Below are 57,671 nucleotides of genomic sequence, written 5' to 3' on the forward strand. Positions count from 1 at the left end.
TCTCTGCGGCCTGTATTTCGCGTCGTGGTGCCTGATCAACCAGTGGTCCAGCATGCCTGGCACCATGATCTTTTACCGCTAACTATCGGTCCATTACGCCGAAGTAGCGATACCGTACTTGCGCTGTGTGTGATGATATTGCGCCATTAACGCGTCGAGTGCAGGGTGGTGCGCGTCGATCTTGCGCATGCGCTCGAGGAGGTACACGGCCTGTTCGGCCAGCGGCGCCTCCCAGCCCATGTCGTCGAGCTGCTTGAGGATGGCCGACGCGGCCGCCGGCAGCAGCGCCATATTGGCCGGCGCCTTGCGCAGGCCGGCATTGAGGGTGTCCACCGCTGCGCGCAAGTCGCCTTGTTTGCTTTTTTCGGCAGCGTGCGCGAGCAGCTCGCCCACCTGCATCCTGATCTGCTCTCCCATGCCCTGCGCCAGGTCGTGGCGTCCCGCCTTTTCAAACACGTCCACCGCATCGTCCATCGACACGCCGCTGTCGTCGTCGTTCATCAGGTCCAGCATCACCGAAGACGCCTGCTGGTCGAGCTTGACGTTCAGGCAGCTCTGGATCAGGTCGAGCTTGAGTCCGCTCGACAGCCCGCGCGTGTTGGCGATATTGTTGACCGCCATGGTCAGCTCGGTGGCGGCGGCCGTGAGGTTGCCGGCCATTTCCTGCACCATGCCGGCAGCAATCGCCCGGCAGGTGTCGGTGTTGGCGTTGCTGCGCAGCGAGCGCTCCATGTCGCGGATCACGCCGCCGGCCTGGTGGGCATCGCCTTTTCTGACCAATGTTTTGACCAGCTTGACGTGGTCCTCGGGGTCGCGGAATTCGGAGTACCTGGCCTTGTTGACGACCTGCTTGAAGGCCCGCTCGGCGGCACCGACGTCGCCGGTGGCAAACGCCACCTCGCCCAGGTGGCGCAGGCGGCGCACCATGTGCGGTGAAATTTCCACCGCGTCTTCCAGCACCTTCTTGGCCGATTGCTGCTGGCCCAGCGCCTGCAAGGTGCGCGCCAGCAAATCATAGGCTGCCATGAAGGTGGTGTGGTGTTGCAGCAGGTCGGTCAGGGTTTGCTGCGCCTCGACCAGCTTGCCCAAACCGAACTGGCAGCGCGCCAGGCCCAGCTTGGCCCAGGCGGTAGGGCGGGTGAGCAGGATGGCCTGGTACACGAACTCGGCTTCGGCCAGGTCGTCGATCGACACCAGCAGCTCGGCCCGCAAGCGCGCATAGTCGGCAGCGTAGCGGGCATTGGTCTGTTCGCCGTCCTTGCAGCCGGCAATCGCCTTGCGGATATTGCCGGCCGCAACCTGCTGGTAGACGGGCCAGAATACTTCGCGCCGCTCCACCGCGCGGCGGATCCGTTGCAGCAGGGCGTCCACGGTGAACGGCTTGAGCACGTAATCGGTCGGGGCCAGCTCCACCGCGCCGATCACGCGGCTGTACACACCCTCGGACGTGATCATGATGAAGATCGTCCATGCCGGGATCAGGCGATGATGGCGCAGGTCTTCCAACAGTTGCTGGCCGTCCTGGCCGCTGTTTTCGTTGCCGTTGCCGAGGTCGTACTCGCACAGCACGATGTCGAATTGCTTCTTGGTCAGCTGGCGTATGGCCGTGCCCGATCCGACCGCGTATTCGATACGGGTGATCTCGCACTGGTTCAGCATATTGTGCAGGCTGCCGCGCATGCCCGGATTCGGGTCCACGATCAGTACCGACAACTCGCTATATTCGGCCATGTTTTCCATCCATTCAGATTGGCTCTAGCATAACCGAAGGTCATTCGCAGCACGCGTTTTTGCGTTGTACAAGGCGCATTTCGGCGCGCGGCAGGCGTGAAATGTTGCTTGCGGAATACTTCGCGCCACGTTTCGGGGTCATCTTGGCGCTGTATGGCGAGGATGGGAAAGGGTATAATGCGCGCAAAAGGAATTCTGCAAGCCCTAGCCTGTGTTTAATTTTCGCTTTCTACCTTTAATCCGCAGCCACGCTGCATCAACTACTCCTCCATCATGTTGATACTCCCGGGCTCCAACGCCCTGTCCGCCTTCCGCAGCCAACGCCTGTTAAACCAACTGCAAGCCGCGCTCCCCCAGGTCGCCGCAGTCCAGGCCCGCTATGTCCACTTCATCGATGCCGCCCAGCCGCTGTCGGCCGACGACACCAGCCGGCTCGGCGCGCTGCTGACCTACGGTGAACCGGCTCACGCCGACAACGCTGACGGGGCGGTCGAGGAATTCTTCGTGATCCCGCGTTTTGGCACCATTTCGCCGTGGGCTTCCAAGGCCACCGACATCGTGCACAACTGCGGCATGGCGCACATCAAGCGCGTCGAGCGCGGCATCGCGTTCCGCATCAACCTGAAAGCCGGCATTCTCGGCAGCAGCATCGGCGCGCCGAAGAAGCTGTCGGACGAAGATGTGCAGACCGTGGCAGCGTTGCTGCATGACCGCATGACCGAGTCGGTGCTGCGCCACCCGGACGAAGCGGCAGGCCTGTTCCGTACGCTCGACGCCAAGCCACTGGAAACCGTGGACGTCATCGGCGCCGGCGCCGGTGCGCTGGAAAAAGCCAATACCGACCTGGGACTGGCGATGTCGCAGGACGAAATCGAGTACCTGGATGCGGCGTTCACCCGCGCCGGCCGCAACCCGACCGACGTCGAACTGATGATGTTCGCGCAAGCCAATAGCGAACACTGCCGCCACAAGATCTTCAACGCCGACTGGACCATCGACGGCGTGGCGCAACCGAAATCGCTGTTCGGCATGATCAAGAACACGCACGAACTGCAGCCGAAAGGCACCGTGGTCGCCTACAGCGACAATTCATCGATCATGGAAGGCGCCACCGTGATGCGTTTCTTCCCGCAAGGCGCGGGCCAGGAATACGCGCCTGTCACCGAGCTGACCCACACGCTGATGAAGGTGGAAACCCACAACCACCCGACCGCGATTTCGCCATTCCCGGGCGCCTCCACCGGCGCCGGCGGCGAGATCCGCGATGAAGGCGCCACCGGCCGCGGCGCCAAGCCGAAAGCTGGCCTGGCCGGCTTCACGGTTTCGAACCTGCTGCTGCCGGGCGCCGTGCAGCCGTGGGAAGTCGATGCCGATGGCAAAGCCTACGGCAAGCCTGACCGGATTGCTTCGGCCCTGCAAATCATGATCGACGGCCCGCTTGGCGGCGCCGCGTTCAGCAACGAATTCGGTCGCCCGGTCCTGGGCGGCTACTTCCGTACCTACGAGCAAAACGTCAGCGCCCAGTTTGGCGCGGCCACCGTGTTCGGCTACCACAAGCCGATCATGATCGCTGGCGGCATCGGCAATATCTCGTCGCAGCACACGCACAAGAACGACATCCCGGTCGGCAGCCTGCTGGTGCAGCTCGGCGGTCCCGGCATGCGCATCGGCATGGGTGGCTCGGCTGCCTCGTCGATGGCCACCGGCACCAACACCGCCGACCTGGACTTCGATTCGGTCCAGCGCGGCAACCCGGAGATGGAACGCCGCGCCCAGGAAGTCATCAACGGCTGCTGGCAGCTGGGCCAGGACAATCCGATCATCTCGATCCACGACGTCGGCGCCGGCGGCCTGTCGAACGCTTTCCCGGAAATCACCAATGACGCCAAGCGCGGCGCGATCTTCGACCTGCGCAAGATCCCGCTGGAAGAGAGCGGCATGGCGCCAAAAGAGATCTGGTCCAACGAATCGCAGGAACGGTACGTATTGGCCATCGCACCAAGCAGCCTGCCGCTGTTCCAGGCACTGTGCGAACGCGAGCGCTGCCTGTTTGCCGTGGTCGGCACCGCCACCGAGGAACGCCAGCTCAAGCTGATCGATCCCGAACTGGGCAACAACCCGGTCGATATGCCGATGGACGTGTTGCTGGGCAAACCGCCGAAGATGCAGCGCGACGTCGAACACGTGGTACGCGAACTGCCGGCGCTGGACCTGACCGGCATCGACCTCGAAGAAGCCGCCAGGCGCGTGCTGCTGCTGCCGACCGTGGGCGACAAATCGTTCCTGATCACCATCGGCGACCGCACCGTGGGCGGCATGTCGGTGCGCGACCAGATGGTCGGACCATGGCAGGTGCCGGTCGGCGACTGCGCCGTCACCACCATGAGCTTTGAAGGCTACCTGGGCGAAGCGATGGCTATGGGCGAGCGCACCCCGCTGGCCGTGATCGACGCGGCCGCCTCGGGCCGCATGGCCGTGGCTGAAGCGATCACCAATATCGCTGCCGCACCGATTGCCGACATTTCCGACATCAAGCTGTCCGCCAACTGGATGGCCGCCTGCGGCCAGCCGGGCCAGGACGCCGCGCTGTACGACACCGTCAAGGCCGTGGGCATGGAACTGTGCCCGGCGCTCGGCATCAGCATCCCGGTCGGCAAGGATTCGCTCTCGATGCGCACCACCTGGAAAGAGGGCGACGATGCCAAGGCCGTGCTGTCGCCGGTATCGCTGATCGTCTCGGCATTCGCACCGGTCTATGACGTGCGCAAATCGCTGACGCCACAGATCAAGACCGATGCCGGCGAGACCTCGATCATCCTGATCGACCTCGGTCGTGGCAAGAACCGCCTGGGCGCCTCGGCGCTGTCGCTGGTGATGAACCAGCTGGGCAACGACACGCCGGACGTGGACAGCGCGGAAGACCTGAAAGGCTTCTTTGCCGCCATCCAGCAACTCAATCGCGACGGCAAGCTGCTGGCCTACCACGACCGTTCCGACGGCGGCCTGTACGGCACGCTGACCGAAATGGCGTTTGCCGGCCGTGCCGGCCTGTCGATCAACCTCGACATCCTGACCCTGGAGCAAGGCCATGGCGCCGACCAGGGCGATGCCAAGAACTGGGCCGGCCAGATCGCCGAACGCCGCAACGAGCAAACCCTGCGCGCGCTGTTCGCCGAAGAGCTGGGCGCCGTGATCCAGGTCCGCGCCGACGAAAAATCGCTGGTCATGGACGTGCTGCGCAGCTTCAATCTGGGCGCCTGCAGCCATATCATCGGCAAACCGAACGACCGTGGCGTGATCGAGTTCACCCGCGACGCCAAGCTGATTTACAGCCAGCCGCGCAGCGCGCTGCACCGCCTGTGGAGCGAAACGAGCTGGCGCATCGCCCGCCTGCGCGACAACCCAGCTTGCGCCGACGCTGAATACGACCGCCTGCTCGACGAACAGGATCCAGGCATGCAGCCGAAGATCACGTTCGACCTGGCCGAGAATATCGCCGCGCCATTCCTGGCCACCGGCGTGCGTCCACGCGTTGCCATCCTGCGCGAGCAGGGCGTCAACTCGCATATCGAAACCGCTTACGTGATGCACCAGGCCGGCTTTACCGCGGTTGATGTCCACATGAGCGACTTGATTGCCGGGCGCGTCAAACTCGACGACTTCCAGGGAATTATTGCCGTCGGTGGGTTCTCGTATGGCGACGTATTGGGTGCGGGCGAGGGCTGGGCCAAAACCATCCTGTTTAATTCGGCGTTGTCCGAACAATTCGCGCGCTTCTTTGCGCGTGGCGACAGTTTCGGTTTAGGCGTATGTAATGGCTGCCAGATGATGAGTAATCTGAAATCGATGATTCCCGGCGCCCACGCCTGGCCGAAATTTACCACGAATAAATCGGAGAAATTCGAAGCCCGCTTTGCCATGGTGGAAGTATTGGATTCCCCGTCGATATTCTTCGATGGCATGGCTGGTACCCAGACCCCGATCGCGATCGCGCACGGGGAAGGTTATGCCGACTTCACCCAGACCGGGAATATCACCGAAGCTGTCGCTGCCATGCGTTTTGTCGATAACCGTGGTGATGCGACCGAAGCCTATCCGTATAACCCGAATGGCTCGCCACAGGGCCTGACCTCGGTCACCACGCCTGACGGCCGCTTCACGGTCATGATGCCGCACGCTGAGCGTGTATTCCGCACGGTGCAGCAGTCGTGGCATCCGGAAGCATGGGGTGAAGAATCGCCATGGATGCGCATGTTCCGTAACGCACGAAAGTTCGTCGGTTAAGTTTTAACCGCGCAGTTGAAACCGGGCCCCTGCGCAAGCAGCGGCCCGGTTTTTCTTTGTCTGAATCGGTGCGGTAGCTGTGGTCCAGTCCGAATGGCAGGACTATCTCGGATATATGGTGCAGATTAAGCTGGAAAGCAGCTGGAACGTGCCAAAAACTGGTTCGGTAGCAGTGTGGAAGGCCGTAAACGACAACGCCCGGCACGAGGCCGGGCGCTGTTTATCTCAGGACAGCTTGGAAGCTGTCCGATTCCTGATTACTGAATCTTGGCTTTCTTTTGCAGTTCGTCCCGGTAAGCGGCGATCTTGCCTTGTTGCATTTGCTGCGAGATCTGCTGCTTGACCTGGTCGAACGGTGGGAACTGGGCGTCGCGTGGTGCTTCGTCCAGCTTGATCACGTGATAGCCGAACTCGGTCTTGACCGGGGTCTCGGTGATCGCACCTGGCTTCAGGGCCACCATTGCATCGGCAAACGGTTTGACCAGCTTGCCTGGCGACATCCAGCCCAGGTCGCCGCCGTTGTTGGCGGAACCGTCTTTCGACACCTTGGCCAGCTCTTCGAATTTACCGCCGGCTTTCAGCTTGGTGATAATGTCCTTGGCTTCCTGTTCGGTGGTAACCAGGATATGGCGCGAGTGATATTCCTTGCCGCCGTTGGCTGCCTTGTATTTATCGTACTCGGCTTTGATATCGGCATCCTTGACCGGATTCTTTTTCACATAATCGGCCAGCATGGCGTTGATGATAATGCTCTGGCTGGCGTTGTCGATGGCGGCTTTGACGTCGGCCTTATTGCCATAACCTTGCTTATTGGCTTCCTGCAGCATGACTTCGCGGCCGATCAACTCTTTCTTGACCATTTCGCGCAATTGCGGGCTGTCCGGTTGCTGGCCCTGAGCCACAACTTGTTTGACCATTTGGTCTGCCTTGGCAGCCGGAATGGCTTTGCCATTCACGGTGGCGAGATTTTGCGCAAAGGCGGGCGCTGCAACAACAGCAATCATGGCTAACAACAGACGGGCTGGTTTCAACATCATTATTTAAATCCTTTAAAAGCTTGAGATTGCACTTGGATGCGCATATTACCAACGTAGAACCAAAAACGGCGCCCCGTAGGGCGCCGCCTTGCAGAACATTACTGCACTTTTGCTTTTTTAACCAGTTCTTCCTGGTAAGCTTGTACTTTCTTCTGCATCAGGCCTTCTTGAACCTGGCCCTTGACTTCTTCCAGCGGCGGCAGTTTTACAGCGCGGGTGTCGTCCACCTTGATCACGTGCCAGCCGTTAGGCGTTTGCACTGGCTTCTCGGTCACGCCCCCTTTTTGCAGGTTGACGAAAGCTTGCGAGAACACTGGTGGGAACGACGACGGGGTAGCCCAGTCCAGGTCGCCACCGTTGGCAGCCGACCCGGTGTCTTTCGACTGCTTGGCCAGGTCTTCGAACTTGGCGCCGCCTTTGAGCTTGGCAATCACGTCGTTGGCTTCGGCTTCGGTCGCCAGCAGGATGTGACGCACGTGGTACTCTTTCTCGGCCGAAGCGGCCGCAACCGCTTTGTCGTACTCGGCCTTGACATCGGCGTCCGATACCGGATTTTTCTTGACGTAGTCCATCACCAGAGCGTTGGTGATGATTTGCTGACGGGCGTTTTCGAGTTGTTCCTTGACCGCTGCATTTTTGCCGTAGCCTTGTTTTTCGGCTTCTTGCATCATCACTTCGCGGCCGATCAGGTCTTTCTTGATCAGTTCGCGCAACTGTGGCGAATCCGGCTGCTGGCCCTGGGCGACGACTTGCTTGACGACGGCGTCAACACGCGAGCTCGGGATGGCTTTGCCATTAACAACGGCAACGTTTTGTGCGAAAGCAGGTACGGCGGCAACGGCGAGAAGTGCAATCAGCAAACGGGCTGGCTTGAAAGTCATTATTAATTCCTGTAGGGGGAAGATTTAGCGAAAACCGGAGGAGGGAGTTAGATCTGCTATCTGTGTTTTTGTTCAGTTTTGTGTTCGATTATTTCTGAAACCAATAGCCTGGGTCCACCCCACCGGCACTACATCATACTTCGGACGGTGCCAATGCAGTAATGGCCAATGCATGAATTTCTTTATGCATCATATCGTTCACGGAATCATACACGAGTCGATGTCTTGTGACGAGTTTCTGCCCCTCAAATTGTAACGAAACGATTCTGACACTGTAATGTCCGCCTCCGGAAGCGGCGCCGGCATGGCCGGCGTGCAAATGGGAGTCGTCGTTAAGCGTCAATTCGACCGGGGCCAGGGCCGCTTCCATCTTGCTGCGGATGCGTTCGATGCGGGTGTCGTTCATGGCTGTTCTTTCATGTGACGCGAGAGATAAACGGTCTGGCCGATGATGAAGACGAACATCAACGCGGTGGTGCCAAACATCTTGAAGTTGACCCAGGCGTCAGTATTACCCTTGAACAGCACGAAGGCGACATACCAGTTCAGTACGCCCATCACCGTGAAGAAGGCGATCCAGGCCAGGTTGATGCGGCTCCATCCCGCGTCGGGCAGTTCGACGAACTCGCCCATCGACTTGCGCATCAGGTTTTTCTTGAACACCAGGTCGCTAACCAGCAGGCCGATCGCAAACGACCAGTAAACGATGCTGAGCTTCCATTTGACGAACGCTTCGTCGTGCAGGTAAATGGTGAGGCCGCCGAAGAAGACGAACATGGCCAGCGAGAACCACATCACGCCTTCGACCTTACGCCCGCGCACTTTCAGGTAGGCGATCTGCAGCACGGTAGCCAGGATGCCGACCACCGTGGCCAGCACGATGGGAGCCTGGTCCGGCGTCACGCTGCCACCCGAAATGATGCTGCCCAAGTAGGTGTTGGTGAACACCTGGGCTGCTTCGGCATGCATGCCAGCCAGTTTATAGGCGCCGAAAAACAGGATGACCGGGAATAAGTCGAACAGGAATTTCATGTTGCCTCAGTATTTATTTACTCTTGTGGATCGAACCGTAACGACGCCGAGTTGATGCAATAACGCAGCCCGGTTGGCGGCGGGCCGTCCGGGAACACGTGTCCCAAGTGGGCGTCGCACACGGCGCACAGAATTTCGGTGCGCAGCATACCATGGGTACGGTCAGTTTTCTCGATCACGTTGGCCGGATCGATGGCTTCGAAGTAGCTGGGCCAGCCGCAACCGGAGTCGAACTTGGTATCGGAGCGGAACAGCGGTGTGTCGCAGCAGACGCAAGTATAGATACCGTGTTCGTGGTGATCCCAGAACTTGCCGGTAAAGGCGCGTTCGGTGGCGGCGTGGCGGGTAACCTGGTATTCCATCGGATCGAGCATGGCGCGCCATTCGGCGTCGGACTTGGTGACTTTATTGGTCATGGCTTAGATCTTTCTTAAGAAGAACAACTTACTTCGAGATGGCTGGCCCAGTCGGGGGGCAAGGCGGCGTACTGGTCATGCTCGGGCTGCTCGTCGTATGGATGCTGCAGGATCGCCAGCAATTTCGCCACTTCCGAGTAATCCTGCTGTTGCGCTTTGTCGATCGCTACCTGGGCCAGGTAATTGCGCAGCACGTATTTGGGGTTGATTTGGTTCATCGCAAGCTGGCGGTCGGCATCGACACTGTGCTCGGCTTGCAGGCGCTGGCGGTATTGCCCGGCCCAGGCGTCGAAAGCAGGGCGGTCGATGAACAGGTCGCGCAGCGGCTCGTCGCCGCTGGCGTCCGCCGCCTTGAGGCCGCCGAGGCGGCGGAAGAACAGCGTGAAATCGACGCCGTTGGCTTGCATGACAGCGAACATGGCGTCGAACAGGGCGCGGTCGGCATCGGCATGCGCGTCCAGCCGGGTCAGACCCAGCTTGGCGTGCAGCAGCTCATCGAGCCTGGCGGCAAAGGCGGGCTGATAAACGTCAAGCGCGGCCTGGGCGTCTTCCGGCTCGCCGATCAGCGGCAGCAGGGCCTGCGCCAGCGCGTAGCAGTTCCAGTGGCCGACCTGCGGCTGGTTCGCGTACGAGTACCGGCCCTGCTGGTCGGTGTGATTGCAGATGTGGTCGGCGTCGAACGCTTCCATGAAGCCGAACGGGCCGTAATCGATGGTCAGGCCCAGGATCGACATATTGTCGGTGTTCATCACGCCGTGCATGAAGCCGACCGACTGCCACTGGGCGACCATGTGCGCGGTGCGGCGCGTGACTTCCGCCAGCAGGCCCTGGTAGGGGTTGTCGCTGGCGCGCAGATCGGGATAAAAGTGATCGATGACGTAGTCGGCCAGGACTTTCAGCTGTTCGTTCTGCTTGCGGTAGTACCAGTGCTCGAACGAGCCGAACCGCACGAAGCTGGGCGCCATGCGCACCACCACGGCAGCGGTTTCTACCGTCTCGCGCATCACGCCCTGGTTGGAACCGGCGATCGACAGCGCGCGCGACGTCGGAATGCCGAGGCCATGCATGGCTTCCGAGCACAGGAACTCACGAATCGACGACCGCAGCACGGCACGGCCGTCGCCCATGCGCGAGTACGGCGTCTGGCCGGCGCCTTTCCATTGCAGTTCCAGCGGGCCATTATCGGTGGCGGCAGCGCCAAGCAGGATGGCGCGGCCATCGCCCAGCTGGCCGGCCCACACGCCGAACTGGTGGCCCGAGTACACGGCTGCCAGCGGTTGCCCCTGTTCCGGGACGGCGTTGCCGACCAGGATGTCGAGGCTGTCCGCGACTTGATCCGGCGAGAGCTTGAGCAGTTGTGCGGCCGACGGGCTGACCGCCACCAGGTAGGGCGCGGGCAGGGGAGTGGGCATCAGCCGGGTGTAGAACGCGGGCGGCAGGGACGCAAAAGAATTGTCCAGCGGCAGCGAGGTCAGATTGGTAGCGATGATGGTTCCTGTGAAGAGCACCCGGCCCAAGGGCCGGAAAGCGCGATTTTACCGCAGCGCAGCCAAGTGCGTCGCGTGCACATGCTTGCTAATAGTAAGTTACTTCATTGATAAATTGATTGACGGAAATACGTACTTCCACTTAAAATATTGCCTTGCAGCATTTCTCAGATTTCACATTTCTCACCTTGCGCTCCAGGATCCCATGTTCACTCGCATCACTATCCGTACCCGGCTGATTGTCTCGATGGCAGTACTTGGCCTGTTGATTATTTCCATCGGCGCGGTCAGCCTGTTCGGCATGAACAAGGTGAATTTTGCGCTCAAGGATGTGTATTCAAACCAGATGGCATCGGTGCTGATCCTCACCGAGTCGAAGAACTTCCTCAATCGTGCGCGCTTTGTCATCGATCGCGGCGTGTTCCACCCGGACTCGCCCGACCTGGACAAGACGCTGGCCCGCGCCGAAGGCTTCATTCTCGATGGCGACAAAGCCTGGAAATCGTACCTGGCCCTGCCGCTGACGGGCGAAGAGCAGCAACTGGCGACCGACCTCGACAAGAAACGCACGGTCTATATCAGCTTCCTGCGCGAGCTGATGGGCGCAATCAAGTCGCAAAATGCCGAGAAAATCGATGACCTGGCCATGAACAAGATGAGCAAGGAATTCGGCGTTTTCGACGCAGCCTCCAACAAGCTGGAAAAGTACCAGCTCGACGGCGCGCGCAAACACTACGACGACAGCCAGTCGTTCTTCAGCGCCTTCGAAGTCGGCTTCGTGATCGCGCTGCTGGGCGGCATGGTGCTGATCGTGTTCTCGACCCTGCGCCTGCTGTCGGCCATCCTGAAACCGCTGCGCGCCGCGCTGGGCCACTTCGACCAGATCGCCGGCGGCAACCTGGCCAACGATATCCGCGTCGAACGCGACGACGAAATGGGCAGCCTGATGCAGGGTTTGATCAAGATGCAAGACCAGATGTCCACCACCGTGCGCGGCATCCGCAACGGCAGCAATTCGATCGCCACCGCCAGCGCGGAAATTTCGCAGGGCAACCTGGATCTGTCGCGCCGCACCGAGAACCAGGCCGCCGCGCTGGAAGAAACCGCGTCGTCGCTGGAGGAATTGACCACCACCGTGCGCCACAACGCCGACAGTGCGCGCCAGGCCAACCACCTGGCGATCACCGCTCAGGATGTTGCCAGCAAGGGCGGCCAGCTGGTGTCGCAAGTGGTCGATACCATGAGCACGATTAACGGCTCGTCGCGCAAGATCGCCGACATTATCGGCGTGATCGACGGGATTGCGTTCCAGACCAATATCCTGGCGCTGAACGCGGCGGTGGAAGCGGCCCGTGCAGGCGAACAGGGCCGTGGCTTTGCCGTCGTGGCGACAGAAGTGCGCAACCTGGCCCAGCGCTCGGCGGCGGCCGCCAGGGAAATCAAGGAACTGATCACGGCGTCGGTGGAGCAGGTGGATGCCGGCTCGCAACTGGTGGACAAGGCCGGCGCGACGATGGACGAAATTGTCAGCAGCGTCGAACGCGTGACCGGCATCATCAGCGAAATCATGGTGGCCGGTGAAGAACAGAGCGAAGGCATCAACCAGATCAACCAGGCCATCGCCCAGATGGATGAAGTGACGCAGCAAAATGCGGCGCTGGTGGAAGAGGCGGCAGCAGCAGCCGGTTCGCTGCAGGAACAGGCGGCCACCTTGGAAGAACTGGTTAGCACCTTCAAGGTCGATGCACAGTCGGCGCCGCGCTTGGGCCATGGCGCCAAACGTCCGGTCCTGGCACTGGGCCGCTGAACTGGCCGGGCCAAGACTGGCGCGGCCTGCCCACGCCGATCCACGCCAGGCCATGCGATGACGCGCAACGCCGGCCCCGCTGCCGAGGCGCGCAAGCAGCGCCTCATTTTCTATCGGGACAGGTTGTTAACCGACGTCAGCCAGCAGCAGCGAGACATAGAGCAAAAAGCGGTCTTCCAGCCGCGACAGATCAAGCCCGGTAATTTCGCCGATGCGGCGCAGCCGGTAGTCGAGCGTATTGCGGTGGATGTGCAACGCTTCCGCCGTCGCCGCCAGGTGGCTGTCGTGGCGGAACCAGGTCTCGAGTGTGCGCTGTAATAATTCCTTGTTCTTGTCCTGCGCCTGCAGGCGCAGCATCGGCTGGCGCAGCTGCTCGGCCTGCCAACCGGCATCAAGACCCGATAACAACACCGGCAACGCCTGGTCGTAATAGCTGTAGCGCCGCCGTCCGCCGTCGCGGGCGCGGCCGATGCGCGCCGCCGTGCGTGCGCTCTGGTACGAGATCGCCACGTTATCGAGGCCTGCCAGGGCGATGCCCACCGTCAGCCCATGAGCTTGTGCGCCTTCTTCATCGAGCAATGTCGCCAGCGCCTCGAGCTTGCGCTGGGCCCAGGCAGGCACATCGGTGGCGGCCACGCTGTCGTGAAAATCGAGGATGACCAGCTCGTGCGAGCTGGCAGCCGCCGTCAGTGCCGACGGCTGCCGGCTTAGCAGGCGCAGCTGCAAGCGCTGGATTTCGCTCAGTGCTTCCACCGTGCCGGCCGCCCGGTCGTCCAGTTCCAGCAACATCACCACGTGCGGGCGGCGGAAGTCCACACCCAGGCGCCGCGCCCACGATTCCAGCCCGGACCGGGCGCCGGGATCGCTGGCGATCAGTTGCAGCACAAAGGTTTCGCGGTAGCGCGAGTCGCGTTGCAGGGCGTCGGTCAGCTGCGCCTGTTCCAGGATCATTTCGGCAGTCAATCGCACCAGCTCGCCAAATTGGCGCACGTCGTCCGGCGCACCCGAGAGGCCGATGGCGCCGCACAGCTGGCCGTTGACGCTCAAAGGCAGGTTGATGCCGGGCTGGGCGCCGTGCATATTGCGGGCGCTGGCGGCGTCTATCTCGACCGGCAACTGCTTGGCCAGGGCCAGCATCGCACCCGTGTGCAACTCGCCGATGCGGGCAGCATTGCCGCTGGCGACGATGCTGCCGTGGGCATCCATCACGTTGACGTTGTACGGGATGATTTTCATCGTGCGAGTGACGATGTCCTGCGCCAACGCGCTGTTCAAGATGGTCATGGCTAGCTGTTCATGGTGGGTTAACTGCAGCCGACATTGTGCCAAGGAACGACGGATTACGCTCGAAAGTCGTTTTTCCAGGGAAATATTTAGGCGTTTGCCCAGTATTTTGTCCTGGCGACTGCCAATTCTCGTGCATTCGGCCGATGATTTTTATGCAGTGATTCCAGATAATCAGCGCTGTCAGTCGTCATGACACTACAACATCTAGGAGACCTGCATGGGCAATTCCACCACCACCGCTGCAAATGCTGCATCGGCCGGTGCCGTACTCGACGGCGCCTACAAAAAAGCCACCTGGCATCTGATTCCATTTATCTTCGTCTGTTACTTCTTCAACTACCTGGACCGCGTCAACGTCGGTTTCGCCAAGCTGGAGATGATGGACGCGCTCAACCTGAGCAACACGGTGTACGGCCTCGGCGCCGGCATCTTCTTCATCGGCTATGTCCTCAGCGGCGTTCCAAGCAACCTGATCCTGCATAAACTGGGCGCGCGGCGCTGGATCGCCGTAATGATGATCATGTGGGGCGCCTTGTCGGCGGCCATGTTGTTCGTCACTACCCCCACCTCGTTCTACGTGCTGCGCTTCTTCACCGGCGTGGCCGAGGCCGGCTTCTTCCCGGGCATGGTGCTGTACTTCACGCACTGGTTCCCGTCGCAAAAGCGCGGCCAAGTGATGGCGCTGTTCATGTCGGCCATCCCGATTTCGGGCCTGATCGGCGGTCCGCTGTCGGGCTGGATGCTGGCGCACTTCTCGGCCGGCCAGGGCGGCATGGCCGGCTGGCAGTGGCTGTTCCTGCTGCAGGGTCTGCCGACCGTGCTGCTGGGCGTGGCCGTGTACTTCTACCTGAATGACGGCATCGCCCAGGCCAAGTGGCTGAGCACGCAAGAAAAAGCCGCCATGCAGACCGCGCTCGACGACGACGAAAAACAGCGGCAAGCCACCAGCACCGTCGGCCAGTCGATCGGCGACGTGCTGAAAAATGGCAGCGTGTGGATGCTGGGCGTGATTTACTTCAGCATCCAGATGGGCGTGTACGCCATTAATTTCTGGCTGCCATCGATCATCAAGTCGCTCGGCTACGACACCCAGACCGTCGGCTGGCTCAGCGCCATTCCCTACCTGTTTGCTGCCGTATTCATGGTGTGGGCCGGCCGGTCGGCTGATAAACACCGCGAACGCCGCTGGCATGTCAGCGCGCCTATGCTGATGGGCCTGTTTGGCCTGATGATGGCCGCCAACTTCTCCACCAACCCGCTGGTCGTGATGGTTGGCCTGTCGATGGCTACCATGGGTGCACTGGCCGCGCTGTCGATGTTCTGGTCGCTGCCGGCCGCCTTCCTCGGTAGCGCCGCTGCCGCCGCCGGCCTGGCGCTGATCAACTCGCTGGGCCAGATCGCCGGCTTCGTCAGCCCGTTCCTGGTCGGCTGGATCAAGGATGCCACCCAGAGCACCGATGCCGCACTGTATGTGTTGTCGGCGGTGATGCTGCTCGGCGCGCTGCTGGTCCTGCGGGTACCGGCCAAGTTGGTGAATCGATAATTATCATGAACAAGCAACTGAAATTCGTCATCGCCCCCGATTCGTTCAAGGAAAGCTTGAGCGCGATGGCGATTGCCAATGAAATCGAAGCGGGGTTCCGCGAAATCTTCCCGGACGCCCTTTACGTCAAGGTGCCGGTGGCCGACGGTGGCGAAGGCACGGTGCAAGCCATGATCGACGCCAGCGGCGGCCGCCGCGTGGACCTGTCGGTGCGCGGTCCGCTGGGCGAGCCGGTCGATGCCTTCTACGGCATCATGGGCGACGGTCAGACGGCAGTGATCGAGATGGCTGCCGCCAGCGGCCTGGAACTGGTCCCGCCCAACCGCCGCGATCCGCTGCACACCACCAGCTATGGCACGGGCGAGCTGATTCGTGACGCGCTGGACGCCGGCGCGCGCCGCTTCGTGCTCGGCATCGGCGGCAGCGCCACCAACGACGGCGGCGCCGGCATGGTGCAGGCGCTCGGTGGCCGCCTGCTCGACGCCGCCGGGCGCGACCTGGCGCCGGGCGGCGGCGCGCTCGACGCGCTGGCCCGGATCGACCTGTCCGGGCTCGATGCCCGCATCAAGGACTGCGTGTTCGACGTGGCGTGCGACGTCAGCAACCCGCTGGTGGGGCCGCAGGGCGCTTCCCACATCTTCGGCCCGCAAAAAGGCGCTACACCAGCCATGGTGGCGCTGCTCGATACCAATCTGCGCCACTATGCGGCCGTGATCGCCCGCGACCTCGACCGCAACTTGGCCGACGTGGCCGATCTGCCCGGCGCGGGCGCGGGCGGCGGCATCGGTGCGGCCATGCTGGTTTTCCTGGGCGGCAGCTTGCGCCCGGGCAGCGAGATCGTGACCGACGCGGTGGGCCTGGATGCCGCCGTGGCGGACGCCGACCTGGTGCTGACCGGGGAAGGGCGCATCGACAGCCAGACCATCCACGGCAAAACCCCGATTGGCGTGGCGCGCGTGGCCAAGCGCCACGGCAAGCCGGTGATCGGCATCGCCGGCAGCCTGGAACCGGGCGCGGGCGTGATTCACGGCCATGGCATCGACGCCGTGTTCAGCGTGGTCAATTGTCCGTGCACGCTGGAGCGGGCGCTGGCGGACGCCGCCTACAATGTGCGCACCTCGGCGCGCAACATCGCTGCAGTGTTGCGCCTGGGAACACAATTAGGGAGCTAACTCCAGTCTGTGCTAAAGTCATTTCCTGCGGCTATGCATGTACGCACGCCCGCAGGAAGGATTTTCATGGCGCCGCACCAGGGTGAACAGAAGTACGTGGCCAGGTTGCCGACCATACGCTCCCAGCTCTACAGCCTGGTCTGGGCCTGCGCCTTGCCGGCCATCCTCGGTATTGCCCTGCTGACCAACAACTTCATCGTCCGCGAACGCAAGACCATCCAGCAAGACACGCTGATCACCGCCCGGGCCCTGATCCAGGCGGTTGATCGCGACCTCAACACCGGCATCACGGTGGCCCTGGCGCTGGCCAACTCGCCCAGCATCGACAGCCGCGATTTCGCCGCCTTCTACCGCCAGGCCACCGACGTGCTGCGCCCGGAATTCCCCGGCTATAACTTTGTGCTGCACGATCGCGATTCGGTCCAGCTGCTCAATACCGCCCGTCCTTACGGCGAGGTGTATCCCGATCCGTTCAGCGCGGCGCGCATCGCCCAGGTGTTCAAGACCGGCAAGCCGCTCATTTCCAACCTGTTTTATGCCGGCGCGCTGAAACGCCCGCTGGCGGCGATCCACGCGCCGGTGATCCGTGATGGCAAGGTGGTGTACGTGATCTCGGTGGCTTTCGTGCCCGAGCGCCTGGGCCAGGTGCTGCGCGAGCAATTGCTGCCGGCCGACCGCGTGACCGGCATTTTCGACGCCAACGGCATGCTGGTGGCGCGTACCCATGACCCGGAAAAATACGTGGGCCGGCCAGTCTCGCCCACCTTGATGTCGCGCTTCCGGCTGCGCCAGGAAGACGCGATCGAGGCCACCACGCTGGAAGGCATCCCCGTGTATTCTATGTACAGCCGGTCGTTGCAAAGCGGCTGGTCGGTGGTGATCGGCGTGCCGCGCAGCGCCGTGTATGCCGCGGTGTTCGAATCGATCACCTGGATCATGGCCTTCCTGGCGGCGGTCACCGCCGCCGGCTTCGGCGTGGCCTGGCATTTCGCGCGCAATATCGAAGGTTCGGTGCGTTCGCTTACCACGGCGGCGATGGCGCTGGGCGGCAAGGCGCGCCAGGGACCGGTGCCGCCGGCTGCGTTCCACGAGGCGGCGCAGGCGCTCGACACCCTGCACGGCGTGGAGTCGGAACTGCTGCGCTACCGCCACCACCTGGAAAACCTGATCGAACACCGTACCCGCCAGCTCGAATCGGCCATGCGTGAAGCGCAGGCGGCCAACGCCGCCAAGGACGTGTTTGTCGCCAACATGAGCCACGAGCTGCGCACGCCGATGAACGCGGTGCTGGGCGTGGCGCACCTGCTGGGCCGCACCGGTGTTTCGCCGGAACAGGCGCGCTACCTGGACATGATACGCACCTCGGGCCAGTCGCTGCTCGGCATCCTCAATGATATCCTGGACCTGTCCAAGATGCAGGCTGGGAAGGTAGAGCTGCACCACGCGCCGTTCCGCCTCGACGACGTGCTGCACGCGGTGGCCACCATCATGAGCGTGAGCGCCGGCGACAAGGATCTCGAACTGGCCATCGGCGTCGAAGGCGACGTGCCGCGCCACCTGGTCGGCGACGCGCTGCGCCTGCACCAGGTGCTGGTTAACCTGGCCGGCAACGCCATCAAGTTTACCGAGCGCGGCGAAGTGTCATTGACGGTGTCGCGGCTGCCGGCGCCGGGCGGCGCCAGCCTGCTGCGCTTCGCGGTCAGGGACACCGGCATCGGCTTGAACGAAGAGCAGGTGGCGCGGCTGTTCTCGCCATTCACGCAGGCCGACCTGTCCACCACGCGCCGTTTCGGCGGCACCGGGCTGGGGCTGACCATTTCCAAGGGCCTGGTCGAATTGATGCAGGGGCAGATCGACGTACACAGCATGCCGGACGCGGGCAGCGAGTTCCGCGTCACCGTGCCGCTCGGCGTCAGCGACGCCACCGATACCGTCGATGCCGCGCAGTCCATCGCTCCGCTGCACCTGCTGCTGGCCGATGACAACGCCACCAGCCGCCACTGCATCGCCCAGGCCATCGCCGCTGCCGGCTGGACTTGCGACGTCGCCGCCGACGCGCAGGCGGCGATCGCGCTGCTGCGCAATGGCGCCGTGTACGATGCGGTGCTGGTGGACTGGCAGATGGCCGAACTGTGTGCCCTCCAGCCCGAGATCAGGGCGCCGCTGGTCTGCATGCTCAACGCCTACGGCCGCGACCTGGTGGCCGAAGACATGGCCAACGCCCGCATTGCCGCCTGCCTGGCCAAGCCGGTGACGGCGGTGGGCCTGCTGGAGGCGGTGCAGGCCGCGCGCGCCCTCGGCCAGGAGCCGGCCGCACCGGACGATAACGCCCAGCCGGCGCTCGCTGGCGTACGCATCCTGCTGGTGGAAGACAATCCGATCAACCAGGTGGTGGCGCGCGGCCTGCTGGAACAGGCCGGCGCGCGGGTGGCGGTGGCCGAGAACGGCGAGGATGCCGTCACGCAGCTGCGCCGCCTCGATTGCGACCTGGTGCTGATGGACGTGCAAATGCCGGTGATGGACGGCTTTACCGCCACCCGCATCATCCGCGAAGAACTGCGGTTGTCGCTGCCGGTGATTGCCATGACGGCCGGCGTGATGGCCAGCGAGCGCGAACAGTGCATCGCGGCTGGCATGGACGACTTTATCGGCAAGCCGATCGACGTCGAACAGATGTTCTCGATCCTGGCGCGCCACCTGGGCCGCGCCGCCCCTGAGCGATAACCAAAAGCGCGCCTGCCATGCGCTTTTGTCATAGCGCGAATTCTTCCATAGCTTATCTGTTTTAGTTCGTTTTATATCGCAAGCGAGACGAATATAGTGCGGATTATGACTTCCGTATCTATAGACTCCGCCCGCGCGCAGCTCCTCGGCAGCGAATTTCGCCGCAGTTATGGCTGGCTTACCGGCGCCATGCAGCGCCTGGTGGGCTCGCGCCACGATGCCGAAGACCTGGCTGCATCGGCCTTCACAGAACTGGCGCTGGTTGACGACATCGCCGTGGTGCGCCAGCCGCGCGCACTGCTGACCACCATCGGCCGCCGCCTGACGTGGGAATTCTGGCGCCGCCGCGACCTCGAGCGCGATTACCTGGCCCAACTGGCGCTAACGCCCGGCCATTGGCATGCTTCACCCGAAGATGTTTGCATGGCGGTCGAGGAACTGGTGCGCATCGACGCCGCGCTGGCCGGCTTGAGCGCCCGCGCGCGCGAAGCCTTCATCCTCAGCCAGTACGAAGAACTCGGTTATGCCGAGATCGCGGCGCGGCTCGGGGTTTCCGTGAGCATGGTCCGCAAATACATCGCGCAAGCCTTGCTGGCCTGCTGCGGCAACGCATGAGCACTGACGCCACCGGCCTGGCCTGGCGCCAGGCCGTGGAATGGGAGGCACGCCTGCGCGACGGGCAGGCCGCCGCTGATGCTGGTATCGATAACGATGGGCTGCGCGACTTCGCCCGCTGGTATGCCGCCAGCGCATCGCATGCGCAGGCTTGGGACGCCTTGCAGGAGCGCCTGGCGCGCCTGGGCGGCCGCACCGGTGCGACGTTGTCCGGCGGTGGCCCTGATGCGGCCATGGCGGCGGCCTTGCGCGCGCCTTCCGATGAACGCCGTAGCGCACTGCGCGCCGCCTTCGGCCTGTTGGTGGTGGGCGTGGGCGCCTGGGGCGCGCGCGCCGGCTATCACCAACTGGGGCTGGACGCCGACTGGCGCGGCGCCGTCGGCCAGCGCGGCCGCGCCACGCTGGCCGACGGCACGGCGATGGCCTACGACGCCAACAGCCGTATTTATCTACAAAGCGGGACCGGTGCTGCCGGCACGGCAAGCCTGCACCTGCAGCGTGGCCAGTTGCTGTTGACGCCTGGTGCTTTGGGCGCCAGGGCACCATTGACCGTGGCCACCGCGCACGGCGTGGTGCAGGCCGACGGCGCCGAGTTCACGGTGGGCCGCCTGCGCGCGCGCAGCGTGGTGGCCGTGCGTTCCGGCAGCGCCATGCTGCGTCCCGATGGGCATGCCGCGCTGCGGCTGCAAGCCGGCCAGGCCTGCTACTTCAACCGCGATGGCGCCCGCGCCAGCGACCTGTCGTTCGCTGCCGTCAGCGGCTGGACGCGCGGCGTGCACGTGGCCGACCGCGCACCGCTGGCCGAGCTGCTGGACGTGTTCGGCCGCTACCGGCCCGGCATGCTGCGCGCCAGCGACAGTGCGGCCGCACGGCTGGTGAGCGGGGTCTTCCGCCTGCACGATATCGACGCCGCCTTGCGGCAATTGGCGGAGGCTTTGCCGGTGACCGTCACGCGGTATGGCCGCTATTTGACGGTGCTGCGCTGACCGGGTCGCGCTGACCGGGGCACGCTGCCCCCCGAAAAATTATTTTCAACCGGCGCTGACGCTTTTGCATTCTCGTTGCACATGGGTTTGAAGCGTCTCAGCGGAGGCGCACTACACTGTGAGGCAGCTCGTGAACAAGACTTACCAACTGGCCCTGCTGGCCATTCCAGCAGCGATACAATTGCTGGTGGCGCCGGCCGCGCTGGCGCAGGAACAAGCCAGGCAAACCTACCAGCTGGCCGGCGCGCCGCTCGACAAGACCCTGCTGCGCATCGCCGCCGACAGCGGCGTGGCGCTGGCCTACGATCCGCGCTTGCTGGAAACGGTGCGTTCAGCGCCCGTCAACGGCACCTACAGCGCGACCGAAGCGATCCGGCGCGCGCTGGAAGGCACCGGTTTCGAACTGGGCGCCAGCGGCGGCACCCTGACCATCCGCCGCGCGGCGCCGCCGCCGGCCACCGTGCCGCCGGTCAAAGTCCTGATGGCGCCGGTGGCCTTGCGCGCGCCGGCGCACGCCGAGTCGGCGCCGGCTGCAGCGGTTGCGCCGCCGCCCGGCGGCGAGGTGCTGGCCCGGGTGACGGTGAGCGGCAGCCGGGTGGGCCGCTTCGATGAAACCACCGACGATCCTCAGCGGGCGCCCACGTCGTCGTACCGCGTCACCGGCGACCAGATCGAAGAGCAGAACCTGACCACGCTGGAAGACTTGCAGCAGCTGGTGCCCGGCCTGGTGATCCAGAGCACCGATCCGTCGGACACCCAGATCACCATCCGCGGCGTGGGCGACGGCGGCGGCCAGGCCAGCGGCGACGCCAATATCGGCATGCCGAGCAGCGTGGCGATTTACGTCGATAATGTGTACCTGGCCCGCGCCGGCATGCTCGGTAACGGCCTTGGTGACATCGCCTACGCCGAGGTGCTCAGTGGCGCGCAAGGCACGGCGTTCGGCGCCAACGCCACCGGCGGCGTCTTGAATATTCACACGCGCGCGCCGTCGGCCACACCGGAGGCATCGACGTCGTTCTCGGTTGGCCAGAACGGCTACCGGCGTTTTCGCGCCATGCTGTCCGGCCCCCTGTCTGAGCACTGGTCCGGCCGCCTCAATACCATTTATAGCAACAACGACGGCCCGGTCACCAACCTCCGCAACGGCCACAAGCTCGGTGGCGGTTCGAGTTCCGGCCTGCGCGCGCAAGCGCTGTACACGCAGGGCGATGCGTTCAGCCTGCGCCTGTCGGCCGACTACAGCATCAGCAACAGCGCGCCCACACCGGTGCTGCTGGCCACCAATGTGTTCAGCGGCACGGACGGCTATGTCACCCGTTCGCGACTGATTGGCAACAACATCGTGTTCGGTCCCAATGTCGATCTCGACGACGAGAACAGCATCCATGTGAAGCAGGGCGGCTTGTCGGCAGTGGCGCAGTGGAAGTTCGGTAATGGCTACAAGCTGCGCTCGGTGTCGTCGGTGCGCTCGTTCCGGTCCGCGCCGAACATGGCCGACGGTTTCAGCGTCAACATCTACAACAACACCGGCACCGCCGTGCGCGACCGCACCTGGTCGCAGGAATTCCGTCTCGATTCGCCGGTGGGCGAGCGCTTCGACTACGCGCTGGGCTTGACGCACCTGGGCCAGAACATGGACACCGTGGCCCACACCCGTTATGGCCCCGGCCCGCTGCCCGGCATTTACCTGGCCTCCGCCACGTACAACAATCTCGACGTGATCCGTCTCGGTACGCTGCGCGACCGCATGGTATCGCCGTACGCGCAAGGCACCTGGCACATCGCCCCGGACTGGGACCTGACCGGCGGCGTGCGCGTGAACTACCAGGAGAAGGGCGGCCAGTTCGTGCGCTACAACCGGGTGGCGTTCAATTCCGGCTACCTGAAGGAGTACCACACGCTGCCATCTGGCACGCTGGTGCTCAGGCATACATTGAATGACGACTGGAGCAGCTACCTGGCCGCGTCGTACGGCGAAAAATCGGGCGGCCTGAATATCTCGGCCGGCGCGGCGCGCCAGGCGGGGTTGGACTCGCTGTACGTCAAGCCCGAGAAAACCCGGACCGTGGAACTGGGCGTGAAGGGCGCGCTATGGAACGACAAGGTGTCGCTCAAGGCCGACATCTTCCAGACCGAGATCAGCGATTTCCAGACCCAGGGCTACAACCCGGACGACCAGCAAACCTACCTGATGAACGCCGGTACCTTCCGCTCGCGCGGCTTTGAAGTCACCGTGCGCACCGCGTTCACCCGCAACTTCACGATCGATCTGGCCGGCGTGTATAACGACGCCCGCTACACCGATTACCGCAACGCGCGCTGCGCGCCCGAGGTGACGCTGTCGCCACGTCCGCCGGCATCGTGCGACCTGACCGGCGCACGCGTGTTCAACGCACCGAAGGTGACCTGGAACGCCAATGCGCGCTACGGCTGGCGCACCGAAGGCGGCCTTGATAATTTCGTTAGCGCCCGCTATGCCTATCGCGGCGACATGTTCGGCACCGTCGATAACTCGGCGCTCACTCGGGTGAGTAGTTATGGCCTGGCCTCGTTTTCGGCCGGCACCGGTGGTAAGCTGGAACGGGGAGACTGGAGCGCATCGCTCTGGATTAACAATGCCTTCGACAAGCGGTACTACCGGCGCGTAGGCGCCGGCGACTACGGCACGGTCTGGGGCTGGCTGGGTGAAGCGCGCACGGTTGGCGCGACACTGACATACAAATACTAGGTAAACAGTTACGGAGCAGGCAGGCATGAGTGCATCATTCGAGCGTCGTCAATTCATCAAACTGGCATCGTTGCTGACCGGGGGCGCCGCGGCGCTCACCCAGGCATCGAACGTTGTCGCCGCCACCGCGCCGGCCACGGTCGATCGCGCCGGCCGCGCCGGGCCGCCGCAACTGGGCGAAACCCCGTTGCAGTGGCTCGAAGGCCAGCCCGCCAGCTTTGGTGGCGCCACCTGGGGCGTGCCATGGCCGCAAGGCCGCATTCCGCGCGACGCCGGTTTCGAATTGCGCAGCGCCGGTGGCGCTGTGCAGCCGGTGCAATCGTGGCCGCTGGCCTATTGGCCGGACGGCTCGCTCAAATGGTCGGCGCATGCGCTGCCGCCGGACGCCAAAGGCGGCCTGCCGCAAGCGGGCTACAGCCTGCATCCGCTGGTCGGCGACGCCGCCAAAGCGGTCAAGCCCGGCGCGCCGCTGGCCAAGGAGAGTGCCGGTGCGATCGAGATCGATACCGGCGTGCTGCAATGCTCGCTGCCACGTTCGGGCGCGGTGCTGGTCACGGCCATGAAACGCAACGGCAAGCAGCTGCTGCGCGACGGCCGCTTGGTGCTGCTGGTCGATGGCGCGCTCGATGACGAGACCCGGGGCGCCAGCCGCCGCGCCTATGACGGCGCCATCGACAAGGTGACGCTCGAGCAGAACGGCGCGCAGCGCGTGGTGGTGCGCATCGACGGCAGCCATCGCCATGCGGACGGCGCCACCTTGCTGCCGTTCGTGGTGCGCCTGTATTTTTATAAAAATTCCGACGCGGTGCGGCTGGTGCACACGTTGGTGTACGACGCCGATCCGGCCAAGTCCTACATCCGTGGCGTGGGCCTGCGTTTCGGCGTGCCGCTCACCAGCGAATTGTATGATCGCCATGTGCGTTTCGTGGGCGACAATGGCGGCGTGTTTGCCGAAGCCGTCAAAGGGCTGACCGGCTTGCGCCGCGACTCGGGCGCCGCCGTCTATGATGCGCAGCTCAATGGCCGCGCGGTGCCGCTGGCGCAAATGGGCCCGCAGGTTAAAAAGGGTCTGCAATACATTCCGGCGTTCGGTAGCTACTCGCTGTTGCAATCGCACTCGGACGGTTTCTCGATCAGCAAGCGCACCAGCGCGGGACACGGCTGGATACACGCGGCCAGCGGCGCGCGTGCTTCCGGCACCGCGTACGTCGGCGCGCCTGATGGCGGCGTGGCTTTCGGCGTGCGTAATTTCTGGCAAAGCTATCCGGGCCAGCTCGACATCCAGGGCGCCGAGACCGCGCAGGCGACCGTGACCATGTGGCTGTGGGCGCCCAACGCGCCGGCCATGGACCTGCGCTTCTACCATGACGGCATGGGCGAAGATACCCACGAGAAGCAGCGCGACGCGCTCGACATCACCTACGAGGATTACGAACAGGGCTTTGGTACGCCGCTGGGCGTGGCCCGCACCAGCGAACTGCAATGGCAGCTGCTGGCAGCCACGCCGTCGAACGAGGACCTGGTGTCGATCAGCCGCCGCATCCAGTCGCCACCGCTGCTGGTTGCCAGTTCCGAACGGATCTACCAGGCGAGCGTGTTCAGCGATTACTGGAGCCCGGCGGTGGCGCAACCGGATGCCGCGCAAGCGAAGCTGGCAAAGCAGCTGGCGTGGAGCTTCGATTTTTACCGCAACCAGGTCGAGGACCGCAAGTGGTACGGCTTCTGGGACTTCGGCGACGTGATGCACACTTACGACAACCAGCGTCACGTGTGGCGTTACGATGTCGGCGGCTATGCCTGGGACAACTCGGAGCTGAGCACCGACATCTGGCTGTGGCACTATTACCTGCACACGGGCCGCGCCGACGTGTTCCGCATGGCCGAAGCCATGACGCGCCACACCGGTGAAGTCGATGTCCACCATATCGGTCCGTTCGCGCCACTGGGGTCGCGCCACAATGTGCAGCACTGGGGCGACAGCGCCAAGCAGCTGCGCATCTCCACCGTGATCAACCGCCGCTTCATGTATTACCTGACCGCCGACGAACGCATCGGCGACCTGATGATGGCGCAGACCGATGCCGTCAACCGCCTGCAAACGGTGATCCCGGGCCGCAAGATCGGCCAGGTGGCGCCCACCGTCGATCCGGAAAACCATGCCAGCGTATCGTTCGGCACCGACTGGGGCGCGATTGCCGGCGCGTGGTTTACCGCGTGGGAGCGCAGCGGCCAGCCCGAGATCCGCGACAAGCTGCTGCGGTCGATGGCCAGCATTGCCGCCCAGCCCGAAGGCTTCCTGGCCGGCGGCGGCACCATGAACCTGCGCACCGGCGCCTTCATCGTCGAGAAGGAGCGCAAGATCAGCGTCTCGCACCTGAGCGCTGTGTTCGGCCTGCCGGAAATTTGCAGCGAATTGATACGCACCGTACCGCAGCCGGCGTTCCGCGACGCCTGGCTGCGCTACTGCCGCCTGTACAACGCCACCGAGGCGCAGCAGAAGGCGGAGCTGGGCCAGAGCCTCGGCAAGCTCAACCTGGGCCAGGGCCACGCGCGCCTGCTCGGCTACGCCGCCGTGCAGTGGCAGGATCCGGCGCTGCTCAAGCGCGCCTGGGCGCAGTTCTACGAGGGCAAGGCGGGGCTGGTGGACAAGGACCTGGTATCGCGCCGCGTCAAACCGCCGCTGGTATTGCGCGAGATCGAGGAAGCGCCGGCCATCTCCACCAACGCCATCGCCCAGTGGGCATTGGGGGCAATGGGCATGGTGGCGCTCGACGCCATCGGTCAGACCGTGGTGGCGGACGATTTCCAGCGCTTCGATCCGCGCGCGTGGGCGGTGGAGGCGGAAGCCGGCAAGCCTGAGCAGGCGGCATTCGTGTCGTCGGGCGCATTGATACTCGATGCCGAACGCGGATTGACGGTATGGCTGCGCAAGCAGCTGATCGGCCACTACGAAATCAGCTTTACCCGCACCGTGCTGGCCGAGGGCAAACCGCACGAGCGCCTGTCCGATCTGAACTTCTTCTGGGAGGCGCAACTGGGCAGCGATCCGTTTACTCGCTCCGGCAAGCTGGAAGACTATGACAAGGTGCCGATGTTTTACGCCGGCATAGGCGGCAACACCAATACCACCTCGCGCTTCCGCACCTACGACGGCACCGGTGAACGCAAGCTGCTGCAAGAGTACCTGGCGCCGGAATACCTGTTGAAAGCCAACCAGCCGTACCGCATCCGCATCGTCGCAGACGCCAAGGGCACGCGCCTGTACGTGGACGACCGCGAGTGGTTCAGCGCCCCGGGCCCGCAGGCGGGCGGCGGCTACTTTGGATTGCGTACCACGCAGTCGCGCCAGAAAGTGGAGAACTTCCAGGTCCGCCGCATCGCCTGATTGGCCTCACACAGCTTCGGGGCAGGTGCCGACATTTGGGCAGGAGCTCAGCCATATAGTTGCCGAGCCTGTGTCCGAATGTCGGCACTGACCCCGAAGCTCTGACCCCGAAGCTCGAAGCTATTGATGGAGGGTGGCGATCAATTGTTGCAGGTCGTCGGCCAGCTGGTTGGCGAGGCCGGTGATGGTGTCGGCCTGGCCGGATTTCAGTTCGTGCTCGAGCGCTTGCGCTATTGCGGCTACTGCGCCGGCGCCGACGTAAGGTGCCGTGGCTTGCAGGTCGTGGGCCAGCCGCTGTAATGGTGCGTGGTCGCCGCATGCTGCGGCGGCACGGATGATCGACGGCGCGGCTGCATATTCGCGCACAAAGCTGCAGATGCGCAGGTCCAGGCTGGCGCGCTGCCCGCCTGCGAGACGCAGGGCGCGGTCCCAGTCGAGTCCGGGCGCTTGCGGCAAAGGGACATTGGGCGCCGCACTCACGCTTGTCTCGTTCACCGGCTCCGATGAGGGACGGCGCTGCGCCCAGGCCTGCGGCGCAATCCATCTGGCCAGCGCTGCAAACAGCTGGTCCGGGTCGATCGGCTTGGTCAGATGATCGTTCATGCCGGCGGCCAGGCTTTTAGCGCGGTCGGCGGGCAGGGCGTGCGCGGTCATGGCGATGATCGGCAGCTTGTCGTAGCGCGACAACGACCGCAGGCGGCGCGTGGCGGCCAGGCCGTCGAGTTCCGGCATCTGCACATCCATCAGCACCAGGTCGTAGTCGCCCGCCTGCACCATGCGGATCGCTTCCAGGCCGTTGCACGCGACATCGACCTGCAAGCGCGCGGCCGTCATGAAGTCGTGCGCCACTTCGCGGTTGTTGGCGTTGTCGTCCACCAGCAGGATGCGTGCGCCGGCCAGCGCTGCCGCGTCGAACCTGGGCGCCGCAGCCGCTGCCATCGTGGCCGCGCCAGCAATGCCCAAGCGTACCGTGAAGCTGAAACGGCTACCCACGCCGGGTGTGCTGCTGACCTGGATGTCGCCGTCCATCAACCGCACCAGCTGCTGGCAGATACTGAGGCCCAGGCCGGTGCCGCCGTATTTGCGGGCAATGCTGTCGTCGGCCTGGGTGAATGACTGGAACAGGCGCCGTACCTGCTCCGGGGTCATGCCGATGCCGGTGTCGGCGACGGTAAAGCGCAGCACCACGCTGTGGGCGGCACGGGCCACCAGGTCCACCGTCACAGATACTTCGCCGCGCTCGGTGAACTTGAAGGCGTTGCCCACCAGGTTGATCATCACCTGGCGCAAGCGCAGCGGATCGCCGGCCAGGCGCGTGGGCACACCGGTTTGCACCCGCGTGTTCAAGGTGGCAGTCCCCGTGGCCGCCAGCGGCACCAGTGGTTCCAGCACGTCGGCAAGGTCGAACGGCACGTGCTCGAGGCGCATCTTGCCCGCTTCGATGCGGGAAAAATCGAGGATGTCGTTGAGCACCGCCAGCAGGTGTTCGCCGGCGCCGAGGATCTTGTCGAGATAGTTGCGCAGCCTGGGGTCGGGTGCGGTCGTCAGGGCCAGCCGGCTCATGCCGATGATGGCGTTCATCGGCGTGCGGATTTCGTGGCTCACGTGGGCCAGGAATTCCGACTTGGCGCGCGTGGCTTCCTGCGCGCGCAGCATCGCCAGCTCCATGTCGCGCGTGCGCAGGCCCAGGATGCGCATGAACAGCAGCATGTCGAAGATGTTCCCGAACTGCAGTGCGTGCATGGTCCAGAAATTGGCCGCCAGCGCACCATTGATCACCAGGCTCAATACCACCGAGGTCGAGAAGCTGACCGACCAGCCCAGCAACAGGTAGACGCCCACCGCATCGCCGCGCCGCGCGCGCAGGTAGGCGCCGGGCAGGCCGATCAGCATGGGCATGATGCCCAGCGTGCTGACGATACCCACCAGTGCGCCGACGCCGATCAGGTCGGTGGCGTAGGCCACGGCCGCCACCACGCACAGCGCGGCGCCGCCTTTCATCAGGCGGCTGAACAGCCGGTCCTGGCCGGGCCGGGCCAGCACCTGCTCGACGAACAGGTAGGCGCCGCAACTGGCGGCCAGCGCAAACAGGCCGCCGGCGTGGATGCTCATCCAGACGCTGTTCTGCCACAGGTACTGGTTGCCGAGGCCGAAAAACTCCACCGAAAACAGCGTCAGTCCGGCCACCATCAGCGCGAATTTGCCGAACAGCGGTTCGCGCAGGTTCTGCCACTGCGCCAGGCTGTAAATCAGCAGGCACACACATAATCCCAGCAATATGCCTTGCAGCATCTGCTCATCGAGCGACTCGGCGTGGAAGGCGGCAGGGCGCGACAGCCGCACCGGCAGGATCATGGCGCCGATGTTTTCCACCCGTAGCAGCAGCACGTGGCTGGCGCCCGGCGCCAGTTGCAGCTGCGCGGCCGGCACCCGCGTGCGCGGCCCGTGTTCGGCCACCGGCTGCAAGTTGCCGGTGACGATGTGGCGTTCGATGTTGCCATTGGTGGCCACGTACACGTCCACCCGGTTGACCACCGCGTAGTCGATGCTGAGCACCCAGTGACCGCTGCTGTAGGCCGGCACCGCGACCGGGATGCGCAGCCAGACCACGTCCTTGTGCACGCCAAGCGTGGCCTGCGCGGACGCGGGCGCGGCAAAGCGGCGTGTCTGCGCCAGGGCCTGTTCCGGCGTGATGGCGCCGCCCGGGTCGGTCATCACCGTCACCGCCGGCCAGGCGTCGATGACGTCGCGGCCCGAATCGAGTTGCAGCGGTGTTTGCGCCAGCGCCAGTACCGGCATCCAGAGCAGCATCGCCAACCACGCCAGCAGCCTGCGCCAGGCGGGCAGGGAGAATGAGAGTGTTGGCGTGGACATTGCGGGGTCAGTAACGGTAATCGACGCGCAGATCGAACGTGCGCGGATCGCTCGGCACCGCCATGCCGAAACTGTCGATGCTGATCGGGCGGACCTTGTTCTCGAGGTTTTTCACCCGGGCCAGCACGCTCCAGGCGCCACCGGCCACGGTGTAGCGCAGCGAGGCGCCGGTCTCGGTGCGTGCCGGCACCCGGTAGCGCAGCAGTTGCGACGCCACGGCAATCTCGTAATCGGCGCTGCGCCGGGTATCGAGGCCCGCCGCCAGCACGCCGTCGGCCACGCGCATGCTGCGTTCGTAGCCGAGCGACACGGTATGCGCCGGGGCCCGATCGAGCTTGTTGCCGTTCCACGAATGGACACCGTCCGGCGAGTAGCGCACGTAGTGGGCGTCCAGCAGCGACAGCGCGTACACCAGCTGGTCCTGCGCGGTCAGCTTGAACTGGCCCTCGAGTTCCAGTCCCTTGACGCTGGCCTCGCCGGCATTGTTGGTGATGAAGCGGGGCGCACCGGCCACAATGGCTACACCCGAGAGCTGCAAATTGGTGTAGTCATAGCTGAACACGGAGACATTGAGCGCGCCGCGCTGGTCGAGGAAGCGGGTCTTGACGCCGGCTTCGTAGGCGCGCAGTTGCTCCGGCTGGTACACCAGCGTGGTGCGTGGCACGGCCAGCGCCGGGTTGCAGGTGAGTCCCAGCGCCTGTGCGCCCGCCATGCAGCCGTCATTGAAACCGCCGGCCTTGTAGCCGGTGGCGATCGACGCATACACCATGGTCGATGGCGTGACATCGAAGTCCGCGCCCAGGCGCCAGGTGGCCTGGTTGGTGGCCAGGTCGGCAGCGTTGAGCAGTTGCAGGTCGGTGGCAGGGTTGAACACGCTGGCCTGCTGGAAGCTGGTGGCGCCATAGCGCGATTTTTTATCCATGGTGCGGCGCGCGCCAGCCGTCAGGCGCAGGTCGCCGCGCACCTGGTAAGTGGCCTGGCCGAACAGCGCCTTGCTGGCCGAGCGCGTGGGGCCGTGCGGGAAAGCGTAATACGGCGTCAGGCCGGCCGCTTCCAGGTCGCGGAACGCGTACGATTGCGACGACCGTTCGCGGAAGTAGTACACGCCGGCCTGTCCCGTCAGCGGCCCGGCGGCCTTGCTGGCCAGGCGCACTTCGTGCGAGTCTTGCCGGTACCAGCCGTCGAAGTCCTGGTGCACGCCCAGCGCCACGCCGGGCGCCACGCGGTAGTAGGAGTTGGTCAACTGCTGCTGGTCGTAGTCGCGGTGCGAACCGAGGTAGTACAAGGTGGCCGCGCCCAGGTCCCATTGCAGGTCGGCGCCGAGGCTGGACGTCGTCTTGTGGCTGTAGCCCTGCGATGGTGTCGAATTGGGCGAGATGAAGCGGTTGGTGAGCAGGTTGCGCGTGCTGCCGCCTTGCCAGACCGGTGCGCCGGCGGATACGCCCGAATAGAAATTGGTGTCGGGGACGAAGCTGTCGTTGTTGTCGTCCACCCGGCTGTGGTCGGCGCGCAGCAGCAGGGTGGCGTCGCGGTGCAGCCTGATTTTGGCAGACAGGCGCGCGGACACGTCGTCGCGGTCCAGTCCCAGCGCGTACGGCGTATGCTGGCCGTTGCGCAGGTAGCTGTCGTGGCGGTGCGCCACCACGGCCGCGCGCAGCGCCAGCGCGTCGTTGACCGGCACGTTGAGCATGGCGCCGGCCTCGCGGCTGCGATAGTTGCCGATGCCGGCATGGGCATCGAAGGCGAAGGTATCGACCGGCGTCCTGGAGATGACATTGACGGCGCCGGCGGTCGTATTGCGGCCGTACAGCGTGCCTTGCGGTCCGCGCAGTACTTCCACCCGTTCCAGGTCGTAGAACGACAGATTCTGGATTTGCGGCCGGGCGATATAGACGCCATCGACCATGAAGGCGGCGGACGGATCGCCCTTGCCGGTGGTATCGGCACTGGACACGCCGCGCATGGTGATGCGCAGGCCGTCGGTGGCATTGTCGAATTCCACGTTGGGGATGGCGGCGCCGATGTCGCCGGGGTTTTCGAGACCGCGTTCGACCAGTTGCCGTTCTCCCAGCACCGTCATCGACACCGGCGTCTTCGATTCCAGCGCAGGCGTGCGCTGGGCGGTGACCACGACCTCAGGCAGGGCTGCGCCCGCTTGATCCTGGGCGGCGGCGGGCGCGCCGGCCAGCAGGATCAGCGGCGACAAGGTCAATGCCAGTGTGGCGGCGTGGTCGGGAACGCAAGATTTCAACATGAAAGCAGTAGGAAAAGCCAAACCTCGCAGTCTATCAGCTTGGCTTCACATTTAGTAGCTGCTAGAACAACATAATTTCCTGATTGCTATTTTTACATACCAAGGTGTCATGACTTCAGCCCAGCACACCCGGGTTCCGTTGCCAGATGCTGTAGCACAGCGCCCCGGCGAAGGTGACCCAGGCTATGTAGGGCAGCAACAACAGTCCGGCCACGCGGTCGCGCCGGCCGAAGGCGACGATGGTGGCGGCAATCGCCAGCCACAGCACGATGATCTCGGCAAACGCCAGCGGGCCGTTGTGCCAGGCAAAGAACAGCCAGCTCCACAACGCGTTGAGCGCCAGCTGCGCCACGTACAAGGTCAGCTCGGGCCGCACGCTGCGCTCGGACGCGGTACGGTAAACGCGCCAGGCGGCGACCGCCATCAGGGCGTACAGCGCCGTCCACGCCGGCCCGAACAGCCAGGCCGGTGGCGCCCACGCGGGGCGGTCGAGCTGCTGATAGAACGCGCCGGCCTGCGACGTGGCAAACGCGCCGATGGCGGCAAACACAAAGGTGAACACCACCCAGCCGGCCAGCGCCGGCAGTTGCAGTGGTCGTGAAGGGGGAAGGGTATGCGTGGTCATGGCAGGTGCTCCGTGATGGTAAGCCAGATGGTGAGCCAAGGGCGGCCCACACTCCGTTCGCCAGCATACATATGGCCGCAGGTCAGACGCAAGTTAGGAGTCTTCCGACACCAGCTTGCGACGAGTGCCGATAGGCGCGCGCGCCCAGGCTCCGCATAATCAACCGGCCGGGTGGCGTGCCGGCTCGCGGGCACGCTCACCAGGCACACTCAACTACAAGGGGAAAAAGATGAATCTGATACTGTGGATAGTCATAGGCGGCATCCTGGGCTGGCTGGCCAGCCTGGTCATGAAAACCGACGCCCAGCAAGGCCTGCTGCTCAACGTGGTGGTCGGCATCGTCGGCGCGCTGCTGAGCGGCTGGCTGCTGGCGCCCGTGCTGGGCACCGGCACCATCAACTCCGACGACTTCAGCCTGGCCTCGCTCGGTGTGTCGTTCCTCGGCGCGCTGATCCTGCTGGCCATTGTCAACCTGTTCCGCCGCGGCCGGGTGCGATGACCGTGGACAATCAGGCGAACTTGGTTTTCTTGAGGTATTTCTCGACGTCGCGGTAGCTGTCGTCGCTGCCGGCATAGCGCACCAGGTTGCGCGCGGTTTTCAGCCATTCGATCGTGGACGGCTGCATCTGCTCCAGGGCGTATTCCATGTCCTTCGGGCCGATCGGCCGTTCCGGCGCCCCGGACAGGATGTCGTGCAGCGTGCTTTCCTTGGCCAGGTCCACCAGGCCGTCGATGTCGGCGCCCGAGTAGTGGGGCGTGGCCGTGACCAGCGCGTCCACGTCGATGTCCTGCACCGGGATGTCGCGCAACTTCAGTTCGATGATGTGCTTGCGCGCTTCGGCATCCGGCGGCGGCACGAACAGCTGGCGCGCAAAGCGGCCCGTGCGTTTCATGGCCTGGTCCACGTCCCACGGCATATTGGTGGCGGCCAGGAACAGCACGTCGCGGTTGTCGCGTTCGAAGCCGTCGAGCTGCGACAGGAATTCGTTGACGATGGTGCGGCTGTTTTCGCTGTGCGCCTTGCTGCGCGAGAAGGCCAGTGCATCGAGTTCGTCGAAGAACAGCACGCACGGCTTTTGCGCGCGCGCTTTTTCGAACAACTGCGCCAGCGCGCGTTCGCTTTCGCCGTGCCACATGCTGAGCACTTCGCTGATGCCCACCGACACGAACGAGGCATTGCACTCGTTGGCGATGGCGCGTGCGATCATGGTCTTGCCGCAGCCTGGCGGGCCGTACAGCAGTATGCCGCCGCCACCGCTTTTTTTAAATTTGGCGAACAGGCCCGGGCGCAGGAATGGTTCGATGATGTGCAGGCGCAGCGTTTTCTTGAGGTCTTCCATGCCGCCCACGTCGGCAAAGCGCACCTGGTCCGGCGCCTGCGGTTTCAGGGGCACCACCTTGGCGCCGCCACCTACCACTGACAGCACCGGGCCGGTCGCCGGCCGTGCCTTTTGCTGCAATTGTTCCAGCGCGTCGTACGGGGCGAAGTCCGGGAGCTGGCGCGCCGCCGTGTACGCTTCCAGCGCTTCCGGCGTGCGTTCCAGGGCCAGCAATGCCAGCGCCTTGCCGGTCAGGCTGGCAGCGTCCGGTCGCTGGCGCGCCACCAGTTCGAACTGGGTTAAAGCAGCCGGCGCGTCTTGCGCGTCCAGCAGCAGGCGGGCGTAGCCGAGGCGCGAGTCGATATTGAACGGGTCGCTCACCAGCGCCGCTTCGTAGGCTTCTCGTGTCATGGTCATGGCGGTCAGAGTCCTGCGCGGCGTTTGAGCCAGCGCGTCAAGAGTGATGGATAGATCCAGGAATAGGCGCAATAGCCGAGCAAGGTCCAGGTGGCGGCGCTGGCAAACAGCGGCGCCTGGTTGCGTACCAGGTTCAGGCCCAGCAGGGTGAGCACGTACAACGCCCCCGAGGCTGCCCAACCCCAGCGGTTGAGCGGCCAAAGCGGCAACATGCTCCAGTGGCTCAGCGCATCGAGCTGCACCACCAGTTCCAGTACCTCGCGCGAATTCGGATACAGCTTGAGCAGCTCCACCGCGATGCGCTTGGCGGCCTTGTAGCGGCCCCGGCTGAGCAAGTGCGTGATCAGCATGCGGGCCGTGTTTTCGCTTTCCGGGTGGCCTTGCAGCAGCCGCGCCAGGCCGGCCTGCTCGGCGCCCTTGCGGCCGTCGATGATGTCGCCGATCAGGCACGTGGTCAGGGCCAGCTCGTTGTTCGGGTCGAGCCGGAAGGCTTCGCGCGCCAGCGCCTGGGCTTTTTCGATGTGCAGGGTGCGGTACATCAGCAGCGCATAGCGCGCGTACTGGAAACCCGCTTCCGGGTATTCGCGGATCAGCTCGATCAGCAGCAGTTCCGCTTGCGGCAGGTCGCCCTGGTCCTGCAGCACGTTGACCATCAGCGATCGGGCGCCGTAGTCCTCGGGATCGTGGGCCAGGATCTGTTGCAGCGTGTGGCGAGCTTCGTCGCGGGCGCCGGTGTCGTAATCGACGCGAGCAGCGGCAAACAGCAGCGTGCTGTCGTTCGGGTAGTGCGCCAGCGCTTCGCCGATCAGCACCCGTGCATGGGCGTAGCGGTTGCGTTCGAGCAGGCCGTCGATTTGCAGCGCGTAGTCGCGCGCGGAAAGCAGGGCGTTTTCGCTCATGACGCTATTCCCTTGATCACGTCAAACAGGCGGAAGAAGCTGACATAACCGATAACGATACAGATAATGGCCGGGATCCACGGCGACGGCGGCTTGTCGTGGAAGAAGGCGGCCGAGCGGTGCTGCTTCTGGTGCAGGCCATAGAACACGCCGCAGATCGCCAGCGACAGCACGGTGCGCAGTGCACGGAAAGTGTCGTTGCCCAGCAGCTCGACCAGGCCGGCAAACAGCATCGGCTGGAACAGCAGCGCGTACACCAGGCTGACAACCGCGCCGGCGCCCAGCACGATCACCGGAATATCGCCGGTGCGGCGCAGGCGCCAGGAATTCAGACTGCTATACAGCAGGATGGACACCGGGCCGCCCAGGAAGGCAACCAGGAAACTCGACTGGACGGAGTACAGCGTGACCGGCCGCGTAGTGGCCGACAGCGAGGGGGTAAGCAGATGTTCGCGCATGGGGAGGTTGTGGTCGGCAAGGCCGCATGGTAGCAACTCGCGCCGATCCGGGCAATTAATTTGTTGCTCCTATGGTAGTCTTACGTCTGCGCGCACTGGCGCGGGCATATTCAATAGTGATTGCGGGGATGGCAGGCATGGTAAGTATTGTTCGGGCGGCGATGGTGGTGGCGATGTCCATTTCAATGATGTTGACGGTACCGCAGGCAGCGGCGGCCGAAGCGCCTCCCAAGGGCTCGCTGGTAATCGCCGGCGGCGCCGTGCGCGGTGACAATACCGTGATCTGGCAGCGCGTGGTGCAACTGGCCGGCGGCGCCGGCGCCCGCATCGCGGTGCTGCCCAGCGCAGCCGGCAACCCGGTCCGTTCCGGGGCCTACGCGGCCGCAGGGCTGAACAAGCAAGGCGCCAACGCCTTCGTGGTGCCACTGGCCGTGCGCATGAAAGACCGCGATTACCGCCGTGACGCCGACGACGACACCATTGCGCAATCGATCCGCGACGCGGGCGGCGTGTATTTTTCAGGCGGCGACCAGGCCCTGATCACGCAGGCGCTGGTGCGCCCCGACGGCAGCCGCACCAAGGTGCTCGAAGCGATCTGGGATGTTTATCGGCGCGGTGGCGTAATCTTCGGCACCAGCGCCGGCGCCGCCATCATGAGCACCACCATGTATTACGAGGCGAAAACCGTGTTCGGCACCCTGAGCGAAGGCGTCAATGGCCGCGAGCTGGCCCTGGGCCTCGGTTTCGTGGGTGACGACATCTTTATCGACCAGCACCTTTTAGCGCGCGGACGCTTTGCGCGCATGCTGCCGGCCATGCTCAAGAAAGGCTACAAACTTGGCATCGGTATCGACGAGAATTCGGCCGTGGTGATCAATGCCCAGCGCGAAGTGGAAGTGCTGGGCTACCAGGGCGCGCTGGTGGTGGACCTCACCCGTGCCACCGTCAACAGCGACGTCGAGCAGTTCAACCTGCAGAATGCGCGCCTGAGCTATCTCGACCGCGGCGACAAGTACGACCTTAAATTGCACAAGTACACACCGTCCGAAGACAAGGTCGAAGGCAAGGTCGATCCGGCCAATCCGTATTACTCCGACCCCGTGTTCTCGGCCGACGTGCTGGGCCATAACACCATCCTGATCATGATGTCCAAGCTGGTGGACAGCTCGCAGACAGAGGCAATCGGCATCGCTACCGCAGGCCCGGGCGAGCCGCACCAGGAACTGGGCTTCGAGTTCAAGCTCACTCGTGATGCCGCCACCACCGGCTATTCCTCGGCCGCATCGGAAGCGTACACGGTCCTCAATATGCGGCTCGACGTGCGGCCGCTGAAAATCACCCGGCCCTGGTACCAATGATTTCGCACGTTTTCGTGGGCGTGAACGACTTCGCGGGCGCGCTGCGGTTTTACCATGCGGTGTTGCCCGAGCTGGGCCTGGCGCTCAAGTTTTCCGATTCCGCAAAACCTTGGGCGGCCTGGATGAAGCCGGGCCAGCCGCGCCCGCTGTTCGTGGTCGGCGCACCGCATGATGGCGGCGCTGCCACGGCAGGCAACGGCAACATGGTGGCGCTGCTGGCGCCATCACGCGCGGCGGTGGACCGCGCCTACCAGGTTGCGCTGGAGGCTGGCGCGACCTGCGAAGGACCGCCAGGTTTGCGGCCGCACTACCATGCCGACTACTACGGCGCCTATTTCCGCGACCCGGATGGCAACAAAATTTGCGTTTGCTGCCACGACCCACTAGTGCCGTAAGTTCCCATCTTCTTTTTCAATCCTGGTCGGACACCTGCACGAACGTGAGCCGGTTGCCGAACGGATCCTTGATCGACATTTCCCTGCTGTCCCATGGCATCTCTTCGATGCCGGGCCGCGCATAGCCATACGGCTTGGCGGCCAGTTCGGCGTGCAGGGCGTCGATGTCGTCCACCGTTACGCGAATCGCCGCACCAGGGCAGCAATCGCCGTGGTGTTCGGTCAGGTGCAGCACGCAGGCGCCGCGCGATACCTGCTGGTACAGCGGCATGCCCGGCTCGAAACGGTGCTCCCAGTCGCGCGTAAATCCGAGGTAATCGATATAAAACGCGCGCGCTTTTTCTTCATCGAACATTCTGAGCAGCGGTGTGACAGTACCAATTTGCATTTCTAATCTCCACGGAAATTCAGACCCTGAATAGTACGCCCGATGTGGCTGCGCATGTCGATTGCGTCAGCATCGGTGGCGTCCGGCTGGCTACGCTGGACACAGGCTCATCGCGAGTCCTGTGTTCCGTTACCCACTCTGGAGGTACTGATGGAAGATCAAATCTATAACCTGTTTCTCACAAGCGAGCAAGGCTGGAGCCTGTTCGGCACCTTGCGCCTGCGTCGTATCGAGCCCGACACGTCCACCGGCAGCGTCCGCTTGCCGGCCCGGGCGTCCGAGGCGCTGGTGCCCGTCACGCAGGAACTGGTGCCGGTGCCGATCGAAGGTGAAATTTCGCTGCCTTTACTGGCGGCATTTCGCCAGGTACCGCTGCGCGGCATTGCTTTTGCCACCGCCGCCGGCCTGTTCTCGTTCGCCCTCGACAGCGGCAACGCGCGGCCGTCAGCCGGCATCCAGCTTTTTCCGTTCGGCAGCCCTGACCTGGGCGGCTTCGTGATCTGGGGCAGCAGCAACTATAGCGAACTGGTGTTCAGCGTCCTGGCGCGCCAGCTGCCGCGCGCCTTCTGATGTCACTCCTAACTGTTATGGAAGGAAACACTATGGATGAGTTTGTGTACAACCTGCTCCTGAAATCGCGCGGTGGGCTGATCTTGTTCGGCGTCTTGCGCTACCGCTTGAGCAGCCTGGAGGCCGACCAGGGAGGAGACGGGAACCTCTTCACCTTGCCGGCATTGCGCCAGGCCCACCACCAGCAGCCGCAACAACAGCAGCTGGAAAACATTTTTGCGCTGGTGTACCGGGCCGAAGGCACGGTCACGATTCCGCTGTTGACCGGCAACCGCGCCATCCCCGTTGACGATGTGGCGTTCTTTATCCAGATGGGACCGCCGATCGTCACCCGGCTGTTTGCCGACGACAGCCGCGTGCTGATGTGCTTCAACCAGGTCAACAACGAGCAGATCGGCGGCGGCCTGTTGTGGGGGCCGACCAATACCAGTTTCGGCTTGCTGGGCAAGCGGCAAATCTTGCCGGCTTGACGGTTCTTCTGCCTGACAAGGCATTACACCATGGAGGTCATGATGGACGAGAGTATCTACAATTTGCTGCTGACCAGCGAACTGGGCCTGAGCGTGTTCGCGACCCTGCGCATCGACTACGATCCCGGCACTGTCCTGCCGGACAGTGCCGGTCAGCCGCCCGCAATCCTTGAACAGTTGCGCCACCAGGTGCCGCCGCAAGCCCAATACATCGAGATCACCGAAGCGCCGCTGGCCGGAACGCTTACCGTGCCGCTGCTGACCGGCCTGGCCCCGGTGCGCCTGACCGGCGTGATCTATTCAGCGGTCGGCTTCCCGCTGTCGGCGGTGCTGTTCAACACCGGAACGCCTTCGGTGGTGCTGCAGTTCGGCTTCTTTTCCCGCGTCGCGCTGGTGGGCGGACTGCTATGGCAACCGGGGCCGCCGGGCACAGCGTTGACCGTGCCGTTCAGCTTGCTGGCACGGCAAGTGGGCACGCTGGCATGACGCCACACCATCAACCAGGGAGATAGTCATGGATGAGAATATCTATAGCTTGCTGTTGAAAAGCGCAACGGGTCTGACCTTGCTCGGGACGTTGCGGTACTCGATCGACTTCACCACTGCACTCGATGCAAGCGCGGACCGGCAGCAGCAGGCTGCCACGATCGGCGGCGTGGTGTACCCGGCGCGTGGGAGTATCACCATCCCGTTCCTGACCGGTCTGCAGCCGGTGCCGTTGAGCGGCTTCGCGATCTACGTGCAGATGGGGCAGCCGCTGCTGAACTGGTTCTACAGCGAAGACGCGGCGCGGGGACTGACCGTGCAATTCAATCCCATCGGTTTCGAACGCATCGCCGGCGGCTTGCTGTCGCAACTGCCGAATTCGAATGTCGTGGAATACGCCTTCCTCGGCAGGCGCATCGCGCTGCCAGCCTGAGCGTGGGCAGCTCATATCACCACACCATGGAGGACATGATGGACGAGATTATTTTCAGGTTGTTGCTCACCGGCGAGGGTGGTTACGCCCTGTTCGGTACCTTGCGCTTTCGCGTGCTGCTCGAATCGCAGGCAGGAGCGGCGGCGCCACCACCCGCTTCGGCCCTGACCGTGGCGAGTGGTTCGGCACAGCCACTCGGCACCGCCACGGTAGTCGTGTACCCGGTGCAAGGCTCTCTGTCGATACCGCTGTTGACAGGCTTGGGCCGCGTGCCGCTGACCGGCGCCTTGCTGGTCACGCCGGCTGCCGGACTGGCGTATGTGCTCGGTAGCGTCGATCCGGCACGCCAGGCGATTGTCAAATTCAACAATATTGATGGTTTGCGCATTGCCGGTGGGGTCTTGTGGCGCCCCGGCGATCCGGCCGAACTCGTGTTCAGCTTTCTGGGCACGGCCACGCCGTCGCCGTTCTGATCGATACATCCAAGAAGGAGAGTGTCATGGACGAATTAGCTTATTACACCTTACTGCTCAGAACGGCGCAGGGCTTGACGCTGCTGGGCACGCTGCGCTTCCAGGTAGTGTCGACGGAACCTCTCGATCGCTCGCCGGCCGGCACCGAGCAACTGCTGGCGCAAGCGCAGCAGCAGAGCACGACAGAACTGTTCGTGTATCCGATGGAGGGCAGTATCAACATTCCCCTATTGACTGGCCTGGCACCGGTGCCGCTGGAAGGCACGGCCTGGTTCCCGCTCATCGGTCCTTTCGTGACGGCGTTTCTTTCCTCGACCGACCAGCGCTTCAGCGTGGGCATGCAACTGTACGAGCTTGATCCCGAGCACATTTGCGGCGGCCTGGTGTGGCGTTCCGGTGAGTCGGGCGAGCTGACCTTCAGCCTGCTGGGAACACTGGTGCGGGTACCTGCCTGACGGACGACGGCAAATGTCGAATGGATCAGGATGGCGCTCACTGCCGCTGGCTAAGCTGAACGTCCGACCTGTGCGGGTCGGGCGGTTTTTTATTTCTTAGCTATCCATGGGAGGTCATGATGAACGACTTTATTTACAACCTGATACTGACCGGAGAGCAGGGCCTGACGCTGTTCGGCACCTTGCGTTATCGCTTTACCGATCCGCTGGCGACTGCGCCCGACGGCGGCGTGCCGGCGCTGCTGGCTGAAAACCAGCAACTGGGCGTGATCACGGCGGTCGTGTTGCCGGTGGAAGGCTCGGTGTCGATTCCGCTGCTGACCGGCTTTGGCCGCGTGCCATTGCAAGGGGTGGCGCTGGCCACGGCGGCCGGCCCGATCACCACGGTGCTGGGCGGCACCGATCCGGCCCGCCAGGTGTTCGTGCAGTTCAATCAGATCACTGGCAACCAGATCGCCGGTGGACTGGTGTGGCGTCCGGGTGAACCGGCTGAACTGGTCTTCAGCCTGCTGGGCTTTCAGCTGCAACTGCCATTCTGAACGTGGTCACCCCGAATTCATATCGAAGGAGATTATCATGGACGAATCCGTTTTCACCCTGTTGCTGAAAACCGCGCAGGGATTGACACTGTTCGGTACTTTGCGGTTCAGCATCGACTTCACCCAGCCGGTCGATCCGGCCCAGGTCGCTAATGCCGCCAAGCCCGGTACCGGTGACGTGGCCAGCCTGTTTTCGCAAGTGCAGCAGCAGGCCACGTTCGATCTGTTTGCGTACCGGATCGATGGCTCGGTCACCATTCCATTCGTGACCGGCTTGCGGCCGGTGCCGATCACGGGCCTGGCGCTGTTCACCTTCCTGGGCCCACCGGCAACTTTCATCACCAGCAGCACCGATCCGACCCGCAACCTGTTCTTCCAGTGGAACCAGCTGACCAACGATAATATCGCTGGCGGCCTGGTGTGGCGCCCTGGCGAGCCCGGTGAGTTGATCTTCAGTGCGCTGGGAACGCAGCTGCCTGCTTGATCCGTAATGGCAAGGCAAAAAAAGGCGCGCATCCAGTCGGAGCGCGCCTTTTTCGCATCAATAGTATTCCGGTACGATGATTTCCGCAGGCACCGGGCGACGCACGTAGTCGTCATGGTATTCGCGCTCGGGCAGGGTGATTTCCGGGTGCGGTACTTCCACGTAGGGCATTTGCGACAGCAGGTGGTGGATGCAGTTGAGGCGCGCCTTTTTCTTGTCCACGCCTTGCACCACCCACCATGGCGCTTCCGGAATGTGGGTGCGCTCCAGCATGATTTCCTTGGCCTTCGTATATTCTTCCCAGCGGCGGCGCGATTCCAGGTCCATTGGGCTCAGTTTCCATTGCTTGAGCGGATCGTGGATCCGGCCGAGGAAACGCGCATTCTGCTCTTCGTCCGAGATCGAGAACCAGTACTTGATGACCTGGATGCCCGAGCGGGCCAGCATGCGCTCGAATTCCGGCACGTCCTGGAAGAATTCCTCGTACTGCTCGTCGCTGCAAAAACCCATCACGCGTTCGACGCCGGCGCGGTTGTACCAGCTGCGGTCGAACAGCACGATCTCGCCGGCGGCCGGCAGGTGCGACACATAGCGCTGGAAATACCATTGCGTGCGTTCGCGGTTGTTGGGAGCGGGGAGGGCAGCGACGCGGCACACGCGCGGATTGAGGCGCTGGACGATGCGCTTGATCACGCCACCCTTGCCGGCGGCGTCGCGGCCTTCGAAAATGATCACCACCTTGTGGCCGGTATGTACGACCCAGTCCTGCAGCTTGACCAGTTCGGCCTGCAGGCGGAACAGCTCGCGGAAATAGAGGCGGCGCTCTTGCTTGGCCGATTCGGTGCGCTCGTACTCGATGACCTTGCGGGTGACCGGGTCGATTTCGCGGTCTTCGAGTTCCATTTCCAGTTCTTCGTCGTAGCCGTCCATCAGCTCGAAATGCACTCGTTCGAGCAATTGTTCCTGGTTCAGATTCACGCAACACTCCTCAGTTTGGACTTTCATCACTGTACCCGCCCAATATGACGGGCCGATGACGTAAAAAAGGGCCGCTTGCGCGGCCCTTGTACTGAGCTAACTGCTTTATATACTAGTTGCGGCTTAGTTGCGTATGTCGAGGCGGCGATTCAAGCTCAGCGCCGCCAACGAGGCGACCGCACCCGACAGCAGGTACAGACCGGCATAAGCGAGGCCGAAGTGGGTCGATACGCCCAATGCTACCAGTGGTGCAAACGCGGCACCGACGAGCCATGCCAGATCCGAGGTCAGCGCCGCGCCGGTGTAGCGGAAGCGTTGTTCGAAGTTGGCGGTCACGGCGCCGGAAGCCTGGCCATACGACAAGCCCAGCAGCGCAAAGCCCAGCAGGATGAAGATGTTCTGGCCACTTTCGCCGGCGTCGAGCAGGAACGGCACGGCCACGCTGAAGATGGCAATCAGGGTCGCCAGCGTACCAAGGGTGCGGCGACGGCCATAACGGTCAGCAACAATGCCGGAAATGATGATACCGATGGTCATCAGCACCACGCCCAGCAACTGCACGCCAAGCACGCCGGTGAGCGAGCGGGTTTCGTTGATGGCCACCCACGACAGCGGGAATACCGTTACTAGGTGGAACAGCGCGTACGATGCCAGGGCGGCCAGCGCGCCGATGACGATGTTCCGGCCTTGCTTGCTCACCAGTTCGACAGCGCTGACTGGTTCGAGTTGACGGTCGTCGAGCAGGTTCGAGTACTCGGTGGTGGTCACCAGGCGAAGGCGGGCGAACAGGGCCACGACGTTGATGGCGAACGCTACATAAAACGGATAGCGCCAGCCCCAGTCGAGGAAGTCGGCCGACGACAGCGCTGCCATCAGGTAGGCAAACAGGCCGGCAGCAATCGCAAAGCCCAGCGGCGCACCGAGCTGGCCCAGCATCGCGTACCAGCCGCGCTTGTTTTCGGGTGCGTTCAGCGCCAGCAGCGACGGCAGACCGTCCCACGAGCCGCCCTGGGCGATACCCTGGCCGATGCGGAACAGTGCCAGCAGCAAGATGGCGGTGGTGCCCAGCGATTCAAAGCTTGGCAGGAAGGCAATACCTGCGGTGGAGACACCCATTACCATCAGCGCCAGCGTGAGCTTGGTTTCTCGTTTGAAATGGTGTTGAACTGCCATAAACGCCACAGTTCCGACCGGGCGAGCGATAAACGCTAGCGAGAAAATCGCGAAAGCGTATAGTGTTCCGTCAAGCCGGCTGTAGTTTGGAAAGAATACGGACGGGAATACCAGTGCCGAAGCAATGGCATACACGAAGAAGTCGAAATACTCGGATGCGCGGCCGATCACCACGCCGATTGCTATCTCACCTGGAGAAATATGCCCATCCCTGGCATTGATGTTGCGGGCGCCCTGGCTGGTTTGGGGTTGTTCGTGGACGCCAGCTTGGACGCCATTCAGTGTAGTCGTGTTGGCCATGGTCTCGTCTCTTTGTGAGTTAATAATTATCGCGCGCGTCCATGGCCGGTAGGACAAAGTGTCCAATAGCATGAAGCACCCGTGATTGGTACAGTAGCATGTTATCCATCATTAGTAACGAAAATTACCGCATGATTCCTCCTCTCGTCCGCCGTGGACTGTTCCTCGCACCGTTGTTGTGGCTAGCTGGCTGCAACACGGTGGTGTTGAACCCGTCCGGAGATATCGCTGCACAGCAAGCTGATCTGGTTGTCATTTCAACCTTGCTGATGTTGTTGATCATCGTACCTGTTATGTTTTTGATCTGTCTGTTCGCTTGGCGCTATAGGAAGTCAAATACTTCCGCCAAATACGAACCGAACTGGGATCACTCCACCAAGCTCGAGCTGCTGATCTGGGGCGCACCGCTGCTGATCATCATCGTGCTGGGCGCGATCACCTGGATTTACACCCACTTGCTCGATCCGTATCGTCCGCTGTCGCGCATCGACCATGAGCGTCCGCTGGCCGCCCACGTCAAACCGATGGAAATCCAGGTCGTGGCGCTGGACTGGAAGTGGATGTTTATCTACCCGGAACAGGGCATTGCCACCGTGAACGAGCTGTACACCCCGATCGACGTGCCAGTCCGCTTCAAGCTGACCTCGACGACCGTGATGAACGCGTTCTATATTCCTGCACTGGCCGGCATGATCTACACCATGCCTTCGATGCAAACGGAACTGAACGCAGTGATGAACAAGGTGGGCGTGTACGACGGCTTCTCGGCCAACTACAGCGGCGCCGGCTTCTCGCAGATGCGCTTCAAGTACCACGGCGTGACGCAAGCCGACTTCGACGCCTGGGTCGCCAAGGCCAAGGCCTCCGGTGGTGGTGAGCTGAACCGCGCTGAATTCATCGCCCTGGACAAGCCGACCATCAAGCACCCGATCATGCACTTCGCCTCCGTGGAGCAGGGCCTGTTCGACCGCGTCGTCAACCGTTGCGTTGCCGATGGCGCCGTGTGCATGAACGAGCAGATGCATAGCGATTCCAAGCGCGTCAAAGCCGCTGCCGTCGCCAAGCAACTGGAAGCAGAAGTTTGCGAAACCGACGTTGCTACCGCTGCGGTTGCCGCACCAACTATCCGTAAAGAATGACCATGTCTGATACCAACCTGAATACATCAACTTCGTTGATCATGGGTAAGTTGTCGTGGGCGGCCATCCCGCTCCACGAGCCTATTCTGATCGGCACCTTCGCGGGCGTGGCGCTGGGCGGCATACTGTTCCTGGCCCTCATGTTCAAATTCCAACTGTGGGGCACCCTGTGGCGCAACTGGATTACCAGTATCGACCACAAACGCATCGGCATCATGTACATGGTGCTCGGTATTATCATGCTGCTGCGCGGCTTTGCCGACGCCATCATGATGCGTGCGCAACAGGCCATGGCCTTTGGCGACAATCCCGGCTTCCTGCCACCGCACCACTTCGACCAGGTGTTTACTGCCCACGGCACGATCATGATTTTCTTCGTCGCCATGCCCCTGGTAACCGGCCTGATGAACTACGTGGTGCCGCTGCAAATCGGCGCGCGCGACGTGGCATTCCCGTTCCTGAACAACTTCTCGTTCTGGATGACCACCTTCGGCGCGATGCTGACCATGGCGTCGCTGTTCATCGGTGAATTCGCCAAGACCGGCTGGCTGGCGTTCCCGCCACTGTCGGGCGTGCTGGCAAGTCCTGATGTGGGGGTCGATTACTATATCTGGTCGTTGCAGGTGGCCGGGGTGGGTACCACACTGTCCGGCGTCAACCTGATCGCGACCATCGTCAAGATGCGCGCGCCAGGCATGGACTTGATGAAAATGCCGGTATTCACCTGGACCTCGCTGTGCACCAATGCACTGATCGTTGCATCGTTCCCGATCCTGACCGTGACCCTGGCGCTGCTGTCGCTGGACCGTACCGTCGGCACCAACTTCTTCACGAACGAACTCGGCGGTAACCCGATGTTGTACGTGAACCTGATCTGGATCTGGGGCCACCCGGAGGTGTACATCCTGATCCTGCCGGTATTCGGCGTGTTCTCGGAAATCGTCTCGACCTTCTCGGGCAAGCGCCTGTTCGGTTACACCTCGATGGTGTACGCCACCGTCGTGATCACCATCCTGTCGTACCTGGTATGGCTGCACCACTTCTTCACCATGGGTTCGGGCGCCAGCGTCAACTCGTTCTTCGGTATCACCACGATGATTATCTCGATCCCGACGGGCGCGAAGATCTTCAACTGGCTGTTTACGATGTACAAGGGCCGCATCCGCTTTGAAGTCCCCATGCTGTGGACCATCGGCTTCATGCTGACCTTCGTTATCGGCGGTATGACCGGCGTGATGCTGGCGGTTCCGCCAGCCGACTTCGTGCTGCACAACTCGCTGTTCCTGATCGCCCACTTCCACAACGTGATTATCGGCGGCGTGGTGTTTGGTCTGTTCGCAGGTATCAACTTCTGGTTCCCGAAAGCGTTCGGCTACAAACTCGACGAGTTCTGGGGCAAGGTATCGTTCTGGTGCTGGCTGGTCGGTTTCTGGGTGGCGTTCACGCCGCTGTACGTGATGGGCTTCATGGGCGTTACCCGCCGCATGAACCACTTCGACGACCCTTCGCTGCAAAAATGGTTCATCATCGCCGCCATTGGCGCCTTGATCATCGCAGCCGGTATCGGCGCCTTCCTGATTCAGCTGTTCGTCAGCTTCATGAACCGCGAAAAACTGCGCGACGTGACCGGCGACCCATGGGGCGGCCGTACCCTGGAGTGGGCGACCTCGTCGCCACCGCCAGACTACAACTTCGCATTCACGCCAGTCGTGCACGACAGCGACAGCTGGGCTGATATGAAAGAAAACAACTATCAGCGTCCGAAGAGCGGTTTCGTGGCCATCCACATGCCGAAGAACACGGAGATGGGCTTCATCATCGCCGCCATCAGCTTCGTGCTTGGCTTTGGCCTGATCTGGCACATGTGGCTGTTGGCCGGCCTGAGCTTCGTGGCCATGATGGTTGCGATCGTCGTCCACACGTTCAACTACAAGCGCGACTACTACATCCCTGCGGAAGAAGTAGTTCGTACCGAAGAAGCCCATACTCGTCTGCTGGAACGTCATGTCTGAAATTACCGCTAACGGCGCCGCGAGCGCCGACCCAAGCGCGCGTTACTGGACGCGCGACCACCACCCGGAGAACAGCACCTTGCTGGGCTTCTGGTTGTACCTGATGAGCGACTGCCTGCTGTTCGCCGGCCTGTTCGCCACTTACGCTGTGCTGGGCCGCAACTATGCTGGCGGCCCGACCGGCGCCGAGCTGTTCGAACTGGGCACGATCGCGCTGAACACCGCGTTCCTGCTGCTGTCGTCGATCACGTACGGCTTCGCCATGATCGCCGCCCAGCGCCGCAAGGTTGGCGCGGTGATCGGCTGGCTGATCGTGACCGGCCTGTTCGGCCTGGCCTTCCTGTTCCTCGAAATCGAAGAGTTCATGCACCTGATCCACCTGGGTGCCGGTCCGCAGCGCAGCGCGTTCCTGAGCTCGTTCTTCGCACTGGTCGGTACCCACGGCCTGCACGTGACGTTCGGTATCATCTGGCTGGTCACCCTGATCTTCCAGGTGAAAAAGCACGGCCTGACCGTTGAAAATCGTCGTCGCCTGATGTGCCTGTCGATGTTCTGGCACTTCCTGGACGTGATCTGGATCGGTGTGTTTACCTTTGTTTACCTGATGGGAGTTCTGCCTTGAGCGCGCCAATTAATCACGGTGGTCACGACCACCACGGCCACGACGACCATGGTCATCACGAGCAGGACGATGGCAACCATGGCACGATGAAGGAATACGCGATCGGCTTCGTGCTGTCCGTGATCCTGACCGCGATTCCGTTCTGGCTGGTGATGGCCAAGGTGTTCGACAAGTCGAGCACCACCGCCTTCGTCATCCTCGGCTTCGCCGCCGTCCAGGTGGTCGTTCACATGATCTACTTCCTGCACATGAACGGCAAAAACGAAGGCGGCTGGACCTTGCTGTCCACGCTGTTTACCCTGATCCTGTTGATCATCGTGATGGCCGGTTCGATCTGGGTCATGTACCACATGAACATCAACATGATGCCTTCGATGGGTGACGACGTGCACAACATGCATGAGATGAAATGACGGGCGGCGCTGAACAGCGCCAGCGTTCCCGCACCCTGCGCATCAGCCTGGCCATTCTGGCCGGGTTGATGTTTGCAGGGTTTTTTGCTTTGGGAACCTGGCAAGTCTATCGACTGCAATGGAAGCTGGCCCTGATCGAACGGGTGGACCAGCGCGTGCACGCGCCTGCGATCGACGCACCGACCGTGGCCCAGTGGCCGCTGGTCAGCGCCGAGACCGACGAGTATCGCCACGTGCGCATCACCGGCACGTACCTGCCGGGCGCCGACACCTTGACCCTGGCCTCGCTCGACCGCGGCATCGGCTATTGGGTGCTGACGCCCCTGTGCACGGCCGATGGCGGCATTGTCATGGTCAATCGCGGCTTCGTGCCGGCAGGCGCGGGCGGCTGGCGCGCGCAACCGGCGCCACCGAAAGTGCAAGCCGATGCCTGCGGCACGCTGGCCGAGTCGGCACCGGCGCCAAGCACGGTATCGGGCCTGCTGCGCCTGAGCGAGATTGCCAGTTCGCTGCGCAAGAACGAACCGGCGCGCAATTATTGGTACACGCGCGACACCAAGGCGATTGCCGAGGCGCGCGGCTTGCCGGCCGTGGCGCCATACTTTATCGACGCCGACGCAGCCTCCGCTGCGGCCGCCAATTTGCCGGTACCGGGAGAAACCGCCGTGCCTGTGGGCGGCCTGACGGTGGTATCGTTCGTCAACAATCACCTGGTATACGCGCTGACCTGGTATGGCCTGGCGCTGATGGTGGTGGCCGCTGCCGTGTGGGTGGTGCGCGATGCCCGCAGGAGTAAACAAGAAGGCGTGAATGGCGAAAGCTAACAAGAACCCGTTCGACCATGGCAGCAGGCCGCTGCCGGTGATCGAGCCGCTGGCGGCAGCCAACTCGATCACCCACGCGGCCGGCCACAAGAACATGCAGCAGCTGATCCAGCTGCGCTGGATCGCCGTGGTCGGCCAGGTGGCAACGATCGCGATTGCCTCGATGCTGCTCGACGTGCAGTTGCCGATGCCGGCCATGCTCAACGTACTGGCGTGCCTGATCGCCTTCAATATCGCCAGCACCTTGCGCTGGCAGGAAAACCAGGTGGTGTCCAACAGCGAGCTGCTGCTGGCGTTGACGGTCGATGTGGCCAGCCTGACGGCGCAGCTGTACCTGTCCGGCGGCGCCACCAATCCGTTCGTGTTCCTGTACCTGCTGCACGTAATTTTAGGCGCGGTGCTGCTGGAAACCTGGTCCACCTGGACCATTGCCGGCGTTACCGGTTTTTGCATCGCCGGCCTGGCGCTGTTCTCGGAGCCGCTGCGCCTGCCGCTGGACCAGGAGCGCGGCATCATGAGCCTGTACGTGCAGGGCATGCTGTTGTGCTTCATCATCGACGCCGCGTTGCTGGTGGTGTTCGTGAACCGCATCATGCGCAATATGCGCACCACGGCCAGCAAGCTGGCTGACCTGCGCCAGCGCGCGGCCGAAGAAGAACATATCGTACGCATGGGCTTGCTTGCATCGGGCGCAGCGCACGAACTCGGCACGCCGCTGGCCACGCTGGCCGTCATCCTCGGCGACTGGAAGCGTATGCCCGAGTTCAAGGGCAACCCGGAACTGCTCGAAGAGATCGGCGAAATGCAGACCCAGCTCCAGCGTTGCAAGGCCATCGTCAGCGGCATCCTGCTGTCGGCCGGCGAAACGCGCGGTGAATCGTCGGAAGCGACCACGCTCGACGATTTCCTGTACGACGTGACGGCCGAATGGCGCATCGGCCGGCCGGTACAGCAATTCGAGTTCGACAACCGCGTCGAGGTGGACTTGCCGGTCGTGGCCGACTCCACGGTCAAGCAGATGATCAGTAACCTGCTCGACAACGCACTCGAAGCGTCGCCGCGCTGGCTGCGGCTCGACGCGGTGATCGAGGCAAATGCGCTGGTACTGACGGTGACCGACGCCGGCCCCGGTTTTGCCGAGGCGATCCTGGCGCAATTCGGCAAGCCGTATAATTCAAGCAAAGGACGGCCGGGCGGTGGACTCGGACTGTTCCTGGTGGTGAACGTGGCGCGCACGCTGGGCGGCACCGTGGCCGCCAGCAATCGTGAAGAGGGCGGGGCGGTGGTGCGGGTCCACCTGCCGCTGTCGGCCATCGCCATACAACCGGAACAAGCACATGATTACTGAACCCGTCGCCGATCAACACGTATCGGATCAACGCGTACTTCTGCTGGTCGAAGATGACGCCGCCTTTGCCCGTACGCTGGGCCGCTCGTTCGAGCGGCGCGGCTACCGGGTATTACTGGCCGAGAATGTCGACGAGGCCAGCGCGGCCTTGATGGACAATTCGCCCGGCTACGCCGTGGTGGATTTGAAACTCAAGGGCAATTCGTCCGGCCTGGCGTGCGTGCAGATGTTGCACCAGCACGATCCCGACATGCTGATCGTGGTGCTGACCGGGTTCGCCAGCATCAACACGGCAGTGGAAGCGATCAAGCTGGGCGCCTGCCAGTACCTGGCCAAGCCGTCGAACACCGACGACATCGAGGCCGCGTTCGAACACGTGGCCGGCACCGCCGAAGTGGAAGTCACCAACCGCACCACGTCGGTCAAAACCCTGGAGTGGGAGCACATCCACACGGTGCTGGCGGAGACCGACTTCAATATCTCCGAAGCGGCCCGCCGCCTCGGCATGCACCGCCGCACGCTGGCCCGCAAGCTGGAAAAACAGCGCGTCAAATGACCTGATCCGCTCAGGCGGCGTCGGCCCGCGCGCTTTGCATGACGATGCCAAGAGCATGGTTGAAGGCGGCCAGCAAGCCTTGCAGGTCTTCGTGCTGGGCGCGCAGGCGGTCTTCCAGCGCGGTGGCCGATTCGTATAGTTCGGTGGCAGAGATGTTGCCGGCTGCGCCACGCACCTTGTGGACCAGGTCGGCGGCATCGAGCCAGCGGCCCGCGTCCACAGCTGCCCGGATCAGGCGTTGCGATGGTTCGAAGTCCTTGGCGAACATCGCCAGCAGGCGTTTGAGCAGGGCGGCGTTGCCGCCCAGGCGCTCGAGGGCGGCTGTCATGTCGATGCCGGGCATCGATGGCGCCGGCGGCGCGGGTGCTTGCAGCGCCTGCGATGCCTGCAAGGATTGTGCGATGGCAGGCACCGGCGTTGGCGCGGGCGGCAGCGCCTGCGTCAACAGCGCCGGTGCCGTCAGTGCCGCCGCGCTGGCAGGGTCGGGCGCCACCCAGGCTGCCAGCACCGTGTACAGCGTTTCCGGGTTGATCGGCTTGGTCACGTAATCGTTCATGTCCATGTTCAGGCACCGCTCGCGGTAGCCGGCCACCGCGTGCGCGGTCATGGCGATGATCGGCAGGCTGGCATGGCGTTCGTCGGCGCGGATCAGGGCGGTGGCCTGGTAGCCGTCCATGTCGGGCATCTGGATGTCCATCAGCACGGCATCGTATTTGCGGTCGTTGAGCATGCGCACGGCTTCGTCGCCGCTCGACGCCAGGTCCGACCGCACGCCTGCGCGCTGCAAAATTTCGCTGGCCACCTGCAGGTTGATATTGTTGTCGTCCACCACCAGCACGTGCGCGCCACGGATGCGCTGCACCGCGAACGAGGGCGGCGGCGCCAGTTTTACCGCCCCCTGGCCAGCTTCGAGCCCCAGCGCCATCAGCACTGCGCTGCGCAGCAAGTACGGGTTGACAGGCTTGTCGATGAAGGGCGTGGTGCGCAGCAGTTCTGCGCCCCGGAAGCGATGCTCGCGTGCGTAGGCGCTCACCATCAGCACCGGCGGCACGGCCGCCAGTTCGCCGTCTTCGGCAATCCGTTGCAGGGTTTCGATGCCGTCGATATCGGGCATCTCGGCGTCGATCAGCAGCATGTCGTACTGGTTCAGCTGCATTGCCGCCACCGCTGCGGCGCCCGACGCCACCGCCGCCGGCTTCAGGCCCCATGCCGTCAGCTGCACCCTGAGCTTGTGCCGCACGGAGTTGTTGTCGTCCACGATCAGCACGCGCTTGCCCAGCGCCGCCTCGGGCACCGGCGCCTGGCGCTGGCCCTGGGCCGCCGCCACTTGCATCTGCACCGTGAAACCGAAACTGCTGCCCACGTTCGGTTCGCTGTCGACCGTGATCACGCCGCCCATCTTGCGTACCAGCTGCTGCGAGATCGCCAGCCCCAGCCCGGTGCCGCCGTACAGGCGCGTGGTGCTGGCGTCGGCCTGCGAGAAAGCCTGGAACAGGCGCGCCTGCTGCTCGGGGCTGATACCGAGCCCGCTGTCCTCGACCGCGAAGCGCAGCGCCACCATGCCGGGCAGTACCGGCTGGTCCGGCACCGGGGTTGCCACCTCCACCCGCACTTCGATCTGGCCGCTGGCGGTGAACTTCAGGGCGTTGCCCACCAGGTTGACCAGGATCTGCGACAGGCGCAGCGGGTCGCCCAGCAGGTTCGACGGTACCTCGGGTGTAGCCCAGATCACCAGTTCCAGTCCCCGTTCGGATGCCCGCCAGGAAAACAGGTCGGCCAGCTGGTTGAGCGTGTCGAGCAGGTCGAACGGCAGCGCTTCCAGTTCCAGCTTGCCCGATTCGATCTTGGAAAAATCGAGCACGTCGTTGATGATCTCGAGCAGGCTCTGGCCCGCGCGGCCGATCTTGCGGAAGTAATCGAGCGGCTGCGAGCCGATATCGAGGTGCGTGCCCAAGCCGGCGAAGCCGAGGATGGCGTTCATCGGCGTGCGGATCTCGTGGCTGATATTGGCCAGGAATTCGCTCTTGGCGCGGGTGGCCGCTTCGGCGTTCAGACGCGCGCGTTCGATGGCGCGCAGTGCGCGCGCCTTCTGGTAGGCCGAGACGAACGGCTCCTTGAGCGCCTTGAGCAGGTCGATGTCGCTGTCATTGAACGAAACCTGGTACTGGAAGTTTTCGAAGATCAGGTAACCCTCGACCTGGCCGTCGATCACCACCCGCACCGACAGCAGCGCATGCACGTCGCCGGGCAGCGCGTGGTCATGGTGAATCTTGAAAATGTCCGGCGCAATCTCGCAGCCGGCCGGCGCGTAGCGCAACTCGGCCTGGCGCAGGTCGATGCGGTAGGCGTCGTCGGCAACGTCGATGCGGCCCCACGCGGCGCGCAGGCCCAGCATGTCGCTGCCATCCTCGCGCACCAGAGCCAGCGCCGAATCGACGCCGTGGACGGCGGTCGATTCCTGCAAGATGGTGTGCAGCAGGGCGTCGAAATCGAGCTGCTCGTTGATCGAGCGGACGATGGCGTTGAGCTTTTCCAGGTGCTGGGTGCGCGAATACACGAGCGCCTGCAAATCCTCGCCCTTGAGCTGCAACTGGCGCAGGCGCCAGCGCACCATGCCCCAGGCCAGCAGACAGCACGCCAGGCCGTAGGCCAGCCATGCCCACCAGGTCTGGTGCCACGGCGGCAGCACCTTGACCTGCATCGCCAGCTCCTCCGTGGTCCACGCGCCTTCGCGGTTGCTGCCGCGCATGCGCAGCACGTAATCGCCGGCCGGCAGGTGGGTATAGCTGGCGATGCGGCGGCTGGCATCGACCTCGATCCAGGCGCGGTCGAAACCCTCAAGCATGTAGGCATAGCGGTTGCGCTGCGGCGCCGAGTAATCGAGCGCCGCCAGTTCCACGTCGAAGCCCTGGCTGTCGGCGCGCAGGCTGATGGCCGGCCCGCCGTCGCCATTGAGCTGGGCGGCGGTGAGCTGTCGCTGGTCGATGCGCACCGCGCTGATCACTACCGGCGGCCGGTGGTTCCAGTCGGCCAGCTGATCGGGATAGATCACTGCCATGCCGGTGGTGGCGCCAAAGATCAGGTCGCGGTCGGAGGTGACCGCGCTGGCGCCCAGGTAAAAGGTACGAAAGGCCAGACCGTCCGCGCGCGTGATGGCGTGGGCCTTGAAGGTGTTGGCGTCGATGACGACGATGCTGTCGCCGGTGGCGGCCCAGATACGGCCGGCCGGATCGGCTTGCAGGCTCATGATGGCACTCGTGGCCATGCCGGGCAGCCCGGCCGTCGGCGCCATGCGCTCGAAGACCGGTTTGCCGCGTGCATCGCGGCCCGTCAGCACGCAGATGCCGCCGCCCTGGGTGCCTACCCATAGCCGGCCCCGGGCGTCGAAGACCAGTGCGGTGACGTCCGCTGCCGACAGTTCGGTCGAGATGTTGGGCGCGGCCGTGATCTGCTCCACTACGCCGGTCTCCGGATCGAGCCGGTTCAAACCGTTGCCGGTGGCAATCCAGAGCGATCCATGGGCGTCGATCACCATGGCGTTGATACGGTTGTCGGTCAATCCGCCGTGCTCGGGCGCGCCTCGTACCTGGCGCCGGACGATGCCGGTGGCGCTGTCGTAGCGCAGCAAGCCGTCGAAGGTGCCCAGCCACAGCTTGCCGTCCTGCGGCAGGATGGCCCTGATGCCCGGGTACGGATTATCCTGGGGCAGCGCCACCCGCCGCACTTGGCTGCCATGTTCGCTGGTGAGGTAGAGCCCCGCCCGAGTGCCGATCCAGGCTTCGCCGGGGGTGGCCTCGGCCAGCGCCAGGATCATGCGGTTGGGCAGGGCGGCATCGGGCTGGTGCGGGTTGGGCCGCAGCAGGGCACGGCGATTGCCGCTCGGGTCCACCAGGTCGAGGCCGCGGTCGCCCAGCGCAATCCAGACGTCGTTGTGGACATCGTTGAGCAGCGCGGTGATGCCGGCTTCGAGCTGGCCCTCGGCGCCGAACACCGAATCGATCGCCTCCGTGTGCGGGTCGTAGCTGTCCACCCCGCGCTCGGTGGCGACCCAGATCATGCCGCTGCGGTCGCGCAGGATAGCGGCGCTGCGGTCGTGGCTCAGGCTGGCCTGGACCGCCGGCTGGTGCAGGATGCGGGTGCTGGCGCGATGGTCGGTGCGGTATTCAACAATGCCGTTGCCGTTGGTGGTGGCCCACCAGCGACCGGGGGCGATTTCGACGATGCCCGGCACCATGTTCGCGTCGAGGTCGGACACGCCGCCGGGCTTGACCAGTATCGCGCTTTCGCCCTGCGGCCCGACCACGCCGATCCCGCTTCTCATGGTGCCGAAAGCGATTTGTCCCTGGCGGTTTTCACCGAGCGCCAGCACCGCATCCTGCCATTCGCCGAGACCGCCTACTGCCACCGGCACCTGCACGATGGCGCCGCCGGGACGCAGGCGCGCCAGGCCGCTGGCGGTGCCGATCCACAGCGTGCCGGTCCGGTCCACCATCAGCGCGCGGATATCGCTGGCGGGCAGGCCGGGGGCGTTGTCGCGGGTGTAGCTGCGCACCGTGCCCTCGGCCACGTTGTACAACTTGAGCGCGGTGGGCGTGCCGACCCACAGCCGGCCCTGGCTGTCGCTGGCGATGGCGTTGATGGCCCCGTGGCTCAGTTCGTCGGTGGGACGCACGAATTTTTCGGTACGCTGGTCGAACATCGTCAGCCCGGCGTTGGCGGTACCTACCCACAGGCGGCCGCCCGGGTCGGTGTGCAGCGCCTGGATGAAGTCGCCTGGCAGCGAACCGAGATCGGAGGCTTCGTGGACAAAGCTGCGGAAGCGGTAGCCGTTCCAGCGCGCCAAACCGGCCTGGGTGCCCACCCAGATATAGCCATCGCCATCCTGCGCCAATGCCGTGGCGACCGGATTGGGCAGGCCCTGGTCGAGACCCAGGTGCTCGAACAGCGGTGTGGCCAGGTTGTCCCAGCGCTCCTGGCCGGCGTGCGCCGGCGCGGCGGCCAGGGCCGCCCAGGTCGCCAGCTCGAGGACGAGCGCCAGCAGCCGGCGCCACGCGGCGTGGGTGACTTGCGGCAATCCGGGCGGAATATTCAAGTGAGAATGCACTCCTCGTCAGGCAAATCTATTGCTAAGAGCATACGGAATACCCTGCGGAAAGTCCACGAGTACCAGCGTCCATTGCGGCTGCCCAGTACAATTGCTACCAGTCTTTACAACACATGGAATCCTGATGAAACCTGAAGTCTTGGTACTTGCCGCCAGCCCGTCCGCCTCCGTGATGGAGCAACTCGACCAGCATTTCCACTGCCACCACGTATGGCGCCAGCCGCAGGACGGGCGCGCCGCGTATATCGCGTCGGTGGCGCCGGGCGTGCGCGCCGTGCTCACTACCGCCGCCATCGGCGTCGATCAGGCGCTGCTCGACCAGTTGCCCAAGCTGGAAATGGTGGCCATCAACGGCATCGGCCTCGACGCCATCCCGCTCGACCTCACCCGCGCCCGTGGCCTGGCCGTGACCAACACCCCGGACGTGCTGACCGACGACGTGGCCGACCACGCGCTGACCCTGCTGCTGGCCGCGGCGCGCCGCCTGCCGGCGCTGGACCGCTACGTGCGCGCTGGCGAATGGGAGGCCGGCGTGGCGCTCAAACCCACGCGCGCCTTGCGCGGCAAGACCTGCGGCGTGTTCGGGTTCGGCCGCATCGGCCAGGCGGTGGCCGCCCGCGCCGAGGCGTTCGGCATGAACGTCCAGTACTTCCAGCCACGCGCCATCGATGGCGTGGCGACGCCGCGCGCGGACTCGCTGCTCGACCTGGCGCGCGCCAGCGACTACCTGGTGGTGTGCGCTCCCGGCACGCCGGCCACGCGCCACGCCATCAACGCCGAGGTGATGGCCGCGCTGGGCGCGGAGGGCACGCTGGTGAACATCTCGCGCGGCGCCCTGGTGGATGAAGCGGCGCTGGTGGACGCGCTGCGCGACGGCACGCTGGGCATGGCCGCGCTCGATGTGTTCGCCGATGAACCGCGCGTGCTGCCGGCGTTGCGTGAAGTCCACAACGCTGTGCTCACGCCGCACGTGGGCAGCCTGACCGTGGAGACCCGCCACGCCATGGGACAGCTGGTGGTCGATAACCTGCTGGCGCATTTCGCCGGCAACCGATTATTGACTCCAGTGAACTAATCTCACTTTCTGCATAGGCCCGTCATCGGCGCGTCACATTCACAAGGTATCATTGCTGTCATCGTGACAACATTGCTTACCTTGTGGAATTAATATGACCTTGCTGAAACTC

The 57,671-nt window shown here is 63.7% G+C and carries 48 protein-coding genes (2 of these 48 cut by a window edge); 30 read left to right on the plus strand and 18 right to left on the minus strand.

All coding sequences use genetic code 11. The features are described from left to right. On the plus strand, positions 1–82 hold the 3' portion of the coding sequence (locus tag SR858_RS11960) for a hypothetical protein (protein ID WP_157094826.1). The gene continues 68 nt to the left of window position 1, outside the view; only the last 82 of its 150 coding nucleotides appear in the window; the start codon falls outside the window, past its left edge; the stop codon is at positions 80–82. 11 nt (positions 83–93) lie between these two features. On the opposite strand, the gene SR858_RS11965 is transcribed toward SR858_RS11960, so the two are convergent. After that, positions 94–1,731 carry a response regulator gene (locus SR858_RS11965; RefSeq protein ID WP_026637130.1) on the minus strand — a complete coding sequence of 546 codons (1,638 nt, stop codon included), beginning with the start codon at positions 1,729–1,731 and terminating at the stop codon, positions 94–96. Positions 1,732–2,004: 273 nt separating this feature from the next. Here SR858_RS11965 and purL point away from each other — a divergent pair, with 273 nt between their 5' ends. Beyond that, positions 2,005–6,015 carry a phosphoribosylformylglycinamidine synthase gene (gene purL / locus SR858_RS11970; RefSeq protein WP_019921022.1) on the plus strand — a complete coding sequence of 1,337 codons (4,011 nt, stop codon included), beginning with the start codon at positions 2,005–2,007 and terminating at the stop codon, positions 6,013–6,015. Between the two features lie 257 nt (positions 6,016–6,272). On the opposite strand, the gene SR858_RS11975 is transcribed toward purL, so the two are convergent. The 6 genes from SR858_RS11975 to SR858_RS12000 form a co-directional block, all read right to left on the minus strand. Beyond that, on the minus strand, positions 6,273–7,052 hold the full coding sequence (locus SR858_RS11975; RefSeq protein WP_026637131.1) for a foldase protein PrsA: 780 nt from the start codon (positions 7,050–7,052) through the stop codon (positions 6,273–6,275). Positions 7,053–7,150: 98 nt separating this feature from the next. Next, entirely contained in the window at positions 7,151–7,933 is a 783-nt protein-coding gene (locus SR858_RS11980) for a peptidylprolyl isomerase (protein ID WP_019921024.1), read from the minus strand. Between the two features lie 133 nt (positions 7,934–8,066). Further along, positions 8,067–8,339: a BolA family protein gene (locus SR858_RS11985; protein WP_019921025.1), complete on the minus strand. Its 273-nt coding sequence runs from the start codon at positions 8,337–8,339 to the stop codon at positions 8,067–8,069. Next, positions 8,336–8,965, minus strand: a complete 630-nt coding sequence (locus tag SR858_RS11990; protein WP_019921026.1) for a septation protein A — start codon at positions 8,963–8,965, stop codon at positions 8,336–8,338. The genes SR858_RS11985 and SR858_RS11990 overlap by 4 nt, the downstream gene beginning before the upstream one ends. A 17-nt stretch (positions 8,966–8,982) precedes the next feature. Beyond that, positions 8,983–9,381, minus strand: coding sequence for a peptide-methionine (R)-S-oxide reductase MsrB (gene msrB, locus SR858_RS11995; RefSeq protein WP_019921027.1), 399 nt, complete (start codon positions 9,379–9,381; stop codon positions 8,983–8,985). Positions 9,382–9,395: 14 nt separating this feature from the next. Continuing rightward, a complete protein-coding gene (locus SR858_RS12000; protein WP_019921028.1) occupies positions 9,396–10,898 on the minus strand; it encodes a protein adenylyltransferase SelO family protein in 1,503 nt (500 codons plus the stop codon). A 175-nt stretch (positions 10,899–11,073) separates the two neighbouring features. Between SR858_RS12000 and SR858_RS12005 the strand changes: the two genes are divergently transcribed. Next, the gene (locus tag SR858_RS12005; protein WP_019921029.1) at positions 11,074–12,675 is read left to right on the plus strand and encodes a methyl-accepting chemotaxis protein; all 1,602 of its coding nucleotides are present in this window, start codon (positions 11,074–11,076) and stop codon (positions 12,673–12,675) included. Between the two features lie 126 nt (positions 12,676–12,801). Here the strand turns inward: SR858_RS12005 and SR858_RS12010 are convergent, their stop codons facing one another. Next, positions 12,802–13,959, minus strand: coding sequence for a sugar diacid recognition domain-containing protein (locus SR858_RS12010; protein ID WP_019921030.1), 1,158 nt, complete (start codon positions 13,957–13,959; stop codon positions 12,802–12,804). Positions 13,960–14,179: 220 nt separating this feature from the next. Between SR858_RS12010 and SR858_RS12015 the strand changes: the two genes are divergently transcribed. From SR858_RS12015 to SR858_RS12045, 7 genes are all read left to right on the plus strand, one after another. Further along, complete coding sequence (locus SR858_RS12015) at positions 14,180–15,505, plus strand: MFS transporter (protein WP_019921031.1); 1,326 nt, start codon at positions 14,180–14,182, stop codon at positions 15,503–15,505. Positions 15,506–15,522: 17 nt separating this feature from the next. Continuing rightward, positions 15,523–16,677 carry a glycerate kinase gene (locus SR858_RS12020; RefSeq protein WP_026637133.1) on the plus strand — a complete coding sequence of 385 codons (1,155 nt, stop codon included), beginning with the start codon at positions 15,523–15,525 and terminating at the stop codon, positions 16,675–16,677. A gap of 66 nt (positions 16,678–16,743) precedes the next feature. Then, entirely contained in the window at positions 16,744–19,401 is a 2,658-nt protein-coding gene (locus tag SR858_RS12025) for a hybrid sensor histidine kinase/response regulator (RefSeq protein ID WP_019921033.1), read from the plus strand. A 105-nt stretch (positions 19,402–19,506) separates the two neighbouring features. Beyond that, positions 19,507–20,016, plus strand: a complete 510-nt coding sequence (locus SR858_RS12030) for a sigma-70 family RNA polymerase sigma factor (RefSeq protein ID WP_040377582.1) — start codon at positions 19,507–19,509, stop codon at positions 20,014–20,016. Next, entirely contained in the window at positions 20,013–21,002 is a 990-nt protein-coding gene (locus tag SR858_RS12035) for a FecR family protein (protein WP_019921035.1), read from the plus strand. Before SR858_RS12030 ends, SR858_RS12035 begins: the two co-directional genes overlap by 4 nt. Positions 21,003–21,132: 130 nt before the next feature. Further along, positions 21,133–23,733 carry a TonB-dependent receptor domain-containing protein gene (locus SR858_RS12040; RefSeq protein ID WP_019921036.1) on the plus strand — a complete coding sequence of 867 codons (2,601 nt, stop codon included), beginning with the start codon at positions 21,133–21,135 and terminating at the stop codon, positions 23,731–23,733. Between the two features lie 25 nt (positions 23,734–23,758). Then, on the plus strand, positions 23,759–27,118 hold the full coding sequence (locus SR858_RS12045; protein ID WP_019921037.1) for an exo-rhamnogalacturonan lyase family protein: 3,360 nt from the start codon (positions 23,759–23,761) through the stop codon (positions 27,116–27,118). Between the two features lie 120 nt (positions 27,119–27,238). Here SR858_RS12045 and SR858_RS12050 read toward each other — a convergent pair whose 3' ends face one another. The 3 genes from SR858_RS12050 to SR858_RS12060 form a co-directional block, all read right to left on the minus strand. After that, positions 27,239–29,992 (minus strand): hybrid sensor histidine kinase/response regulator, encoded by a 2,754-nt coding sequence (locus tag SR858_RS12050; RefSeq protein WP_322534574.1) that lies wholly within the window; start codon positions 29,990–29,992, stop codon positions 27,239–27,241. A gap of 7 nt (positions 29,993–29,999) precedes the next feature. Next, entirely contained in the window at positions 30,000–32,246 is a 2,247-nt protein-coding gene (locus tag SR858_RS12055; RefSeq protein ID WP_322534575.1) for a TonB-dependent receptor, read from the minus strand. Between the two features lie 115 nt (positions 32,247–32,361). Next, a complete protein-coding gene (locus tag SR858_RS12060) occupies positions 32,362–32,871 on the minus strand; it encodes a TspO/MBR family protein (RefSeq protein ID WP_019921040.1) in 510 nt (169 codons plus the stop codon). A 229-nt stretch (positions 32,872–33,100) separates the two neighbouring features. Here SR858_RS12060 and SR858_RS12065 point away from each other — a divergent pair, with 229 nt between their 5' ends. Continuing rightward, entirely contained in the window at positions 33,101–33,370 is a 270-nt protein-coding gene (locus SR858_RS12065) for a GlsB/YeaQ/YmgE family stress response membrane protein (RefSeq protein ID WP_019921041.1), read from the plus strand. A gap of 10 nt (positions 33,371–33,380) precedes the next feature. On the opposite strand, the gene SR858_RS12070 is transcribed toward SR858_RS12065, so the two are convergent. Genes SR858_RS12070 through SR858_RS12080 form a run of 3 tightly spaced genes read right to left on the minus strand, consistent with a single transcriptional unit; the run spans position 33,381 to position 35,964 of the window. Next, a complete protein-coding gene (locus SR858_RS12070; protein WP_019921042.1) occupies positions 33,381–34,607 on the minus strand; it encodes an ATP-binding protein in 1,227 nt (408 codons plus the stop codon). Positions 34,608–34,612: 5 nt separating this feature from the next. Continuing rightward, positions 34,613–35,506 (minus strand): tetratricopeptide repeat protein, encoded by an 894-nt coding sequence (locus tag SR858_RS12075; RefSeq protein WP_019921043.1) that lies wholly within the window; start codon positions 35,504–35,506, stop codon positions 34,613–34,615. Further along, positions 35,503–35,964 (minus strand): hypothetical protein, encoded by a 462-nt coding sequence (locus SR858_RS12080; RefSeq protein ID WP_019921044.1) that lies wholly within the window; start codon positions 35,962–35,964, stop codon positions 35,503–35,505. Before SR858_RS12080 ends, SR858_RS12075 begins: the two co-directional genes overlap by 4 nt. Positions 35,965–36,101: 137 nt before the next feature. On the opposite strand from SR858_RS12080, the gene SR858_RS12085 reads away from it, so the two are divergent. Continuing rightward, on the plus strand, positions 36,102–37,322 hold the full coding sequence (locus SR858_RS12085) for a cyanophycinase (RefSeq protein WP_154819809.1): 1,221 nt from the start codon (positions 36,102–36,104) through the stop codon (positions 37,320–37,322). Continuing rightward, entirely contained in the window at positions 37,319–37,717 is a 399-nt protein-coding gene (locus SR858_RS12090) for a VOC family protein (RefSeq protein ID WP_019921046.1), read from the plus strand. Before SR858_RS12085 ends, SR858_RS12090 begins: the two co-directional genes overlap by 4 nt. A 16-nt stretch (positions 37,718–37,733) precedes the next feature. On the opposite strand, the gene SR858_RS12095 is transcribed toward SR858_RS12090, so the two are convergent. Next, positions 37,734–38,105, minus strand: a complete 372-nt coding sequence (locus SR858_RS12095) for a glyoxalase superfamily protein (RefSeq protein WP_026637137.1) — start codon at positions 38,103–38,105, stop codon at positions 37,734–37,736. 150 nt (positions 38,106–38,255) lie between these two features. Between SR858_RS12095 and SR858_RS12100 the strand changes: the two genes are divergently transcribed. The 8 genes from SR858_RS12100 (at position 38,256) to SR858_RS12135 (ending at position 42,015) form a co-directional block, all read left to right on the plus strand. Next, the gene (locus SR858_RS12100) at positions 38,256–38,675 is read left to right on the plus strand and encodes a hypothetical protein (protein WP_019921048.1); all 420 of its coding nucleotides are present in this window, start codon (positions 38,256–38,258) and stop codon (positions 38,673–38,675) included. Positions 38,676–38,707: 32 nt separating this feature from the next. Continuing rightward, entirely contained in the window at positions 38,708–39,145 is a 438-nt protein-coding gene (locus SR858_RS12105) for a hypothetical protein (RefSeq protein ID WP_019921049.1), read from the plus strand. A 39-nt stretch (positions 39,146–39,184) separates the two neighbouring features. Further along, on the plus strand, positions 39,185–39,631 hold the full coding sequence (locus tag SR858_RS12110; protein WP_154819810.1) for a hypothetical protein: 447 nt from the start codon (positions 39,185–39,187) through the stop codon (positions 39,629–39,631). Positions 39,632–39,659: 28 nt separating this feature from the next. Next, positions 39,660–40,064, plus strand: a complete 405-nt coding sequence (locus tag SR858_RS12115; protein ID WP_026637138.1) for a hypothetical protein — start codon at positions 39,660–39,662, stop codon at positions 40,062–40,064. A 35-nt stretch (positions 40,065–40,099) separates the two neighbouring features. Next, positions 40,100–40,537, plus strand: a complete 438-nt coding sequence (locus SR858_RS12120; RefSeq protein WP_154819811.1) for a hypothetical protein — start codon at positions 40,100–40,102, stop codon at positions 40,535–40,537. Positions 40,538–40,563: 26 nt separating this feature from the next. Continuing rightward, positions 40,564–40,992 carry a hypothetical protein gene (locus tag SR858_RS12125; RefSeq protein WP_019921053.1) on the plus strand — a complete coding sequence of 143 codons (429 nt, stop codon included), beginning with the start codon at positions 40,564–40,566 and terminating at the stop codon, positions 40,990–40,992. A gap of 116 nt (positions 40,993–41,108) precedes the next feature. Further along, positions 41,109–41,531 (plus strand): hypothetical protein, encoded by a 423-nt coding sequence (locus SR858_RS12130; RefSeq protein WP_019921054.1) that lies wholly within the window; start codon positions 41,109–41,111, stop codon positions 41,529–41,531. 37 nt (positions 41,532–41,568) lie between these two features. Continuing rightward, complete coding sequence (locus SR858_RS12135; protein WP_019921055.1) at positions 41,569–42,015, plus strand: hypothetical protein; 447 nt, start codon at positions 41,569–41,571, stop codon at positions 42,013–42,015. Positions 42,016–42,072: 57 nt separating this feature from the next. Here SR858_RS12135 and ppk2 read toward each other — a convergent pair whose 3' ends face one another. Both ppk2 and SR858_RS12145 read right to left on the minus strand, forming a co-directional pair. Next, positions 42,073–42,945, minus strand: a complete 873-nt coding sequence (gene ppk2, locus SR858_RS12140; RefSeq protein ID WP_407654708.1) for a polyphosphate kinase 2 — start codon at positions 42,943–42,945, stop codon at positions 42,073–42,075. A 171-nt stretch (positions 42,946–43,116) separates the two neighbouring features. Next, positions 43,117–44,466, minus strand: a complete 1,350-nt coding sequence (locus SR858_RS12145; protein ID WP_026637140.1) for an MFS transporter — start codon at positions 44,464–44,466, stop codon at positions 43,117–43,119. Positions 44,467–44,597: 131 nt separating this feature from the next. On the opposite strand from SR858_RS12145, the gene cyoA reads away from it, so the two are divergent. From cyoA to SR858_RS12180, 7 genes are read left to right on the plus strand one after another with little or no spacing between them, the layout of a single operon-like run. Then, entirely contained in the window at positions 44,598–45,605 is a 1,008-nt protein-coding gene (gene cyoA / locus SR858_RS12150) for a ubiquinol oxidase subunit II (RefSeq protein ID WP_026637141.1), read from the plus strand. Next, entirely contained in the window at positions 45,602–47,617 is a 2,016-nt protein-coding gene (gene cyoB, locus SR858_RS12155; RefSeq protein WP_019921060.1) for a cytochrome o ubiquinol oxidase subunit I, read from the plus strand. Before cyoA ends, cyoB begins: the two co-directional genes overlap by 4 nt. After that, complete coding sequence (gene cyoC / locus SR858_RS12160) at positions 47,610–48,239, plus strand: cytochrome o ubiquinol oxidase subunit III (RefSeq protein ID WP_019921061.1); 630 nt, start codon at positions 47,610–47,612, stop codon at positions 48,237–48,239. Before cyoB ends, cyoC begins: the two co-directional genes overlap by 8 nt. Then, positions 48,236–48,652, plus strand: coding sequence for a cytochrome o ubiquinol oxidase subunit IV (gene cyoD, locus SR858_RS12165; RefSeq protein WP_026637143.1), 417 nt, complete (start codon positions 48,236–48,238; stop codon positions 48,650–48,652). Before cyoC ends, cyoD begins: the two co-directional genes overlap by 4 nt. Further along, positions 48,649–49,476, plus strand: a complete 828-nt coding sequence (locus SR858_RS12170) for an SURF1 family protein (protein ID WP_019921063.1) — start codon at positions 48,649–48,651, stop codon at positions 49,474–49,476. Before cyoD ends, SR858_RS12170 begins: the two co-directional genes overlap by 4 nt. Beyond that, the gene (locus tag SR858_RS12175) at positions 49,463–50,824 is read left to right on the plus strand and encodes an ATP-binding protein (protein WP_019921064.1); all 1,362 of its coding nucleotides are present in this window, start codon (positions 49,463–49,465) and stop codon (positions 50,822–50,824) included. Before SR858_RS12170 ends, SR858_RS12175 begins: the two co-directional genes overlap by 14 nt. After that, a complete protein-coding gene (locus SR858_RS12180; protein WP_019921065.1) occupies positions 50,814–51,380 on the plus strand; it encodes a response regulator transcription factor in 567 nt (188 codons plus the stop codon). Before SR858_RS12175 ends, SR858_RS12180 begins: the two co-directional genes overlap by 11 nt. Before the next feature lie 10 nt (positions 51,381–51,390). Here the strand turns inward: SR858_RS12180 and SR858_RS12185 are convergent, their stop codons facing one another. Then, positions 51,391–56,472, minus strand: a complete 5,082-nt coding sequence (locus tag SR858_RS12185; RefSeq protein WP_322534576.1) for a hybrid sensor histidine kinase/response regulator — start codon at positions 56,470–56,472, stop codon at positions 51,391–51,393. Positions 56,473–56,608: 136 nt separating this feature from the next. Here SR858_RS12185 and SR858_RS12190 point away from each other — a divergent pair, with 136 nt between their 5' ends. After that, positions 56,609–57,559 carry a 2-hydroxyacid dehydrogenase gene (locus tag SR858_RS12190; RefSeq protein WP_019921067.1) on the plus strand — a complete coding sequence of 317 codons (951 nt, stop codon included), beginning with the start codon at positions 56,609–56,611 and terminating at the stop codon, positions 57,557–57,559. A gap of 94 nt (positions 57,560–57,653) precedes the next feature. Next, positions 57,654–57,671, plus strand: the beginning of a protein-coding gene (locus SR858_RS12195) for a methyl-accepting chemotaxis protein (protein WP_019921068.1). The gene runs 1,647 nt beyond the window's last position; only the first 18 of its 1,665 coding nucleotides appear in the window; the start codon lies at positions 57,654–57,656; the stop codon falls past the right edge of the window.

This window comes from Duganella zoogloeoides, from assembly GCF_034479515.1.
In the GTDB taxonomy this organism is placed as follows: domain Bacteria; phylum Pseudomonadota; class Gammaproteobacteria; order Burkholderiales; family Burkholderiaceae_D; genus Rugamonas; species Rugamonas zoogloeoides.

Excerpts from the sequence above, each read along its gene's own strand:
- SR858_RS11965 (WP_026637130.1), bottom strand. The coding sequence starts at position 1,731 with ATGGCCGAATATAGCGAGTTGTCGGTACTGATCGTGGACCCGAATCCG.
- purL (WP_019921022.1), top strand. The coding sequence starts at position 2,005 with ATGTTGATACTCCCGGGCTCCAACGCCCTGTCCGCCTTCCGCAGCCAA.
- SR858_RS11975 (WP_026637131.1), bottom strand. The coding sequence starts at position 7,052 with ATGATGTTGAAACCAGCCCGTCTGTTGTTAGCCATGATTGCTGTTGTT.
- SR858_RS11980 (WP_019921024.1), bottom strand. The coding sequence starts at position 7,933 with ATGACTTTCAAGCCAGCCCGTTTGCTGATTGCACTTCTCGCCGTTGCC.
- SR858_RS11985 (WP_019921025.1), bottom strand. The coding sequence starts at position 8,339 with ATGAACGACACCCGCATCGAACGCATCCGCAGCAAGATGGAAGCGGCC.
- SR858_RS11990 (WP_019921026.1), bottom strand. The coding sequence starts at position 8,965 with ATGAAATTCCTGTTCGACTTATTCCCGGTCATCCTGTTTTTCGGCGCC.
- msrB (WP_019921027.1), bottom strand. The coding sequence starts at position 9,381 with ATGACCAATAAAGTCACCAAGTCCGACGCCGAATGGCGCGCCATGCTC.
- SR858_RS12005 (WP_019921029.1), top strand. The coding sequence starts at position 11,074 with ATGTTCACTCGCATCACTATCCGTACCCGGCTGATTGTCTCGATGGCA.
- SR858_RS12010 (WP_019921030.1), bottom strand. The coding sequence starts at position 13,959 with ATGACCATCTTGAACAGCGCGTTGGCGCAGGACATCGTCACTCGCACG.
- SR858_RS12015 (WP_019921031.1), top strand. The coding sequence starts at position 14,180 with ATGGGCAATTCCACCACCACCGCTGCAAATGCTGCATCGGCCGGTGCC.
- SR858_RS12025 (WP_019921033.1), top strand. The coding sequence starts at position 16,744 with ATGGCGCCGCACCAGGGTGAACAGAAGTACGTGGCCAGGTTGCCGACC.
- SR858_RS12030 (WP_040377582.1), top strand. The coding sequence starts at position 19,507 with ATGACTTCCGTATCTATAGACTCCGCCCGCGCGCAGCTCCTCGGCAGC.
- SR858_RS12035 (WP_019921035.1), top strand. The coding sequence starts at position 20,013 with ATGAGCACTGACGCCACCGGCCTGGCCTGGCGCCAGGCCGTGGAATGG.
- SR858_RS12045 (WP_019921037.1), top strand. The coding sequence starts at position 23,759 with ATGAGTGCATCATTCGAGCGTCGTCAATTCATCAAACTGGCATCGTTG.
- SR858_RS12050 (WP_322534574.1), bottom strand. The coding sequence starts at position 29,992 with ATGTCCACGCCAACACTCTCATTCTCCCTGCCCGCCTGGCGCAGGCTG.
- SR858_RS12055 (WP_322534575.1), bottom strand. The coding sequence starts at position 32,246 with ATGTTGAAATCTTGCGTTCCCGACCACGCCGCCACACTGGCATTGACC.
- SR858_RS12060 (WP_019921040.1), bottom strand. The coding sequence starts at position 32,871 with ATGACCACGCATACCCTTCCCCCTTCACGACCACTGCAACTGCCGGCG.
- SR858_RS12065 (WP_019921041.1), top strand. The coding sequence starts at position 33,101 with ATGAATCTGATACTGTGGATAGTCATAGGCGGCATCCTGGGCTGGCTG.
- SR858_RS12070 (WP_019921042.1), bottom strand. The coding sequence starts at position 34,607 with ATGACCATGACACGAGAAGCCTACGAAGCGGCGCTGGTGAGCGACCCG.
- SR858_RS12075 (WP_019921043.1), bottom strand. The coding sequence starts at position 35,506 with ATGAGCGAAAACGCCCTGCTTTCCGCGCGCGACTACGCGCTGCAAATC.
- SR858_RS12080 (WP_019921044.1), bottom strand. The coding sequence starts at position 35,964 with ATGCGCGAACATCTGCTTACCCCCTCGCTGTCGGCCACTACGCGGCCG.
- SR858_RS12085 (WP_154819809.1), top strand. The coding sequence starts at position 36,102 with ATGGTAAGTATTGTTCGGGCGGCGATGGTGGTGGCGATGTCCATTTCA.
- SR858_RS12090 (WP_019921046.1), top strand. The coding sequence starts at position 37,319 with ATGATTTCGCACGTTTTCGTGGGCGTGAACGACTTCGCGGGCGCGCTG.
- SR858_RS12095 (WP_026637137.1), bottom strand. The coding sequence starts at position 38,105 with ATGCAAATTGGTACTGTCACACCGCTGCTCAGAATGTTCGATGAAGAA.
- SR858_RS12100 (WP_019921048.1), top strand. The coding sequence starts at position 38,256 with ATGGAAGATCAAATCTATAACCTGTTTCTCACAAGCGAGCAAGGCTGG.
- SR858_RS12105 (WP_019921049.1), top strand. The coding sequence starts at position 38,708 with ATGGATGAGTTTGTGTACAACCTGCTCCTGAAATCGCGCGGTGGGCTG.
- SR858_RS12110 (WP_154819810.1), top strand. The coding sequence starts at position 39,185 with ATGATGGACGAGAGTATCTACAATTTGCTGCTGACCAGCGAACTGGGC.
- SR858_RS12115 (WP_026637138.1), top strand. The coding sequence starts at position 39,660 with ATGGATGAGAATATCTATAGCTTGCTGTTGAAAAGCGCAACGGGTCTG.
- SR858_RS12120 (WP_154819811.1), top strand. The coding sequence starts at position 40,100 with ATGATGGACGAGATTATTTTCAGGTTGTTGCTCACCGGCGAGGGTGGT.
- SR858_RS12125 (WP_019921053.1), top strand. The coding sequence starts at position 40,564 with ATGGACGAATTAGCTTATTACACCTTACTGCTCAGAACGGCGCAGGGC.
- SR858_RS12130 (WP_019921054.1), top strand. The coding sequence starts at position 41,109 with ATGATGAACGACTTTATTTACAACCTGATACTGACCGGAGAGCAGGGC.
- SR858_RS12135 (WP_019921055.1), top strand. The coding sequence starts at position 41,569 with ATGGACGAATCCGTTTTCACCCTGTTGCTGAAAACCGCGCAGGGATTG.
- ppk2 (WP_407654708.1), bottom strand. The coding sequence starts at position 42,945 with ATGGACGGCTACGACGAAGAACTGGAAATGGAACTCGAAGACCGCGAA.
- SR858_RS12145 (WP_026637140.1), bottom strand. The coding sequence starts at position 44,466 with ATGGCCAACACGACTACACTGAATGGCGTCCAAGCTGGCGTCCACGAA.
- cyoA (WP_026637141.1), top strand. The coding sequence starts at position 44,598 with ATGATTCCTCCTCTCGTCCGCCGTGGACTGTTCCTCGCACCGTTGTTG.
- cyoB (WP_019921060.1), top strand. The coding sequence starts at position 45,602 with ATGACCATGTCTGATACCAACCTGAATACATCAACTTCGTTGATCATG.
- cyoC (WP_019921061.1), top strand. The coding sequence starts at position 47,610 with ATGTCTGAAATTACCGCTAACGGCGCCGCGAGCGCCGACCCAAGCGCG.
- SR858_RS12170 (WP_019921063.1), top strand. The coding sequence starts at position 48,649 with ATGACGGGCGGCGCTGAACAGCGCCAGCGTTCCCGCACCCTGCGCATC.
- SR858_RS12175 (WP_019921064.1), top strand. The coding sequence starts at position 49,463 with ATGGCGAAAGCTAACAAGAACCCGTTCGACCATGGCAGCAGGCCGCTG.
- SR858_RS12180 (WP_019921065.1), top strand. The coding sequence starts at position 50,814 with ATGATTACTGAACCCGTCGCCGATCAACACGTATCGGATCAACGCGTA.
- SR858_RS12190 (WP_019921067.1), top strand. The coding sequence starts at position 56,609 with ATGAAACCTGAAGTCTTGGTACTTGCCGCCAGCCCGTCCGCCTCCGTG.